The organism is Leucobacter sp. OLIS6 (genome assembly GCF_002752355.1).
Lineage (GTDB): Bacteria > Actinomycetota > Actinomycetes > Actinomycetales > Microbacteriaceae > Leucobacter.
This window is the reverse complement of the sequence record NZ_MRAV01000009.1, coordinates 54,896-111,127: the sequence shown is the minus strand read 5'-3', so window position 1 is coordinate 111,127 and position 56,232 is coordinate 54,896. Positions and strand designations below refer to the sequence as shown.

At 71.4% G+C, this 56,232-nt stretch carries 49 protein-coding genes and 1 riboswitch (2 of these 50 only partly in view); of the genes, 26 read left to right on the top strand and 23 right to left on the bottom strand.

All coding sequences use genetic code 11. The features are described 5' to 3' along the window. On the bottom strand, nucleotides 1–897 hold the 5' portion of the coding sequence (gene pdxS / locus BMH31_RS05470) for a pyridoxal 5'-phosphate synthase lyase subunit PdxS (RefSeq protein ID WP_099723715.1). 24 nt of this gene lie to the left of the window's left edge; 897 of the gene's 921 nt are visible here — the first part of the coding sequence; it begins with the start codon at nucleotides 895–897; the stop codon falls past the left edge of the window. Nucleotides 898–993: 96 nt separating this feature from the next. Between pdxS and BMH31_RS05465 the strand changes: the two genes are divergently transcribed. After that, complete coding sequence (locus tag BMH31_RS05465; RefSeq protein ID WP_099723716.1) at nucleotides 994–2,544, top strand: PLP-dependent aminotransferase family protein; 1,551 nt, start codon at nucleotides 994–996, stop codon at nucleotides 2,542–2,544. On the opposite strand, the gene BMH31_RS05460 is transcribed toward BMH31_RS05465, so the two are convergent. The 3 genes from BMH31_RS05460 to BMH31_RS05450 are packed head-to-tail and all read right to left on the bottom strand — an operon-like array spanning nucleotide 2,541 to nucleotide 3,680. Then, nucleotides 2,541–2,948 (bottom strand): DUF488 family protein, encoded by a 408-nt coding sequence (locus BMH31_RS05460; RefSeq protein WP_099723717.1) that lies wholly within the window; start codon nucleotides 2,946–2,948, stop codon nucleotides 2,541–2,543. The two genes, BMH31_RS05465 and BMH31_RS05460, sit on opposite strands and share 4 nt — an antisense overlap. 4 nt (nucleotides 2,949–2,952) lie before the next feature. Further along, nucleotides 2,953–3,360, bottom strand: coding sequence for a multidrug efflux SMR transporter (locus tag BMH31_RS05455; RefSeq protein ID WP_099723718.1), 408 nt, complete (start codon nucleotides 3,358–3,360; stop codon nucleotides 2,953–2,955). Further along, nucleotides 3,357–3,680, bottom strand: coding sequence for a multidrug efflux SMR transporter (locus tag BMH31_RS05450; protein ID WP_046454041.1), 324 nt, complete (start codon nucleotides 3,678–3,680; stop codon nucleotides 3,357–3,359). The genes BMH31_RS05455 and BMH31_RS05450 overlap by 4 nt, the downstream gene beginning before the upstream one ends. A gap of 7 nt (nucleotides 3,681–3,687) precedes the next feature. After that, nucleotides 3,688–3,756, bottom strand: a riboswitch (guanidine-III (ykkC-III) riboswitch). 122 nt (nucleotides 3,757–3,878) lie between these two features. Between BMH31_RS05450 and BMH31_RS05445 the strand changes: the two genes are divergently transcribed. Beyond that, nucleotides 3,879–4,541 (top strand): asparagine synthase, encoded by a 663-nt coding sequence (locus BMH31_RS05445; RefSeq protein ID WP_099723719.1) that lies wholly within the window; start codon nucleotides 3,879–3,881, stop codon nucleotides 4,539–4,541. On the opposite strand, the gene BMH31_RS05440 is transcribed toward BMH31_RS05445, so the two are convergent. Then, nucleotides 4,538–4,879: a GNAT family N-acetyltransferase gene (locus tag BMH31_RS05440; RefSeq protein ID WP_099723720.1), complete on the bottom strand. Its 342-nt coding sequence runs from the start codon at nucleotides 4,877–4,879 to the stop codon at nucleotides 4,538–4,540. The two genes, BMH31_RS05445 and BMH31_RS05440, sit on opposite strands and share 4 nt — an antisense overlap. 122 nt (nucleotides 4,880–5,001) lie before the next feature. Between BMH31_RS05440 and BMH31_RS05435 the strand changes: the two genes are divergently transcribed. The 7 genes from BMH31_RS05435 (at nucleotide 5,002) to BMH31_RS05405 (ending at nucleotide 12,686) form a co-directional block, all read left to right on the top strand. Further along, complete coding sequence (locus BMH31_RS05435; RefSeq protein WP_241898150.1) at nucleotides 5,002–6,348, top strand: MFS transporter; 1,347 nt, start codon at nucleotides 5,002–5,004, stop codon at nucleotides 6,346–6,348. Next, on the top strand, nucleotides 6,345–6,953 hold the full coding sequence (locus tag BMH31_RS05430) for a hypothetical protein (RefSeq protein ID WP_099723721.1): 609 nt from the start codon (nucleotides 6,345–6,347) through the stop codon (nucleotides 6,951–6,953). The genes BMH31_RS05435 and BMH31_RS05430 overlap by 4 nt, the downstream gene beginning before the upstream one ends. After that, nucleotides 6,950–8,752 carry an adenosylhomocysteinase gene (locus BMH31_RS05425; RefSeq protein ID WP_241898149.1) on the top strand — a complete coding sequence of 601 codons (1,803 nt, stop codon included), beginning with the start codon at nucleotides 6,950–6,952 and terminating at the stop codon, nucleotides 8,750–8,752. The genes BMH31_RS05430 and BMH31_RS05425 overlap by 4 nt, the downstream gene beginning before the upstream one ends. Before the next feature lie 37 nt (nucleotides 8,753–8,789). Next, on the top strand, nucleotides 8,790–10,082 hold the full coding sequence (locus BMH31_RS05420) for an amidohydrolase family protein (RefSeq protein WP_099723822.1): 1,293 nt from the start codon (nucleotides 8,790–8,792) through the stop codon (nucleotides 10,080–10,082). A 135-nt stretch (nucleotides 10,083–10,217) separates the two neighbouring features. Continuing rightward, entirely contained in the window at nucleotides 10,218–11,048 is an 831-nt protein-coding gene (locus tag BMH31_RS05415) for an ABC transporter substrate-binding protein (protein ID WP_099723722.1), read from the top strand. 34 nt (nucleotides 11,049–11,082) lie between these two features. Continuing rightward, nucleotides 11,083–11,931, top strand: a complete 849-nt coding sequence (locus tag BMH31_RS05410) for an amino acid ABC transporter permease (RefSeq protein ID WP_099723723.1) — start codon at nucleotides 11,083–11,085, stop codon at nucleotides 11,929–11,931. Beyond that, on the top strand, nucleotides 11,928–12,686 hold the full coding sequence (locus BMH31_RS05405) for an amino acid ABC transporter ATP-binding protein (protein WP_099723724.1): 759 nt from the start codon (nucleotides 11,928–11,930) through the stop codon (nucleotides 12,684–12,686). The genes BMH31_RS05410 and BMH31_RS05405 overlap by 4 nt, the downstream gene beginning before the upstream one ends. A gap of 34 nt (nucleotides 12,687–12,720) precedes the next feature. Here the strand turns inward: BMH31_RS05405 and BMH31_RS05400 are convergent, their stop codons facing one another. Then, nucleotides 12,721–13,284 carry a hypothetical protein gene (locus BMH31_RS05400; RefSeq protein WP_099723823.1) on the bottom strand — a complete coding sequence of 188 codons (564 nt, stop codon included), beginning with the start codon at nucleotides 13,282–13,284 and terminating at the stop codon, nucleotides 12,721–12,723. 164 nt (nucleotides 13,285–13,448) lie between these two features. Between BMH31_RS05400 and BMH31_RS05395 the strand changes: the two genes are divergently transcribed. Continuing rightward, complete coding sequence (locus BMH31_RS05395) at nucleotides 13,449–14,963, top strand: MDR family MFS transporter (protein WP_099723725.1); 1,515 nt, start codon at nucleotides 13,449–13,451, stop codon at nucleotides 14,961–14,963. A 724-nt stretch (nucleotides 14,964–15,687) separates the two neighbouring features. On the opposite strand, the gene BMH31_RS05390 is transcribed toward BMH31_RS05395, so the two are convergent. Next, the gene (locus BMH31_RS05390) at nucleotides 15,688–16,602 is read right to left on the bottom strand and encodes a LysR family transcriptional regulator (protein ID WP_099723726.1); all 915 of its coding nucleotides are present in this window, start codon (nucleotides 16,600–16,602) and stop codon (nucleotides 15,688–15,690) included. 122 nt (nucleotides 16,603–16,724) lie between these two features. Here BMH31_RS05390 and BMH31_RS05385 point away from each other — a divergent pair, with 122 nt between their 5' ends. Beyond that, on the top strand, nucleotides 16,725–18,329 hold the full coding sequence (locus tag BMH31_RS05385) for an aminotransferase class I/II-fold pyridoxal phosphate-dependent enzyme (RefSeq protein ID WP_099723727.1): 1,605 nt from the start codon (nucleotides 16,725–16,727) through the stop codon (nucleotides 18,327–18,329). Between the two features lie 121 nt (nucleotides 18,330–18,450). Next, nucleotides 18,451–18,816 (top strand): VOC family protein, encoded by a 366-nt coding sequence (locus BMH31_RS05380; RefSeq protein ID WP_099723728.1) that lies wholly within the window; start codon nucleotides 18,451–18,453, stop codon nucleotides 18,814–18,816. On the opposite strand, the gene BMH31_RS05375 is transcribed toward BMH31_RS05380, so the two are convergent. Both BMH31_RS05375 and BMH31_RS05370 read right to left on the bottom strand, forming a co-directional pair. Then, nucleotides 18,813–19,649, bottom strand: a complete 837-nt coding sequence (locus BMH31_RS05375) for an enoyl-CoA hydratase-related protein (protein ID WP_099723729.1) — start codon at nucleotides 19,647–19,649, stop codon at nucleotides 18,813–18,815. The genes BMH31_RS05380 and BMH31_RS05375 overlap by 4 nt on opposite strands. Further along, on the bottom strand, nucleotides 19,646–19,870 hold the full coding sequence (locus tag BMH31_RS05370; RefSeq protein ID WP_046454031.1) for a hypothetical protein: 225 nt from the start codon (nucleotides 19,868–19,870) through the stop codon (nucleotides 19,646–19,648). Before BMH31_RS05370 ends, BMH31_RS05375 begins: the two co-directional genes overlap by 4 nt. A gap of 162 nt (nucleotides 19,871–20,032) precedes the next feature. Between BMH31_RS05370 and BMH31_RS05365 the strand changes: the two genes are divergently transcribed. Together BMH31_RS05365 and BMH31_RS05360 are read left to right on the top strand one after the other, a co-directional pair. Further along, a complete protein-coding gene (locus BMH31_RS05365; RefSeq protein ID WP_099723730.1) occupies nucleotides 20,033–21,763 on the top strand; it encodes a DUF885 domain-containing protein in 1,731 nt (576 codons plus the stop codon). Then, nucleotides 21,760–22,173, top strand: coding sequence for a YchJ family metal-binding protein (locus tag BMH31_RS05360; RefSeq protein ID WP_158234955.1), 414 nt, complete (start codon nucleotides 21,760–21,762; stop codon nucleotides 22,171–22,173). The genes BMH31_RS05365 and BMH31_RS05360 overlap by 4 nt, the downstream gene beginning before the upstream one ends. A gap of 89 nt (nucleotides 22,174–22,262) precedes the next feature. Here the strand turns inward: BMH31_RS05360 and BMH31_RS05355 are convergent, their stop codons facing one another. From BMH31_RS05355 to BMH31_RS05340, 4 genes are all read right to left on the bottom strand, one after another. Continuing rightward, the gene (locus BMH31_RS05355) at nucleotides 22,263–23,882 is read right to left on the bottom strand and encodes a DEAD/DEAH box helicase (protein ID WP_099723731.1); all 1,620 of its coding nucleotides are present in this window, start codon (nucleotides 23,880–23,882) and stop codon (nucleotides 22,263–22,265) included. Nucleotides 23,883–24,150: 268 nt separating this feature from the next. Next, nucleotides 24,151–25,536, bottom strand: a complete 1,386-nt coding sequence (locus BMH31_RS05350; protein WP_099723732.1) for a toxic anion resistance protein — start codon at nucleotides 25,534–25,536, stop codon at nucleotides 24,151–24,153. Between the two features lie 9 nt (nucleotides 25,537–25,545). Next, nucleotides 25,546–26,535 carry a hypothetical protein gene (locus tag BMH31_RS05345; protein ID WP_099723733.1) on the bottom strand — a complete coding sequence of 330 codons (990 nt, stop codon included), beginning with the start codon at nucleotides 26,533–26,535 and terminating at the stop codon, nucleotides 25,546–25,548. Between the two features lie 9 nt (nucleotides 26,536–26,544). Beyond that, nucleotides 26,545–28,365 carry a substrate-binding and VWA domain-containing protein gene (locus BMH31_RS05340; protein WP_241898148.1) on the bottom strand — a complete coding sequence of 607 codons (1,821 nt, stop codon included), beginning with the start codon at nucleotides 28,363–28,365 and terminating at the stop codon, nucleotides 26,545–26,547. Between the two features lie 190 nt (nucleotides 28,366–28,555). On the opposite strand from BMH31_RS05340, the gene BMH31_RS05335 reads away from it, so the two are divergent. The 4 genes from BMH31_RS05335 to BMH31_RS05320 all read left to right on the top strand — a co-directional run bounded on the left by BMH31_RS05335 (nucleotide 28,556) and on the right by BMH31_RS05320 (nucleotide 36,187). Further along, nucleotides 28,556–29,845 carry an AAA family ATPase gene (locus BMH31_RS05335; RefSeq protein ID WP_099723734.1) on the top strand — a complete coding sequence of 430 codons (1,290 nt, stop codon included), beginning with the start codon at nucleotides 28,556–28,558 and terminating at the stop codon, nucleotides 29,843–29,845. A gap of 90 nt (nucleotides 29,846–29,935) precedes the next feature. Further along, entirely contained in the window at nucleotides 29,936–33,628 is a 3,693-nt protein-coding gene (locus BMH31_RS05330; protein WP_099723735.1) for a bifunctional RecB family nuclease/DEAD/DEAH box helicase, read from the top strand. 76 nt (nucleotides 33,629–33,704) lie between these two features. Beyond that, nucleotides 33,705–34,907, top strand: coding sequence for a hypothetical protein (locus BMH31_RS05325; RefSeq protein ID WP_099723736.1), 1,203 nt, complete (start codon nucleotides 33,705–33,707; stop codon nucleotides 34,905–34,907). Nucleotides 34,908–35,062: 155 nt separating this feature from the next. Continuing rightward, nucleotides 35,063–36,187, top strand: a complete 1,125-nt coding sequence (locus BMH31_RS05320) for an aminotransferase class I/II-fold pyridoxal phosphate-dependent enzyme (protein ID WP_099747418.1) — start codon at nucleotides 35,063–35,065, stop codon at nucleotides 36,185–36,187. Between the two features lie 53 nt (nucleotides 36,188–36,240). Here the strand turns inward: BMH31_RS05320 and BMH31_RS05315 are convergent, their stop codons facing one another. From BMH31_RS05315 to BMH31_RS05300, 4 genes are all read right to left on the bottom strand, one after another. Beyond that, nucleotides 36,241–36,624, bottom strand: coding sequence for a hypothetical protein (locus BMH31_RS05315; RefSeq protein WP_099723738.1), 384 nt, complete (start codon nucleotides 36,622–36,624; stop codon nucleotides 36,241–36,243). A gap of 156 nt (nucleotides 36,625–36,780) precedes the next feature. Then, nucleotides 36,781–37,596: a siderophore-interacting protein gene (locus BMH31_RS05310; RefSeq protein ID WP_241898147.1), complete on the bottom strand. Its 816-nt coding sequence runs from the start codon at nucleotides 37,594–37,596 to the stop codon at nucleotides 36,781–36,783. Then, nucleotides 37,589–38,626, bottom strand: a complete 1,038-nt coding sequence (locus BMH31_RS05305; protein ID WP_099723739.1) for an iron chelate uptake ABC transporter family permease subunit — start codon at nucleotides 38,624–38,626, stop codon at nucleotides 37,589–37,591. Before BMH31_RS05305 ends, BMH31_RS05310 begins: the two co-directional genes overlap by 8 nt. Continuing rightward, the gene (locus tag BMH31_RS05300) at nucleotides 38,623–39,672 is read right to left on the bottom strand and encodes an iron chelate uptake ABC transporter family permease subunit (protein ID WP_099723740.1); all 1,050 of its coding nucleotides are present in this window, start codon (nucleotides 39,670–39,672) and stop codon (nucleotides 38,623–38,625) included. Before BMH31_RS05300 ends, BMH31_RS05305 begins: the two co-directional genes overlap by 4 nt. Before the next feature lie 40 nt (nucleotides 39,673–39,712). Here BMH31_RS05300 and BMH31_RS05295 point away from each other — a divergent pair, with 40 nt between their 5' ends. Then, the gene (locus tag BMH31_RS05295; protein ID WP_099723741.1) at nucleotides 39,713–40,666 is read left to right on the top strand and encodes an iron-siderophore ABC transporter substrate-binding protein; all 954 of its coding nucleotides are present in this window, start codon (nucleotides 39,713–39,715) and stop codon (nucleotides 40,664–40,666) included. Nucleotides 40,667–40,739: 73 nt separating this feature from the next. Beyond that, complete coding sequence (locus BMH31_RS05290; RefSeq protein WP_099723742.1) at nucleotides 40,740–41,528, top strand: ABC transporter ATP-binding protein; 789 nt, start codon at nucleotides 40,740–40,742, stop codon at nucleotides 41,526–41,528. A 48-nt stretch (nucleotides 41,529–41,576) separates the two neighbouring features. Here BMH31_RS05290 and BMH31_RS05285 read toward each other — a convergent pair whose 3' ends face one another. Both BMH31_RS05285 and ald read right to left on the bottom strand, forming a co-directional pair. Further along, nucleotides 41,577–42,071: a hypothetical protein gene (locus tag BMH31_RS05285; RefSeq protein WP_099723743.1), complete on the bottom strand. Its 495-nt coding sequence runs from the start codon at nucleotides 42,069–42,071 to the stop codon at nucleotides 41,577–41,579. 107 nt (nucleotides 42,072–42,178) lie between these two features. Then, on the bottom strand, nucleotides 42,179–43,300 hold the full coding sequence (ald, locus tag BMH31_RS05280) for an alanine dehydrogenase (RefSeq protein WP_099723744.1): 1,122 nt from the start codon (nucleotides 43,298–43,300) through the stop codon (nucleotides 42,179–42,181). Nucleotides 43,301–43,513: 213 nt separating this feature from the next. Here ald and BMH31_RS05275 point away from each other — a divergent pair, with 213 nt between their 5' ends. Continuing rightward, a complete protein-coding gene (locus BMH31_RS05275; RefSeq protein ID WP_046454773.1) occupies nucleotides 43,514–44,002 on the top strand; it encodes an Lrp/AsnC family transcriptional regulator in 489 nt (162 codons plus the stop codon). Between the two features lie 71 nt (nucleotides 44,003–44,073). Beyond that, nucleotides 44,074–44,649, top strand: coding sequence for an isochorismatase family protein (locus BMH31_RS05270; protein WP_099723745.1), 576 nt, complete (start codon nucleotides 44,074–44,076; stop codon nucleotides 44,647–44,649). 3 nt (nucleotides 44,650–44,652) lie between these two features. Here the strand turns inward: BMH31_RS05270 and rraA are convergent, their stop codons facing one another. The 4 genes from rraA to BMH31_RS05250 all read right to left on the bottom strand — a co-directional run bounded on the left by rraA (nucleotide 44,653) and on the right by BMH31_RS05250 (nucleotide 49,427). After that, nucleotides 44,653–45,129 carry a ribonuclease E activity regulator RraA gene (gene rraA, locus BMH31_RS05265; protein ID WP_099723746.1) on the bottom strand — a complete coding sequence of 159 codons (477 nt, stop codon included), beginning with the start codon at nucleotides 45,127–45,129 and terminating at the stop codon, nucleotides 44,653–44,655. A gap of 100 nt (nucleotides 45,130–45,229) precedes the next feature. Beyond that, nucleotides 45,230–47,008 carry a sodium:proton antiporter gene (locus BMH31_RS05260; protein ID WP_099723747.1) on the bottom strand — a complete coding sequence of 593 codons (1,779 nt, stop codon included), beginning with the start codon at nucleotides 47,006–47,008 and terminating at the stop codon, nucleotides 45,230–45,232. An 85-nt stretch (nucleotides 47,009–47,093) separates the two neighbouring features. Beyond that, a complete protein-coding gene (locus tag BMH31_RS05255; RefSeq protein WP_099723748.1) occupies nucleotides 47,094–48,302 on the bottom strand; it encodes a winged helix DNA-binding domain-containing protein in 1,209 nt (402 codons plus the stop codon). 42 nt (nucleotides 48,303–48,344) lie between these two features. After that, the gene (locus BMH31_RS05250) at nucleotides 48,345–49,427 is read right to left on the bottom strand and encodes an NADH:flavin oxidoreductase/NADH oxidase (protein WP_099723749.1); all 1,083 of its coding nucleotides are present in this window, start codon (nucleotides 49,425–49,427) and stop codon (nucleotides 48,345–48,347) included. Between the two features lie 119 nt (nucleotides 49,428–49,546). Here BMH31_RS05250 and BMH31_RS05245 point away from each other — a divergent pair, with 119 nt between their 5' ends. The 4 genes from BMH31_RS05245 to BMH31_RS05230 all read left to right on the top strand — a co-directional run. After that, nucleotides 49,547–50,869, top strand: a complete 1,323-nt coding sequence (locus BMH31_RS05245; protein WP_099723750.1) for a DUF2130 domain-containing protein — start codon at nucleotides 49,547–49,549, stop codon at nucleotides 50,867–50,869. After that, on the top strand, nucleotides 50,866–53,490 hold the full coding sequence (locus BMH31_RS05240) for a DEAD/DEAH box helicase (protein ID WP_099723751.1): 2,625 nt from the start codon (nucleotides 50,866–50,868) through the stop codon (nucleotides 53,488–53,490). The genes BMH31_RS05245 and BMH31_RS05240 overlap by 4 nt, the downstream gene beginning before the upstream one ends. Before the next feature lie 189 nt (nucleotides 53,491–53,679). Next, on the top strand, nucleotides 53,680–54,975 hold the full coding sequence (gene wecB, locus BMH31_RS05235; protein WP_099723752.1) for a UDP-N-acetylglucosamine 2-epimerase (non-hydrolyzing): 1,296 nt from the start codon (nucleotides 53,680–53,682) through the stop codon (nucleotides 54,973–54,975). Continuing rightward, nucleotides 54,972–56,232 carry the 5' portion of a glycosyltransferase family 2 protein gene (locus BMH31_RS05230; RefSeq protein WP_099723753.1) on the top strand. 218 nt of this gene lie beyond the right edge of the window, so 1,261 of the gene's 1,479 nt are visible here — the first part of the coding sequence; the start codon lies at nucleotides 54,972–54,974; the stop codon falls past the right edge of the window. Before wecB ends, BMH31_RS05230 begins: the two co-directional genes overlap by 4 nt.

The window sequence follows — 56,232 nt, the reverse complement described above, 5'->3', positions numbered from 1 at the left end:
GTGCGGGGCGGCCAGGTCGGCGACGTTGATCCCCACCATCGCCTCGCCGAGCCCGCGCGAAGCGGCGGCGATCTCCTGGGGATCGTCGAAGCGGGCGGTGGCGCGCACGATCGCGGCCGCGCGGGCGGCGGGGTCGCCCGACTTGAAGATGCCGGATCCCACGAAGACGCCGTCGGCACCGAGCTGCATCATCATCGCGGCGTCCGCCGGGGTCGCGACGCCGCCCGCGGTGAAGAGCACGACGGGCAGCTTGCCGGTGCGGGCGACCTCTGCGACGAGGTCATAGGGGGCCTGCAGGTCCTTGGCCGCGACGTAGAGCTCGTCGGCGTCGAGCGACCCGAGTCGGGCGATCTCGCGCTTGATGGTGCGGATGTGCTTCGTCGCCTCCGAGACGTCGCCGGTGCCAGCCTCGCCCTTGGACCGGATCATGGCGGCGCCCTCGGCGATGCGGCGCAGGGCCTCGCCCAGGTTCGTCGCCCCGCAGACGAAGGGCACGGTGAACGACTGCTTGTCGATGTGGTTGACGTAGTCGGCGGGCGAGAGCACCTCGCTCTCGTCGATGTAGTCGACCTCGAGCGCTTCGAGCACCTGCGCCTCGACGAAGTGGCCGATGCGGGCCTTCGCCATGACCGGGATCGAGACGGCGGCCTTGATCCCGTCTATGAGGTCGGGATCGCTCATGCGGGCGACGCCGCCCTGCGCGCGGATATCGGCGGGGACGCGCTCGAGCGCCATGACGGCGACGGCGCCCGCGTCCTCGGCGATGCGCGCCTGCTCGGGCGTGACGACGTCCATGATCACGCCGCCCTTGAGCATGTCGGCGAGACCGCGCTTCACGAGCGGCGAGCCGATGGCGTCGAGGAGGTCGGGGGTTCCGGGGTTCTGGGAATCAGTCATGCCGAACAGCCTGACGAACTCAATTGGTCCGTGACAAGATCCATCTTCTGTGGAATCGAATAGACCAAGATTGAAGAGAGGTGCAAGAATCGAGGCATGCTCGATTCCGATCCGCGCGCCCGCTCGCGTTCCGCCAGGGCGGCCTCGCTGACGCTCTCGTCGCCGCTGGACCGCTCGGCGGATGCGCCGCTCCCCGTGCAGCTCGCGGCCCAGATCCGGGACGCGATCGACCGGGGCGTGCTGCGCGCCGGCGAATCCGTGCCGGCGACGCGGGAGCTCGGACGCCAACTCGGCGTCGCCCGAGGCGTCGTCGTCGCGGCCTACGAGCAGCTGATCGCCGAGGGCTATCTCTCGGCCGGCCACGGCCGAGGCACCACGGTGCATCCGGAACTGCGGCAGTCCACGCCCTCCGCTCCGGCTCCGGAGGGCTCGGGCGCGCTCTCGAACTCACGGACGGCACCGGCGCCCTCTCCGACCGGAGCCTCGCACCTCGCGCCGCGACTGCCCGGGCCGCTCGCTCCCGGCATGCCGATCAGCGACGCGGTCGATCGGCCCGCCTGGCGGTCGGCCTGGCGCACCGCTGCGGCGCGCGCCCACCTGGCGGCTCCCGAGCTCGGCGATCCTCGGCTCCGCGCCGAGATCGCGGAGCACCTGCGCCGTATGCGCGGGACCGCGCGCGATGCCGAGGACGTGATCGTGACCGCCGGCGCGCGCGAGGGGCTGGGGCTCGTGCTCACCGCGCTCGGCACGACCCGCGGCCGGGCGCTCGCCGTCGGGGTCGAGGATCCCGGGTATCCCTCGCTCCGCGGGGTCGCGGCGCGGCACGGGGCGCAGGTCTTCGCACTGCCCGCCGACGCCGACGGGCTCGACACCGCGCGACTGCCCGAGGGAGTCCTCGACGTGGTGATCGTCACGCCGAGCCACCAGTATCCGCTGGGAGGATCGCTCCCGCTCGCGCGGCGGCGCGAACTGCTCGACTGGGCCCGACGCCGCGGTGTGGTGATCGTCGAGGACGACTACGACTCCGAACTGCGGCACAGCGGGAGCCCGTTGCCCACCCTCGCGGCGCTCGACGATCCCGCAGCCGGGGCGGTGCTGCTGCTCGGCACCTTCTCGCAGACCATCGCGCCGGCGCTCTCAGCGGGCTACCTCCTGGCGCCCTCCGGCCTGCGCGGGGTCATCGAACCCGTGCGGGAGGAGCTGGGCGGCCCGGTCTCGACCGTCGTGCAGACGGCGCTCGCCGAGTTCCTGGCGACGGGCGAGCTGCGCCGGCACACCGCTCGGATGCGGCGCCGGTACGCGATCCGCAGGGAGCTCGTGGGCGAACGGCTCGCCGGTATCGCGGGGGTCCGCGTACGACCCACCCACGGCGGGCTGCACGCCGTGGTCGAGCTCGGCTCGGGTCCCGGCGGCCGGGAGCGGGAGTCCGCCGCAGTGCGGCGGATCGAGCGTGCCGGGCTCGGCGGGGCCTCGCTCGAACGGTACTGGCAGCGGCGGGAGGGGATCCCGAGCGCGCACAGCGCATCCGGTGCGCCGGGCGGCTCGACCGCGCCGCAGCACGGGATCGTGATCGGTCTCGGCGGAGCCGACGAGGCCGAGTTCGATCGCGCGCTGCGGCGCTTCCGCGAGATCCTCGAAGCTGACTAGTGCGCGCCGGAGAGACCCGGACCGGTCTGCTCCGCGCGGTCGCGCAGCGCGTCGCGCAGCACCACCGCGTGGTTCCGGACCGGATCCTTGGCGCCGTAGACGAGCGTGACCCGCGGCACCGAGCGGGCGAGGGCGACCAGCCGGTCGAGCCCCGCCAGCGCCGCGCCCGCGGAGAGCTCCGCGCGGTACCGCGCGGCGAACGCCGCGAAGTGCTCGGGGGAGTGCCCGTCGGGATCGTGGTGCCACTCCGTACGCAACTCGGCGCTCGGTGCGACCTCCTTCGCCCAGTCGTCGAGCGCTGCGCGCTCGCGGCTCACGCCGCGCGGCCACAGCCGATCCACGAGGACGCGGGTGCCATCGGACGGTGCTGCGGGCTCGTAGGCCCGCTTCAGCAGGATCTCCACGGCCTCAGTCTTGCACGGACCCGCTCCCGGTGCCCGCCGCCTTCGACGGAGGCGCGGGTGCGAACTTCAGCCCGATCACGCAGCCGACGATCCCGGCGATGAACAGGAGCTTCAGCACCGAGACGGGCTCGGTCCCGATGACCATCGAGGCGAGCACGGTCAGCGCTGCGCCGGTTCCGGTCCAGACCGCGTACGCAGTGCTGAGCGGGATCCCGCGCATCGCGTAGCCGAGGCCGATCATGCTGAGCGGCGCCGCGACCGCGAACACGAGCGACGGGACGAGCACGGTGAACCCGTGCGAGGCGTGCAGTGCGAGCGCCCAGATCGCCTCCAGCACCGCACTCGCGAGGAGCACGCTCCACGCGGAGGCCTGGCTCGGGGTGCGGCCGTCGCGGCGGCCCCGGGCGGTCATGCGCTCACCAGCTTCAGGCCGGCGACGCAGGCGATCAGGCCCGCGAGCAGCGCGATCCGCAGCACGGTGGCACGCTCCTTGCGGGTGATCATCGCCCAGGCCGCGGTGAGCACCGCGCCGAGCCCGACCCAGACCGCGTAGGCCGTGCCGACCGGGATCTCGCGCATCGCCCAGGCGAGGCCGACCATCGAAGCCGTCACCGAGACGACGAAGAGCACGCTCGGCCAGAGCTTCTTGAATCCCTTCGACGCGTCGAGCGCCGAAGCCCAGACGGCCTCGAGCATTCCGCTGAGGATCAGGACGATCCATGCGACAGACATGTCCACCTCCGTGGCAGTCTTGTCGCTGGGCGGGTACTGCTCCCTCGTCCGCGCTTCGACTCAGAGCGAAGCCCCTCCAGGCTCGCACACTCGGTGCGGGGTGGCAACCCGCGACTCACCGGATGCACAGGTGCATGGTGCGCGAGGCACCCCGGTTGCGGAATACTGGTCTGCGAGCGTCTGAGGAAAGGGGGCTGCGTGTTCGGTTGGTCGAAGAAGCGCAAGCGTCCGGGCTCGCGCGCCCCGCGCAAGCTGCCGCGCCGGGTGCTCGCCCCCGTCGAAGAGATCGTCGAGCAGGGTCTGCTCGTGGCCGATGTCGCCGTCCGCATGACGGTGAAGAACGACATCATCATGAACGCCCTCAAGAAGCACATGGACTACGACGAGACCAAGGTCGTCGACATGGTCCGCGAGGCGACCGAGGACCTGGCCGCCGAGCGCGAGCGCGATGCGAAGCACATCAGCCGTGTCCGAGGCGAGATCCGCGACACCGGCCGCAGCGCCTGGAGCGAGTCCGAGTACGGCAACGAGGACAACCGCACGCTGCGGCACCGCCAGGAGGTCTACGAGAACATCGCGGCCGAGCTGCGCCGCCGTGCAGCCGATCCCGAATACCTCACGGAGACCGCCACGCGCGCTCGCGCTGCGGCCTGGGAGGAGATCGGGGACTCGCTGAAGGAGCGCGCCACGCACCCCTACTACAGCGGGGGCGCGAGCGCGGAGTACCGGGAAGCCCGGGACTCCCGGATCCAGCAGCTCATCGAGAAGGACCTGACGGCGCTCGTGCGCGAGCACGCGGAGCCGAAGGCCGGTCTGTTCAAGAAGCGCCGCACCAAGAAGGGCGACGACGAGGAGGACTAGCCCTCTGGGTCGGCAGCGGCGTCCGCTGCACCGCCGGCGAGCTCGGGGTGCCTCTGCAGGTAGCCCGCGATGAACCAGCAGGACGCCTCGATGCGTCGGCCCGTCGTGATCGGGTCGGTCAGTGCGCGCTGCGCGAGCACGCCCGCGAGGCCGGTGCCGCGCAGCGACGGATCGACGACCGTGTGGTCGAAGTCGATCGCCTCCTCGCCGAGCAGCGTGTAGTGCGCTTCGCCGATCCGCGCTCCGTCGCGCGTCAGCACGAAGCGGTTCCGCTCCGGTTCGTGGGTGAGCAGGATCCCGTCGGCCGCGGCCGACGCCTCATCGAGATATCTCGCCATGGGATCAGGGTACGCCCCGGATCGGGAACCGGTGTCGGAGGCGCCCGCTACCCTGGAACCTCCGGAACACCCGCCCGCGCAGCGCCGCTCCGCGCTCGCCGTCGCATCCTTCGAGGAGCCCCGTGACCACCACTCAGGCGCCCACACCGCCGCCCGCCGCGCTCTCGGCGACCCAGGCCCGCCGCGTCGCGGTCGCCGCGCTCGCCGGAACCGCCATGGAGTGGTACGACTACTACCTCTTCGGACTCGCCGCGGCACTGGTGTTCAACCGCCTCTACTTCACGACCCTCGACCCCCAGGCCGCCGCGCTGGCCGCCTTCGCGACCTTCGGCGTCGGCTTCGTCGCGCGCCCGCTCGGTGCGATCCTGTTCGGCACCCTCGGCGATCGCATCGGTCGGCGCCCGACCCTCGTCCTCAGCGTCGTGCTCATCGGCACGGCGACCGCGCTCATCGGCCTGCTGCCCGACTTCGCATCGATCGGCATCGCGGCACCCGTGCTGCTCGTGCTGCTGCGTCTGGTGCAGGGCGTCGCGGTCGGGGGCGAATGGAGCGGCGCAATGACCATCGCCGTCGAGCACGCCCCCGCGCGGCTGCGCAACCGCCTGGCTGCCCTCGTCCAGCTGTCGTCCCCGATCGCGACCCTGCTCTCGAGCGGAGCCTTCTCGCTCGTGCTCCTGCTGCCGGCCGCGGACTTCGACGCCTGGGGATGGCGCGTGCCGTTCCTCGCGGCGATCCCGATGCTGCTCGTCGCGGTCTGGCTCCGCCGGCGCATCGAGGAGTCGCCGGCGTTCGTCGAGCTCGTCGGTTCGGGGCGGCGCGCTCGGGTGCCCGTGCTCCAGGTGATCTCGCGGGCTCCCGGCCGGCTCGGCATCGCGATCCTGGTCTCGCTGCTCGGGGTGGGCGGGTTCTACTTCATGAACACCTTCCTCGTGAACTTCGGCTCGGGCGCGCGCGGCCTCGATCGCCAGCTCATGGTCAACGCGACGCTCATCGCCGCGGTCGTGCAGGTCGGCGTCACGCTGCTCTCGGGCCGGCTCGCCGAGCGCTTCGGTCCGGGCCGTGTGACGCTCTGGGGCGGACTCGCGACCGCCGTAGTCGCGTTCCCGGTGTTCTGGCTCGTGGACTCGCGGCAGCCGGTCGCCGCCGTGCTCGCGGTCTGCCTCGGTCTCGCCGCCGTGATCCTCGCCTACGGGGTCGCCGGTCCGGCGCTCACCATGCTCTTCCCGTCCGAACTCCGCTACTCGGGGGTGAGCCTCGGCTACAACCTCGCGGCCGTCGTCGGCGGTTTCCTGCCGCTGCTCGCGCAGGCGTCCCTGGGATGGTCGGGCAACGCCTCGTGGGGTCCGGCCCTGCTGTTCGCCGTCTTCGGTCTGGCCACGGCGCTCGGCGGAGCCCTCGCGCATCGCGTCATCGAACCGGCGTCCGATGCCGTCGACCCGAGCGGCATCCCCGAACCGGGGGAGCGATGACGCTCGTGGGCCGTCGCATCGCCGCGGTCGCCGCAGCGGGTGCGGTCGCACTGCTGCTCGCCGGCTGCGCCAGCCCCGAGCCCGAACCTCGGAAGCTGACCGCCTCGGAGGCCGGAACCCGCTATCTCAGCGCGGTCTGCCCGGTGAACCAGGCCTGGGATCGGGCCGACGTCGAACTCGACCGTCTCCGGCTCGTGCTCGCGCGCGGAACCGCCTCGGCGGGCAAGGCAGAGACCGCGCCGTTCTCCGAGGCCATGGGCGAAGTCGGCGCGGCGAGCACACGAGCCGCCGGGGAGCTCGGCTCGCCCGGCATCGTCTGGCCGAAGACCGCAGCTCCGACCATCGAGGCGGTGCGCGCCTCGCTCGCCGCCGATGCCGGGCAGGCGAAACGCGTGGCGAAGCTCGACGCCGCCGCGGCGATCGCCTACCGGTGGGATCCGGGCGATGCGGCGGAGAGCGACACCCGGGCACGCGCCGCCCTCGGCCTGACGGGCGAACCGCAGGCGGCCTGCGCGCAGTGGCGGGCCGAACAGCAGAAGTCGAAGTCGAAGCCGAAATCGAGCGGACCGGCGCCGAGCACCGACGCCCCGAAGGAGCAGCAGTGACGGAGCAGAGCAGAGCCACGGACGCCGAGCGCGGGCTCGCACAGCGCATCGAGCGAGCGGTGCGCCTCGCCGCCCGCGCCGGCAACCGGCTGCTCGCCGGCGGCCGGGCCGAGATCCGGATCGACGATCGCGTTCTCGTCGCCGCGCTCACGGGCGTGCTGACACGCATGGGGGTACGCGTCGGTGCTGGCTCCGATGCCGGTTCCGGTGCAGCGCGTCCCGACTTCGTGTTCGCCGACGGCGACGGCGTGGGCATCGCCGACACCGTCCGAGCATTCGCGCGAACCGACGACGCGGCGGCGGGCCTCCCCGTCACCGTGATCCCCGTTCCTCCCGGTTCATCGACTGCGGGTGTCGCAACCGACCCGCATCTGGCCGAGACGGTGCACGAGGCGCTCGGTGCCGACTGGCGCTCCGAAGCCCTGCGGCGCGATGTGCTCGCCCTCCACGGGCCCGAGGTCACTGCGGCGCTCGCCGTGCGCACCGGTCTGGCCCCCGAATCCGACGCCGAAGCACGCATCGCCTGGGCGGCGCTCGGCATGCCCGTCACTGCGGCACTCGCCGCGGAACTCGCCGAACGCCGCAGCATCGCGGGATTCCGGGTCGCCGTGAGTCTGGTGCTCGAACCCAAGACCAGCGCGCTCGCCCTGGCGCTGCAGCGGGCGGGTGCCGAGGTCGCCGTGTTCAGCGCCGCGAGCGAGACCGATCCTTCGGTGGCGCGGGCGCTCGCCGCGGGCGGCGTCCGGGTGTTCGCTCCGCAGACGCAGGTGCCCGGGCACGAGGCCGCTGCCGTCGACGCGGAGCACGCCGCCGGGGTGCTCGACTGGCGGCCGCAGCTGCTCGTCGACGACGGCTCCCACCTGATCCGGCTCGCCCACTCGGAACGACCCGAGGCGCTCTCGGGGCTGCGCGGATCCAGCGAGGAGACGACGAGCGGCGTGCGTCCGCTGCACGAGATGGCGGCGGCGGGCGAACTGCGCCTGCCCGTGATCGCCGTGAACGACGCGCGCACCAAGACCGACTTCGACAACCGCGTCGGCACGGGGCAGTCCTGCGTGCTCGCCGTCGCGGACCTGCTCGATCCGTGCGGTGCCCCGCCGCTCGCGTTCGAACGTACCCTCGTGCCCGTCGCGGGAACCTCCTGGGCGGTCGTGGGCTACGGACCGGTGGGCGAGGGCGTCGCGCGCTTCGCAGCGGCGCTCGGCGCGCACGTCACCGTGGTCGAGCGCGACGCCGTCCGTGCGCTCTCCGCGGTGCATGACGGCTTCGCGGCGGCGCCGCTCGCCGACGCCTGCGCCTCCGCCGACGTGGTGATCAGCGCGACCGGGGTGTGGCACACGCTCGACGGGGCCGCGCTCGCGGCGCTGCGCCCCGGCACCGCGGTCGCCGTCGCCGGAGGCGTCGACGACGAGCTCGGGCTCGACGAGCTCCGTGAAGCGGGCTGGACTGCACGGGAACTCGCATCGGGCATCGCCGAGTGGAGGGCACCCGGCAGGGATGCGGCAGAGCACGGGATCCTGATCCTCGCCGATGGCGGCGGCGTGAACTACACGGCGGGGGAGGGCAACCCCGTCGAGGTGATGGATCTCTCGTTCGCGACGCAGCTCGCGGCCCTCGACCGGCTCGCGAGCGCCGAGCTCGAGCCGGGCGTGCACGCGATCGACACCGCGGACGAGCTCCGGGTCGCCGCCGCGGCGCTCGCGGCGCGCGGAGACGGTGCGGACCCCGCACCCGCCTGCGCGCGACCGGGCGGTGCGGCCCAGCCGTGGCGCGTGCACCGGTACCGCTCCGCCGGCTGAATCGGGCGGACCCGCCGCAGGCCATACACTCGACACCGTGACTGCCGCCCCCGAGATCGTCGTCCACAGCGCTGACCTGGTGCTGCCCGTGACCAGCCCCCGCATCCGCGACGGAGCCGTCGCCGTGCGCGACGGCCGGATCCTGCACGTGGGCGACCGCCGCTGGGTGCTCGAGGCGCTGGCCGAACGCGGCGCGGCGTTCCGCGAGGAGCACTGGGACGGCGCGATCGCGCCGGGCCTCGTCAACGCGCACACGCACCTGCAGTACACCCGCATGACCGAGGTCGCCGAGCGGCACTACACCGGGTTCGACGACTGGGGCGACGCCTTCGACGTCGCCTACGAGGCCGGCGAGCACGACTGGGCCGCCGCCGCCGCCGACGGCGCGCGCATGTCGCTCGCCGCGGGCGTCACGGCCGCCGCCGACGTCGTCACCGACGAGCCCGCGCTCTCGGCGCTGCACGACGCGGGTATGCACGGGATCGCCTATTGGGAGGTCTACGGCGCCAGCAACGAGGACTGGACCCCGGAGGCCCGCGACGAGGTGCTCGAACGCATCCGCCGGATCCCGACGCCGCCCGGTGCGGGCGTCTCGCCGCACGCGCCCTACTCGCTCGACGTGCAGCCGCTGCTCGAACTGCCGGACCTCGTGCGCGAGGAGGGCCTTCGGCTCCACATCCACCTGGCGGAAGCGCACATGGAGCGCGAGCGCGGAACGGGATCCCCGGGGCACGAGACCTGGCCGGAGCTCGGCGCGGACAGCTTCCGCGCGCTGCGGTCGCGGGGGATCGGGGTGTCCTCGACCCAGTTCGTCGACCACCTCGGTGTGCTCGGGCCCGACTGCCACATCGCGCACGGCGTCTACGTGAGCGCCGCCGACCGCGCGCTGCTGCGGGCCCGCGGCACGAGCGTCGCGCTCTGCCCGCGCTCGAACGAGATCATCGGGCTCGACATGCCGCCGGTCGCGGACTACCTGCGCGAGGGCAACGCCGTCGCGGTGGGCACCGACTCGCTCTCGTCCTCGCCGTCGCTCGACCCGCTGGCCGATGTCGCGCTGCTCTACCGCGTCGCCCGGCAGCAGGGCTATGCGGAGCGCGATCTGCACCAGCGCCTCTTCTCCGCCGTCACCCTCGGCGGCGCGACCGCTCTGGGACTGCACGTCGGCAAGCGCCGCATCGGCCAGCTCGGTGTCGGGGCGCTCGCGGATCTCGCACTGTTCGACATCGATGCGCGGGATCCCGACGCCGCGCTCGCCCAGCTCGTCGAGGACGGCGCCGGTCGCTGCGCGCGCACCATCGTCGCCGGCGAGGAGCGCTACGCGGCGGCCTGATCGGGCCTTTCGGCGGCACCGTTCGACACGTGTGACGTTCCGTGACGCACCATGCTCGACCGGGCCGATCCGGCGAATAGAATGTTCGCTGGCCGAGTCTGCCTCGATCCGGCCCGGACCCCTCGAAGGAGCCCCATGAACCGCCCGTCGCGCTTCACCCGCATCTCCGCCGTCGTCGCGGCTTCCGCCGCGATCGTGCTCGGCCTGACCGCGTGCGCCGGCGGCGCCGACACCGGCGAGACGGTCACCCCGGGCAAGCTGACCATCGCCACGGGGGAGCCGGCCTACGCCCCCTGGGTGATCGACAACAAGCCGCAGAGCGGCAAGGGCTTCGAGGCCGCCGTCGCGTACGCCGTGGCCGAGAAGATGGGCTACGACAAGAAGGACGTCGTCTGGACCCGCACCAGCTTCGACGCCGCCATCGCGCCCGGCCCCAAGGACTTCGACCTGAACATCCAGCAGTTCTCGGTGAGCGAGGAGCGCAAGAAGGCCGTCGACTTCTCCTCGCCGTACTACACGACGACCCAGGCCGTGGTCGCCGCGGGCAAGACCGACGCCGCAAAGGCGAAGAGCATCGCCGACCTCAAGAACGCCGTGATCGGCGTCGCCTCGGGCACCACCTCGCTGAAGGTCGCCCAGCAGGAGATCGCTCCGAAGCAGGAGCTCAAGGTCTTCAACTCGGTCGACGACACCGTGCAGGCGCTCAAGAGCGGCCAGATCGATGCGATGGTCACCGATCTGCCCGGTGCGTTCTACGTGCGTGACGCGCAGCTCGACGGCGGCGTGATCGTCGGCCAGCTCCCCTCGGGCAGCGCCGGCGGCGACGAGTTCGCCTTCGCGCTGCCGAAGGGCTCGAAGCTCACGAAGCAGGTCAGCGACGCCGTGGACGCGCTCCGCAAGGACGGCGAGCTCGACAAGCTCGCCGCAGAGTGGATCGCCGACCAGGGCGCTCCCGTCCTGAAGTGATCCCGCTGCGACCCGAAGAGAATGGGGTGACCCGGTGAGCACCACCGAGGTGAGCTCGATCGAGCTGGAACGCCGCGCCTATCGCGCCGCCCGCGGCCGCCGCTCGGCGCTGATCAGCGTCGTGAGCACCCTGGTGTTCCTGGCCGCGGTGGTGCTCCTGCTCGTCAACAGCCCGGGCTGGGAGCAGGTCCGCGCATCGTTCTTCGATCTGCAGACCGCGATCGATGCCCTCCCCAAGGTGCTCGTCGGGCTCTGGCTCAACATCCAGGTGCTCTTCTTCGCCGTGATCGGCGTCGCGATCCTGAGCACCCTCGTCGCGATCGCGCGCACCCTGCGCGGACCGGTGTTCACGCCGCTGCGGCTGCTCGCCGCCGGCTACACCGATGTGTTCCGCGGGATCCCGGTGCTGCTCGTGCTGTACCTCATCGGTTTCGGGGTCCCCGGGCTCGGGCTCACCGGCCGCGTGCCGGTCCAGATCCTGGGCACCATCGCGCTGGTGCTCTGCTATTCGGCGTATGTGGCCGAGGTGCTGCGCGCGGGCATGGACGCCGTGCACCCGTCGCAGCGCCTCGCCGCCCGCTCGCTGGGGCTCAGCCACGGCAAGACCCTGCGCCTCGTGGTGCTGCCCCAGGCGGTGCGCAAGGTGACGCCCGCGCTCATGAACGACTTCGTGTCGCTCATGAAGGACGTCGGCCTGATCTCGGTGCTCGGCGCGGTCGATGCGATCCGCGCGGCGCAGATCGAGGTCGCCTCGGTCGCCAACTTCACCCCGTACGTGGTCGCCGGCCTGCTGTTCGTGATCCTGGCCTGGCCGTTCATCCGCCTCACCGACTGGATCTCGGCGCGGGCGCAGAAGCGCGAGCAGATCGGAGGCGTCGTATGAGCGCGGAACGAGCGACCCCGGTGCTGCGGGTCGAGGGCGTCGTCAAGCGCTTCGGCGAGCACCCCGTGCTGCGGGGGATCGACCTCGAGGTCGAGGCGCACGAGGTCGTCGTGCTCATCGGGGCCTCTGGATCGGGCAAGTCGACGCTGCTCAAGACCGTCAACCTGCTGGAGCAGATCGACGACGGCCGCATCTTCCTGGGCGACGAGGACATCACCGACCCGCGCGTCGACGCCGACCGGGTGCGTGCGCGCATCGGCGTCGTGTTCCAGCACTACAACCTGTTCCCGCACATGAACGTGCTCGACAACGTCACCCTCGCCGCGCGCCGGGTCTTCGGGATCCCACGGCCCGAGGCCGAGCGCGTCGGACTCGGCCTGCTCGAACGCATCGGGCTCGCCGCGAAGGCGAAGGAGTACCCGGATCGCCTCTCGGGCGGGCAGCAGCAGCGCGTCGCGATCGCCCGCGCGCTCGCGACCGATCCCGAGCTGCTCCTGCTCGACGAGATCACGAGCGCGCTCGACCCGCAGCTCGTCGGCGAGGTGCTCGACCTCGTGCGCGAGCTCAAGGCCGGGGGATCCACGATCGTGATGGCGACGCACGAGATGTCGTTCGCACGGCGCGTGGCCGATCGGGTGGTCTACCTGAAGGACGGCCGGATCATCGAGTCCGGGCCGCCCGAGCAGATCTTCGAGTCGCCCGAGCGCGAGGAGACCCGGGAGTTCCTCGCGCGGCTGCGCGAGCCCTTCGCCTGAGTCGCCCACGCGAAGGGTCTCACCGGCGTGGATCTCAGATCTGCGCCAGCAGGTCCTTCCAGTGCGCGCGCCAGGCCTCGATGCTGTCGGCGTCGGGCAGGCCGTTGTGCTCGACCGCGACGACCGACCGGCCTTCGTCCTTCGCGACGGCGGAGACCTCGACCACGCCCGATCCCTCGAGGTTCGCGCGCCAGAAGGTGCGCTTCTCGGTACGGGAGCGGCGGCGCCCGGTGGTGAGATGCCCGAGGTGGTGATCGATTCCGGCGACGACTCCGGCCCAGGATTCGATCGCGGCGTCGCGATCCATCTCGACCGTGCGGCTCGCGCTCACGCGGAAGGATCCGGTCGAGGACTGGCCGGGAACCCGGAGGCCCGCGTACTGCTCGAACGCGATGGCGGCGCCCTGGGCCCACCAGTCGGGGTTCTCGACGGACGTGGGGATCTTCTCCCGTGCGATCCGGGCGATCTCGGTGTGGCCGAGCGTCTTCGCGCCCGCCGACTCGAAGAGCGCGACCCAGTCCTCCCAGGGGATGCTGGTCGCGCGTTCGAGGGCGGGGACGTTGCCCGGGCGGGTGCTGTTGCCTGCGGATTCGGTCACGTTCGCTCCCTTCGCCGCGCACCCCGTGCGGGTGCGCCCTCGCACCGGCGCTGCCGACGGCGGAGATCCTCCGTCGATGTCGGTGCCTCCCGTTAGCATAGAACGACTCCCTCGGAGGACCGAGTGAACTCTCGTCCTCCGACCTATCTGAAAGCGATGTACCTGTGGCCGCCGCTTCGCGCCCTGATTCCGCCCTGCCCGATTCGACCGCTGAATCCGTTTCAGCCCCCTCCGCCGCGACCGATCCCACCCCGTTCGGGCCGCGTGAGCAGCTCGCCGTCTGGGTGCTGCTCGGTTCCGCCTTCGTCGTCATCCTGAACGAGACGATCATGGGCGTAGCGCTGCCGCGCCTCATGGACGCGCTGAGCATCAGCGCATCCGCCGGGCAGTGGCTCACCACCGCCTTCCTCCTGACCATGAGCGTGGTCATCCCGATCACGGGCATGCTGATCCAGCGCATCCGCACCCGCACGCTGTTCATCGCGGCGATGGGCTTCTTCACCCTCGGCACGGCGATCGCCGCCGCGGCGCCCGGCTTCGAGATGCTCCTCGTCGGTCGCGTGGTGCAGGCATGCGGCACGGCGATCATGATGCCGCTGCTGATGACCACGGTCATCACCGTGGTGCCCGAGGCCAGCCGCGGCCGGCTCATGGGGCGCATCTCGATCGTCATCTCGGTCGCACCCGCGCTCGGCCCGACCATCTCCGGCGTCATCCTCGAGCACTTCGAGTGGCGCTGGCTGTTCATCCTCGTGCTGCCGATCTCGCTCGCGGCGCTCATCATCGGCGCGCTCCGCATGCCGAACGTGGGCGAACCCCGCAGGGCTCCCATCGACGCGCTCTCGGTGCTGCTCTCGCTCCTCGGCTTCGGCGGGCTCGTCTACGGGCTCAGCGCAGTCGGCGAGCTGGCGAGCGGCGGCTCCTCCATGCCGCCGTGGATCCCGGTCGTCATCGGCGCCGTCTCGCTCGTGTGGTTCGTGCTCCGACAGCTCAGCCTCCAGCGGCAGGAGCGCGCGCTGCTCGATCTGCGCACGTTCCGCTCGCGGCCGTTCGCGTTCTCGGTACTGCTGTTCGCCTGCGCGTCGCTCGCGCTGTTCGGCAGCCTGATCCTGCTGCCCATCTTCGTGCAGCGGGTGCTGGGCCTCTCGGTGTTCGAAGCGGGGCTCTCGCTCCTGCCGGGCGGACTCGTCATGGGCCTGCTCGGCCCGATCGTCGGCCGGCTCGTCGACCGTCGCGGTGCCCGTCCGGTCCTCATTCCGGGTACGATCATCACTGCGATCGGCCTGTGGGGCATGGGGCTCTTCGGCGTCGGCACGCCGCTGTGGTTCGTCATCCTGACCCACGTGGTCATGAGCGTCGGCCTCGCAGCCACGTTCACGCCGCTGTTCACGGTCTCGCTCGGATCGCTGCCGCACCAGCTCGCCTCGTACGGCAGCGCGATGATCGGCACCGTGCAGCAGGTCGCGGGCGCGGCGGGTACCGCGCTCTTCGTGACGCTCATGACCCTGGTGTCGGTCGCGCACGCGGAATCCCCGACCTCGGTCGGCGCTGCCGCGCTCGCGTCGGGCACGCACGTCGCGTTCCTCGTCGGCGGGGCCGTCGCGACGCTCGGCATCGTGGTGGCGTTGTTCGTGCGCGACCCCGCGCCGCAGGCGCAGCAGGTCCCGGTCGGGCACTGACCGGCGTCGCTACTGCGCCAACGCGGAACCCCGTCGGCTCTGGCCGGCGGGGTTCCGCGCGTTCACGGGTCTCGGGAGCTGCTGCGCCGCCTGCGCCGCCTGCGCCGGGCGCTCATGCGGTGTGCTCGCGGGGTCTGTGGGTTCTGCGGGTTCCCCGGGTTCCGCGGGTCATGGGCGCCGGCTGCACAGCTGAGCCGTTCGCTCAGCGATGCCAGTTGCGCGGTTGTACCGGTTGTTCGGCTGTGCCGGGCGTTCGGCTGGGCCGGTTGCGCTGCCGTGCCGGTTGAGTGGTTGTGCCGGTTGAGTGGTTGTGCAGGTTGTTCGGCTGTGCAGGTTGTGCCGGTTGCGCGGCAGTGCTGGTTACGCTGCCGTGCCGTTCGCTCAGCCGGATCTGAACGCTCAGCCGGATCGAAGTCCTCGAATCGGTCCGGCTGGGCGCTCGGATCCGGCTGAGTGCCCGGACCCGGCTGAACGCCCGGACCCTGCGGGACACCCGGACCCTGCGGGGTGTGCCCGTCGCCCTCCGCAGGCCGGACTGTCCCCGCTCGAGATCCTGCCGAGTGAACGCGTGTACATGAAAAGCGGTCCTATTTCATGTACACGCGTTCACTCGACGAACCGGGAGGGCGCCGGGCGGGCGCCGGGAGGACAGGGGCGGGCACGAGCCGGATGAGAGCCGGGGAAGGGCCAGAGGGGCCGAGCCCCCGGGCCCGTGAACTGCGGGCTACGCCAGCGACTCGACCGTGCGACGGAGCGCCTCGGCGAGCTGGCGCACCGCCGGGGGAGGCCCGCTCGCGGGGCCCTTCGCCGCCAGCAGGATCTCCCGTGCGAAGCGCGGATCGTCGAGCGGCCGGAGCGCGACCCCGGCCGGCGGATGCGCGGCCGCCAGCTTCGGCACGAGGCCGACGCCGAGACCCGCCGCCACCATGCCGAGCACGACCGAGTAGTCGTCGGTGCGCAGCGCCACCTCGGCGGTGTGCCCGTCGGCCGTGAAGAGATCGCGCACGATGTCGTCGATGGTGTCGCCCGGCGTCGCGCCGAAGACCCAGGCCTCCTCATGGAGCGAACGCAGCGCCGGCAGGTCGATGCTGTCGTGCTGCGCAGCGGGGTGATGCTCGGGAACCGCGAGCAGCAGCGGGTCGCGGAGGATGCGCGTCGTATGCACCTCGGAACGGAACGGCAGCCCGTAGCCGCTCGCCGTATAGACGAGCGCCGCGTCGATCGTGTTCTGGTTCACCTGCTCGACCAGCGGGGCGACCTCGGTGAGCACCGCATCGAGGTCGATGCCGAGCTCGGTGAGCCGCGCCGCGATCCCGGGCAGCAGGTGCGCGGCCGCGGTCGGGAAGGTCCCGAAGCGCAGCCGGGTCCGGCCGAGCTGGGCGAGTTCGCGCACGTCGGTCAGGGCGCGATCGGAGAGCGCGAGGATCTCGGATCCGCGCTCGAGCATGAGCGAGCCGGCCGCCGTGAGCGTGCTGCCGCGGGTGCTGCGCGACGTGAGAGCCGTGCCGACGAGGTTGTCGAGGTTGCGCAGGTGGTAGTCGACGGTGGGTTGGCTCCAGCCGAGCCGCACGGCCGCCCGCGAGACGGAGCCCTCCGCCGCGACCGCGGACAGGGCCTGCAGCTGTCTGAGGTCGATCATGCGTGCCCCGCATTCTTTGGACGCTGACGGAGGAGATCCCCGTCCTTGCTCCAGAGTGTATATGGTTCGACTGAGCGGATTCCGGGGTTCCGCCGCCGCTCGAGCGGGAGCAGAGTTGAGAGATGCTGCGCAACGACGACATCACTCCCGCACCCACCTCCGCCTCCCGCGTCGAGACCGGTGCGAGCGAGCACCCGATCCGGGCGATCGCCCGGCTCGAGCGACAGCAGCACGCCCCCTACGTCGAGGCGGTGCAGCAGCACGCCGACGCCGCCCCGCTGCACGTCATGGTCCCCGGCCACGGATGCGACCCCGTCGCGGGCGGTTCCCACCTCGCCGACATCTTCGGTGCCCGCACGGTCGAGCTCGACGTCCCGCTGATGCTCGACGGGATCGACCTCGGTCCCGGATCCCCGCTCGAGCAGGCCCGTGCGCTCGCGGCCGAGGCGTGGGGCGCGAAGACCACCTGGTTCATGACCAACGGCGCCTCGCAGGCGAACCGCACCGCGGCGCTCGCGGTGCGCGGACTCGGCGAGCGGGTGCTCGTGCAGCGCAGTTCGCACTCGAGCTTCAGCGACGGCGTGCTGCTCGGCGGGCTGATCCCGTCGTTCGTCGCCCCCAACGTCGACCACGAGAACGGCATCGCGCACGGCCTCACTCCCGAATCGCTCGAGACGGCGCTGCGCGAGGAGGCCGAGGCCGGCCGCGAGGTGTCGAGCGTCTACGTCGTCTCGCCGAGCTACTTCGGATCGACCGCCGACGTCGCGGGTCTGGCCCGCGTCGCGCACGAGGCCGGTGCCGCCCTCATCGTCGACGGCGCGTGGGGCGCCCACTTCGGTTTCCACGAGGACCTGCCGGATTCCCCGGCCCGCCTCGGTGCCGACCTCGTGATCTCGAGCACGCACAAGCTCGCCGGATCCTTCACCCAGTCCGCCATGCTGCACCTGGGCGATACCGAGTTCGCGGAGCGGCTCGAACCGCTCGTGGCTCGCGCTTACACGATGACCTCCTCGACCTCCGCGAGCGCCCTCCTGATGGGCTCGCTCGACGCGTCCCGGCACGCGCTCGTGCAGGGGCACGACGAGATCACCCGCGCGGTCGCGGCCTCCGAGGACTTCCGCAGCCGCCTGCGCGCTGACGGCCGCTTCTCGGTCGTCAGCGACGACTTCGGCGACTTCGGCGACATCGTGGCGATCGATCCGCTGCGCGTCCCGATCGATGTCTCGCTGCTGGGCCAGAGCGGTCACTGGGTGCGCAACCGACTCATCGACGACCACGGCGTCTACTTCGAGATGTCGACGGCGACGGTGATCGTCGCGGTGATCGGCGCCCGCGCCGGGCTCGACGTGGACCGCCTCATGAGCTCCCTCGACGCCGTCGCGCGCGAAGCCGAGGCGCTGCGCGCCGCGGGGGAGACCGCCGCGGTCGAGGCCTTCCCGCCGCTGCCCGAAGCGGGCACCCTGCGCATGCTGCCCCGCGCGGCGTTCTTCGGCGAGAGCGAGATCGTCTCCGCGGAGGACGCGGTCGGTCGCGTCTCGGCCGACACGCTCGCCGCCTACCCGCCCGGGATCCCGAACCTGGTGCCGGGCGAGGAGATCACGCCCGAGACCGTCGCGTTCCTGCAGGCCGTCGCGACCTCGCCGACCGGCTACGTGCGCGGTGCGGCCGATCCCGAAGTGCGAACCTTCCGCGTGGTGCGGGATCCGCTGACCGCCGCTCAGTCCTAGTGCCGTTCCGGGGCTGCTGAGCGCGGTCCCGGGAACCGAGGAAGGCGGTGCGATCCACCCGGATCGCACCGCCTTCGCGTTCGCGGTTGACTTCCGGGCCCGGAATTGCGAGTTTGGAGGCATGTCCGCCGGCCTGCATCGCCTGATCGTCTCGGTGTCGAGCATCGATGCCGCGCTCGCGCTCTATCGCGGAGTGCTTGGGCTCCGACTCACGGGTCGCTCCGGTGAGCTGGCCTGGCTGCGCACCGACGACGGCACGGAGCTGATGCTGCACGAGCGCCCCGCCGAGGCCTCCGACGCTGCGGTCGCCATCGCCTTCGCGGTCGAAGACCTTGAGGGGACGGTCGCGCGCTGGGAAGCGGCCGGCGGTACGGTGCTCGACGCCCCGATCACGCAGCCGTGGGGTGAGCGCATGGCGGTGGTGCGCGATGCGGACGGGCACATCGTGTGCCTGAACGCTCGCGATGCGGGAGATACTTCGGACTAGGCCTCGGTGAACTCAGGCCGGCGCTTCTCGACGAACGCCGCGGTGCCCTCGAGCATGTCGGGGGTGCCGAAACGCGCGACGAAGGCTTCGCGCTCGATCGCGAGCCCGGCATCGGTCGGGTGCGCCTGCGCGGCACGGACGGTGCGCTTCGCCGCGGCGACGGCGGTCGGGGACTGCCGGGCCGCGAGCGCGATGATCTCGCGGGCGGCCGCGAGCAGCGCGTCCTGATCCTCGAGCACGCGGGAGACCAGGCCGAGGCGCTCGGCCTCCGCGGCGGAGATGCGCCGGCCGGTCAGGATGAGCTCGCGCGCTGCGGCGATGCCGACGTACTGCTGCAGGCGGACGCATCCGCCGAAGCCGGGGATGAGGCCGAGCGCGACCTCGGGCTGCCCGAACGCCGCGTTCTCGGAGGCGAGGATCACGTCGCAGGCCATGGCGAGCTCGCACCCGCCGCCCAGGGCGAAGCCGTTGACGGCGGCGACCACGGGCACGGGCAGCGTCTCGAGCCAGCTCGTGAGTTCCTGCGCCTCGGCGGTGTAGGCGTCGGCCTGCTCGGCGGTCATCTCGCGCATCCGCGCGATGTCGGCACCCGCGACGAAGGCCTTCGGGCCCGCGCCGGTGATGACGACGCCGCGGATCGACCAGTCGGGATCCGCGCCCGATCCGACGCTGTCGCGCAGTGCGCCGACGACCTCGCGCAGCTCGGCGATCACCTCGGGGGAGAGCGCGTTCAGCACCTCCGGACGGGTGATGGTGATCGTGAGGATCGCCTCGCGCACGTCGAGCGCGAGCGTGCGGCGGTCGAGGGAGGCGAGGCGATCCGCGACGGTCATCGCTTCGGCTTCTCGAAGAGGTTGCCGACCAGGGTCGAGGTGATCAGCACGACGGCGAGCAGCACGACGCCGACGATCAGGATCGGGACGACCTGCAGCGGCTCGCCCGCGTGGGAGAAGTTGTCGTGCGCCTCGTCGCCATGGGCGAACGCCGGGACCGCGACGAATACGGACATGAGCGCGGTGGTCACCGCGGCTGCGATGCGGGTACGGATCTTCACTTCGGTCTCCTCGCAGGATCGGTGCGGCTGCCGCCGCGGACCCCTCTATTCTGCCGCTCCTGAGCGTTTCCCGCGAACCGGCGCCACGACCCCCGCAGGAAGCAGCGGCCGCACGGCGATCCCGCAGCCCGGACGCGGCCCCGGATCGTTAGCATCGACAGCATGACCACTGATCAGACCGCTCCGCGCCCGAACCGTCCGCAGACCGAGATCGACCGGATCGCCGAGCGCTGGGTCGACGATGTCGTCGCCCTCGACCCGATCACCGGCACGTATCTCGGGCGGTCCGAATCCAACCGCCTGCTGCCCGACTTCTCGCCCGCGGGAGCGGACGCGGTCGCCGCGGCGCAGCGCGCCGTCCTCGCCGCGGTGGAGGCCGAGACCCCGGTCGACGCGGTCGATGCGGTGACCCGCGCCGACCTGGCATCCGAGCTGCGGCTCTCGCTCGCCCAGCACGACGCCGGCGAGGCCCTGCGCGACCTCAACGTCATCGAGTCGCCGGCGCAGCAGGTGCGCGACAGCTTCGATCTGATGCCGAGCGAGAGCGAGTCCGACTGGGCCGATCTCGCCGAGCGCATGCGCGCGGTTCCCGCGGCGCTCGCCGGCTACCGCGAATCGCTCGACCTCGGCGCCGAACGCGGGCTCGTCCCCGCCCGGCGCCAGGTGCTCGAGGTCGCGGCGCAGCTGCGCCGCACCGCGGGCGTCGGGAGATCCGCCGAGGGGTTCTTCCAGGCGATCGCCGTCCGCGGTGCCGCTGCCGGCGACGCGGTGCCGACGTCGCTCGCGCAGGAGCTCTCGGAGGCGGCGTCGCTCGCCGGTAGCGCGTACGCCGACCTCGCCGACGCGCTCGAGCAGGACCTGGCCCCGCGCGCGACCGAGACCGACGGCTTCGGGCGCGAGCGGTACGCGCTCGCCTCCGAGCGCTTCGTCGGGGCATCGGTGGATCTCGACGAGACCTACGAGTGGGGCATCGAGGAGCTCGCACGCATGCGCGACGAGCAGGAGCGCATCGCCGCCGAGATCGTCGGAGGCTCGGTGCGTCCCGGGATCGTCGCCGACGCGATCGCGAAGCTCGACGCCGACCCTTCGCGCAAGCTCCACGGCACCGACGCGCTGCAGCGGTGGATGCAGGAGACCAGCGACCGCGCCGTCGCCGAGCTCGGCGCGACGCACTTCGACATCCCCGCCGAGATCCGGACCCTCGAGTGCCGCATCGCGCCCACGCAGGAGGGCGGCATCTATTACACCGGCCCCAGCGACGATCTCTCGCGGCCCGGCCGCATGTGGTGGTCCGTGCCCGAGGGCGTCACCGAGTTCGACACCTGGCGCGAGCTGACCACCGTCTACCACGAGGGAGTTCCCGGACACCACCTGCAGATCGCGCAGGCGGTCGTGAACCGCGGCCTGCTGAACGGCTGGCGGCGTCAGCTCGCGGGCACCTCCGGCCACGCCGAGGGGTGGGCGCTCTACGCCGAGCGTCTCATGGAACAGCTCGGCTATCTCGATGATCCCGCCGATCGGTTCGGCATGCTCGACGGGCAGCGCATGCGCGCCGCCCGCGTGGTGCTCGACATCGGCGTCCACCTCGGCAAGCAGCGGCCCGACGGGAACGGCGCCTGGACCACGGAGTACGCGTTCGAGTTCATGGGCGGGAACGTCAACATGAACGACGGATTCGTGAAGTTCGAGGTGAACCGCTACCTCGGCTGGGCGGGCCAGGCCCCGTCCTACAAGATCGGTCAGCGCATCTGGGAGGAGCAGCGCGACGAGTACGCGGCACGGGCGCGCGAGGCCGGCCGAGAGTTCGACATCCGCGATTTCCATCGGGACGCGCTCGAGCTCGGTGTGATCCGCCTCGACACCATGCAGCGCACGCTCCGCGGCGAGCTGTGAGCGAGGCTTCGGCCCTGCCCTGCCCCTGCGGGCGGGGCACGAGGTACGCCGAGTGCTGCGAACCGTTGCACGCGGGGGAGCCGGCGCCGACCGCGGAGCGGCTGATGCGGTCCCGCTACAGCGCCTTCGCGCTCGGACTGGTGGCGTACCTGCTCGATTCCTGGCACCCGAGCACGCGCCCGGCGTCGCTGGAACTCGATCCCGAGGTGCAGTGGCGCCGGCTGCTCGTCGAGACGACCGAGCGCGGCGGTCCCTTCGACCGCGAGGGCCTCGTCGTCTTCACCGCGATCGGGCGGACGTCCGAGGGGCGCTTCGAGCAGCGCGAGCGCAGCCGGTTCCGTAAGGATCGTGACGGGCTCGCCGCGACGGCCCCGGAGCGCTGGCGCTACGTCGACGGGGATCCGCTGTAGGGCGGGACTGAATCGTCATCCTGCGCGACGGAGGAGTCGCGGGACCCTGCGACTCGCACGCTCGCGCAGGATGACGATGGGGCGGGCCGTTACAGCCCGCTGGGGCGCTGGGCGCGGCGCGATCCCTGCTGGCGCTGACGCGGTGCGGGGGCCTGGCCACCGCCGGTGCTGGTCGAGTAGACCGAGGTGGAACTGCCCTGGCGCGATGCGCCCGAACCGCCACCGTTGGATGCGCCCGATCCACCGCGTCCGCGGCCGCCGTTGCCGCCGCGACGGCCGCGCGATCCCGCGCCGCCCTCGCTCGATCCCGCGCCCGAACGCCCGTTCGCGGCACCGGCGGCGCCGGTCCCGCCCTCGGCGCCGGCACCGCGTCCGCGGCCGCCGCGCGAGCGCTTGCGCTTCGCGTTGGCGCCCTGGGACTTGCCCTCGCCCGACGGGGCGTGACCGGCGGCGCGCTGCTGCTCCGCCTGCGCGGCGGCACGGCGACGCTCGGTCTCCTTCGGGTCGATGCGCGGGGCGACCTCGCCGATGAGCGACAGCACCTCGGGATCGATGTTCGACGCCATCGGGTTCACCGGCTTCGGGGTCACCCGGATCTTGGCCGCGCGCATGATCTGGCGCATCTCGCCCCGCTGCTCGGGCAGCACGAGGGTGACGACGTCGCCCTCGTTGCCGGCGCGCGCGGTGCGACCGGAACGGTGCAGGTACGCCTTGTGCTCGACGGGCGGGTCGACGTGGACGACGAGCTCCACGCCGTCGACGTGCACGCCGCGCGCCGCGACGTCGGTCGCGACGAGGACCTTGGCCGCGCCGCTCACGAACTCGGCGAGGTTGCGGTCACGGGCGTTCTGCGACAGGTTGCCCTGCAGCTCGACGGCGGGGATGCCACGAGCGGTGAGCTGCTTCGCGAGCTTCTTCGCCTGGTGCTTCATCCGCGTGAAGAAGATGCGTCGCGCCGTGCCCGAGGCCAGGGCCTCGATGAGTGCTTCCTTCTGGTCCTTGCCGGCGACCTCGAACACGTGGTGCGTGAGCTGGGGCACGGGGGACTCCGCCGCGTCGACCGAGTGCAGGATCGGATCGTGGAGGTACCTCTTCACGATGTTGTCGACCCCGTTGTCGAGGGTCGCGCTGAAGAGCAGACGCTGCCCCTGCTTGGGGGTCTTGTTGAGGATCCGCGTGACGACGGGCAGGAAGCCCATGTCGGCCATGTGGTCGGCCTCGTCGAGCACCGTGATCTCGACGCCGCCGAGATCGACGAGGCCCTGCTTCATGAGGTCGTCGAGGCGGCCGGGGGCGGCCACGACGATGTCGACGCCGGCCTCCAGCGCGGCCTCCTGGCGCCGCTGGGGGATCCCGCCGAAGATCGTGGTGACCTTGACGCCAACGGGGTCGGCGAGCATCTTGACGGTCTCGGCGATCTGGGTGACGAGCTCGCGGGTGGGGGCGAGCACGATGGCGCGCGGCCGGCTCGGCTTGCGCTTCTTGGCGGCGTCATCGGCGAGGTTCGCGACGAGCGGGATGCCGAACGCGATGGTCTTGCCCGAACCCGTGCGGCCGCGGCCGAGCACGTCGCGGCCGGCGAGCGTGTCGGGGAGCGTGTCGCGCTGGATGGGGAAGGGGCTGGTCTTGCCGTTCTTGTCGAGGGCGTGCGCGATGGGTGCGGGCACGCCAAGGTCGATGAACGAGGGCGTGGTCTGGTCGGTGGTCACGTGAGCGAGTGCTGCTTTCGTGTCGGTCCGGCGCGCGTCCGCAGGATCCGCTGTGGGATCGAGTCGCTGGGCGTGGCCGAGTCGGCGAGTGCGCGGGTTCGCGCATCCGTTCGCCGCGGAAGAGTCGGTCGGCCCTGGCGCATTCGCGATGCGCGAGCTCTGAAATTCAGCGACGTGGGGCCCGCCGACGCTGGGATCGGCGCGACCTCTCGGTCCAGTCTAGCGGACGTGCCCGGGAGCGGCCCGTGGGTCGTTCCCGGGCACCGGCTCAGCTCGTGAGCTTGCCCAGCAGGTCGGCACCCGGGTCGGTCGTGGATCCGGCACCGGAACCGCGCGTGACGGATCCTGCCGCATCGCCGCGGGATCCGTTCGCCACCGCGCGCTGCGAGGCCACGACCGCGTCCTCGATGACGGACTCGCCGCGCTCGAGCGCCTGGATGTTGCGCGCGCGCAGGGCACGGCCCGCGCGATCCGCCTCGACGATGGCTGCGCACTGCGCCTTCACCGAATCGATCACGGCCCAGATCGTCTCCTCGGTGATGACGGGCATCTGGGAGGCGTTCGCGACCGTCTCGACCGACTTCGCGGTCTCGGCGAACGCGCCCTGGATGAGCTTGTTGGTGCCCTCCTGGATCGAGGCGCCCATCTCGGCGCCCTCGCGGGCGAACGCCGCCTGCTGCCAGAGGGCGAGCGACTGACGTGCGGAGGGGAGGCCCATGGTGCGGAACGTCGCGAGGCGGCGGCGCAGCGCGAAGGTCGTGACGACGAGGTTGCGGGTCGCGGGGGCGTGCGCGAAGCCGAGGAAGAACTGCGAGCGCCAGTCGGCCCAGGTCTTCTCGGTCTCCGAGAGCACGAGGGAGAGGTTGCTCTGGATCTCGCGCAGCTCGCTCACCGAGATGACCTTGCCCTGGTAGGTCGTCGACTCGGTGCCGGCGGTCTCGGCCATCCGCAGCGCGGTGTCGGCCTCGTCGAACTCGGTGCGGAGCACCTCGATGACCTGTTCGAGCGCGGCGAGCACGGCGACGACGTCGTCCATGTGCTCGAGCGTCTGGGCGTGGAGCAGCTGACCGCGGGCGATGTTGTCGGCGAGCGCGTTCTCCATCTCCTGCAGCTTGAGCTCGGCGAGGTCGATCTTGTCGGAGATCGGCTTCGACTCGCGGATCATGGTGCTCAGGGTGTACTTGCCCTTCTTGAACCAGCCGACGATCGCGTTCGCCGCGTCCTCGAGCTTCTGCGAGCGCCACTTCTTCTCGAAGCCGTCCATGGTGCGGAGCATGTCGTTGACGATGGCATCGGCCTCGGGCACGCGGATGTTCCGCTGGGCGTCGAGCAGCTGCACGGAGGCGCTGTTCAGCTTCTGCATGACCGGCCCGCCGAAGGTGACGATCTGGTTCACGTCGGCGACGAACTTCTGCGCGAGCGCCGGTGCGCCGCGCTGCAGGTCGGCGAGCTGCTGCTCGGTGAGCAGGCTGCGGAACTTGAACACCGCGTCGGCGGGCGTCTTCGCCGCGGACTCGATGTCGCTCGCGGGCGCCTCGGCGACGGCGGCCTCGAGGGCGGAGCCGGGGACCTCGGCGGCGCGGGTGTCGGCGGGTTCGAGCAGCTGCGCGAAGTCGACGGAGATGGTGGGTTCGGTGCCGGTGGGATCGGTCATGTCGGGTCCTTAGCTCTGCGGGTTGCTCGGGTCGCGATCGCTGTACACGTCGGACAGCTTCGCATCGTTGACGGCCTTGATGAGGGAGTCGAGGGCGACCTTGAATTCGAGGTCCCGCGACTCGTTGACCTGCCGGATGTTCTCGACGGCCTGCTGGTCGACGGAATCGACGGCGCGCTGCACCTCGGTCAGCCGGCCCTGGGGGTTGCTCCAGTACTGGGGGTTGCGCTGCACATCGCCGTAGTAGTCGTCGGCGAGTGCCTTCAGAAGCTTGGAGAGGGTGTCGCGGTACTGGACGAGCAGCAGCCGGAGCTGCTGATCCGTTCCGCGGCTGCGCACCCGGACGAACAGCTCGGAAAGATGCTCGGACAGCCCGCTCAGACGGGGACCGAGCTCGGGGTAGGCCCCGGCCAGGCGGCGGAGCTCGTCGATCGCATCGCGGACGAACTCGCCGTTCTCACCGTGCAGGGCGGCTTCGAGCTGCTTCTCGAGCGCGCGCGAGGCTCCGACCGCGCGCTTCGCATTACGGGAGCGGCGGATCAGCAATGTCGTGACCGCCGCGCCGACCGCCACGAGGATCAGGACTCCGGCACCCACGATCCAGGGGGCACCGCCATCGCCCTGGCCGCCGGAGGGCGCGGGGCCTGCGGAGACGAGCGTGCTCGCGATGTTGGCGACGGCCTCGCCGCCGTCGGGCAGATTCTGCGAGTTCAGCTCGGTCGCGATCCTGTTCGCGTCCCCGTTCGAGGCGACTCCGAAGCGGTCCTTCGCCCGGTCCTCGATGACGACGACCGTCTGGGCGCCGGTCGCTGCCTTGAACTGGGTCGCGACCGTTCCGGAGGAGACGCTCTGGGCCTGATCCGGGGCGGGGATCACCAGGACCCGTGCGCCGCTCGGCAGCACCGAGGCCAGCGCGTCCGGGTTCGAGATCGAGGCGCCGTCGACCAGGCAGACGGCACGGTCGCCGCAGACCTGGATGATCTGTTCGATTGTGCTCACCGTGACCGCCTAGAAGTTGTTCATCACCGACTGGAAGGTCTCGGTGATCTTCGTCGGGTCGCTCGCGTCGAACACCTGTCCGCCGGAGGCCTTCGCGAGCCGTTCGAGCGAGGACTTGTCCGCTGCGCTCGAGTAGGCGATGGCGAAGATCCGCACCGGCTTGCGGTTGCCGCCCTCCTTCTGATCCGCGTTGATGCGCTGGATCAGGGAGTTCAGCGTGGTGCTCGAATCGGTGTCCTCGCCGTCGGAGAGCACGACGATCGCGTTGATCCGGCCCTCTTCGGCGTGCTGCTTCATGTAGTCGTAGGCCGACGACAGGGCGTCGTACAGGGGAGTGCCCGCGCGCTGGCTGTTCGCGAGGTCCTCGATCTCGTTCTTCAGGCCCTCCTTGTCACCGCCGAGCGGGCCGAACGGGCGCACGACGGCGACGCCGGGCACGTTCTTCCCGTCGATCTTGGACTGGAGGCCGGTGGTGAACGCCCAGACACCGATCTCGTCGGTGGGGCGCACCTGGCCGAGCGTCGTGGTCGAGCCGGCGAGCGCGCCGTCGAGGCGGGTCTTGCCGCCGCCGATGCCCTCGTCCATCGAGCCCGAGATATCGATCAGCTGCAGGATCGCCGACGGCTTGCGGATCGCGGTCCACTGGTCGAGCGCGGCCGAGACGACCTCGGGCGAGGGCTGGGGGAGCGCGACCGTCGGGCGCTTCGGGTCGATGCCGACCTTGTCGTTCAGGTACTGGCTGACGTCGACCGAATCGTCGAGCGGACGGAAGCCGTACTTCGGCAGCAGCTTCTGCGCTTCGGGCGTGTGCAAGAACTTCACGAACGCCTGCGACGCGCTCTTCTGCTCGGGCGTCACCCAGGCGGCGTTCAGCACGACCGCCGGATTGTCGCTCCACATCGATCCCTCGGCGGGGTACACCGCGACGAGCTTCTCGGACGGCGGCGTGAGGGTCTCGCCGGGCTGGACGGTGTGCGAGTCGGGGTTGCCGATGTTGTAGTTGTAGAGCGAGGTCTCCTCCAGCGCGATCGCGCTGACGTAGGAGGAGCCCTTGCCGGATGTCTTGTCGGCGAGGTTCTGCAGCACCTTGCCCGTGGTGTCGCCGTAGTGGATCGCGCCCGATTCGAAGGCCTTGTTGAACGCTTCCGCCTTCTGCACGTCGCCCGTGGTCAGATCCTTCGCCTTGCCCGCGGCCGCGTAGCTCTGCATCAGGAGCATCGAGAGGCCGGTGGTCGAGGTGTTGGGGTTGGTCTTCGCGATCTTGAAGGAGCCCCAGATCGACTTGCCGAGCGCACCCCAGCCCTCGGGGTTCTCGATGAGCCCCTTGATCTGGGCGATGCTCACGGGCTTGGCCGGGTAGCCGAGCGCGCGCGCCATCGACTCGGGGACCCCGAACACGACGGGGGTCTTCGCGAAGCTCTCGGCGCCCGCCACGACCTGCTCGCCCGAGATGGAGGCGACCCGGTCGGTCCAGACGGTCGATGCGGGGGACCAGACGCTCGGAGCGGTGTCGGCGCCGAGCTTCCACTCCTTCGTCGAGTCCGAGAGATACTGCGCGGCCTTGCCGGAGGCGACGTTGACGGGGCGCACGGTGGCGCACGTCTTGAGCCCCTGGTGCTCGGACGATTTCTTGAACTGCTCGCCGAGGGCCTCCATGAGGTTGACCTTCTCGGACGAGGTGGCGACCACCACGGGGGTGCATCCGTCGTCGGCGCCGCCGGCGGTGTTCGATCCGGTACTGGCCACGCTGCAGCCCGCGAGGGCGATCATCAGCGCGGCGCCGAGCGCCAGGGCCGCCGTGGACCGGCGTCTGTGGAGAGTGTCGAGCATCGTCGTTGGCACCTTCGGGCTTCGCGTCCTGGGGTCGGGCGTGACCTGAACTGCTTCCAGTCTTGCATGCTGGCGCGCCCGCGCGCGCGACGCGTTCGCGCAGCGCGTGCGCGGAAGGTTCGACCGGGACGCGGGAACGGCGATACCGGACGGGTATCGGCGGAGCGATCCGCTCTGGCATGATTCCCACATGACACGCATCCGCATCCGCGAATTCCACGACGACGACCTCGACGGGGTCGTGCGCCTCTGGTGGGAGGTGCGCTCGACCGTCGACCAGCCGGTCTACTCGCTCGCGGAGGTCACGGCGTCCTGCCGCGAGGACCACGCGGTGGTTGCGGTGCGCGGCGACCGGATCGTGGCGGCCGCCGTCGGTCGGGCCGCCCACGCCCAGGGCTGGGTCGTCTTCTTCGGGATCTCCGAGGACGCCCGTTCCGAGAATGTGTCGGGAGCACTGCTCGACGCGCTCGAGCGCAAGATGGCGCCGCTCGGCCTGTCCACCCTCTCGGTGCTCATGCCCGAGGGCGGGCGGCTGGGGCTGCTCACCTCGAACGGCTTCCAGCTGCGCTACGGGCTGCGCTATCTGGAGCGGCAGATGCCGGTGCAGCGCCGCGAGCTCGACCTGCTGAAGGACGTCGGCGGACGCGTGCTGCCGCGCCACCTCTGGGAGAACGTGGCCGGCATGCGGCACGAGAAGCAGCTGCTCGAGGAACGCCTCGTGGCGCCCCTCGCCGAACCCGACCTCGCCGATCGCTACGGGGTCGTCCCGCCGCACGCGGTGATGCTGTTCGGGCCTCCCGGAACGGGCAAGACCACCTTCGCGAAGGCGGTCGCCTCCCGCCTCGACTGGCCCTTCGTCGAAGTCTTCCCGTCGCGTCTCGGCGACGCCGGCAGCGGGATGGCGGCGTCGCTGCGCAACGTCTTCGAACGGATCGAGCAGCTGGAGCACGCGGTCGTGTTCATCGACGAGGTCGAGGAGATCGCGTCGCAGCGCCGAGGCGACCCGCCGTCTCCGACGCAGGGCGTCACGAACGAGCTGCTCAAGATCGTCGCCGATTTCCGGGACCGCGAGGGCCAGCTGCTCATCTGCGCGACCAACTTCGTCCGGGCGCTCGACGCCGCGTTCCTGCGCCACGGCCGATTCGACTACGTGCTGCCGATCGGGCTTCCCGACGCGGAGGCGCGCGAGGCGATCTGGCGCCGGTACGTGCCCGGCGAGATCTCGGATTCGATCGACTTCGGCGTCCTCGTCGCGGAGAGCGACGGCTTGACCCCCGCCGACATCGAGTACGCGGCCCGCCGCGCGTCGCAGGAGGCGCTGGCGCGGGTGCTGCGCGCCGAGGGCGCGGTGCTCGAGACCGATCGCACCCGGCTCGACACCGCCGACTACCGCGCGGCGCTCGAGGTCACCCGTGCGACCGTCTCCGAGGAGGAGCAGTCGGCGTTCTCGGAGGACATCGAGACCCTGGCCCGTCTCTGAGCGGGCACCGCCGTCGGCGAATGTCGGCGAGCACCGATAGCGTCGGATGGACCTCGGCGATCGCCGGGAGGCGACTCGGAGGGAGAACGCATGTTCGTGCAGCGCGGTGCTGACGGAGAGGCGCGCCTCGTCACGAGCGCGACCGACCTGACCGCGGCCAGCGCGTGCGAGTTCGCGTTCCTGCGGCGGGTCGACGCGAAGCTGGGACGCGCGGTCGAGGTGCCACCTGACGACGATCCGATGCTCGCACGGGCGGCCCGTCTCGGCGATCAGCACGAGGAACGGACCCTCGCGGCCTACCGCGGGGAGCTCGGAACGGGGGCGGCGGGCGTCGTCGAGATCCCTCGACCCGAGAGCATGGGTGAGGCCCAGCTGCTCGACGTCGCCGAGCAGACGACCGCGGCGCTCGAGGCTCGCGCGGCGCTGGTCTTCCAAGCGACGTTCTTCGACCCGGCCCAGCGCGCTGCCGATCCCGACGCCGGTGAGCCGGCCATCGGCTTCGTCGGCTTCGCCGACTTCCTGCGTCTGACCGCTTCCGACGGCTACGAGGTGCAGGACACGAAGCTCGCGCGGCGCGCGAAGGCGACCGCGCTCATGCAGCTGGCGGCCTATGCCGAGCAGCTCGAGCGAACCGGGATCCCCGTCGCTCCTGAGGCGACGCTGATCCTCGGCGACGGCGCGCATTCGCGGCATCGGCTCGCCGACATCGCTCCCGTGTTCCGGGCGCGGCGCGCTCGCATGCATCGGATCCTGCTCGACCGCTACGCGGCGGTCGGCGACGATGGCGCGCGCGAGTCGGCGGCTCCCATCGGCTGGGGCGCCGAGGGCATCGCGGCATGCGGCCGGTGCGAGGTGTGCCTGCCCGAGGTCGAGCGCACCCGCGACCCCCTGCTCATCGCCGGGATCACCGCGGCCCAGCGCAACCGCCTGGTCGCGGCCGGCTTCGACCGGATCGAAGCGGTCGCCGAGCTCGACGGCACCGTGGATCCGCCCGCCGAAGGATTCCGGGCGGTCGGCGGCATCGCCGAGTCCGAGCGGGTGCCCGGCATCGGTCTGCACGTGCTCGAACGGCTCGCCGCACAGGCCCGCGTGCAGCTCGACGCACGGGCGGGCGAGCTCCCGCCGTTCCGAGTCATCGATGCCGCCGCGCTCGCAGCGATCCCGCGGCCGAACCCCGGCGACCTGTTCTTCGACTTCGAAGGCGACCCGATGTACCGCGAGCCCGGGGACGCGAACGACGCTCGCTGGGGGATCGACTACCTCTTCGGCTCGGTCGACGAGCAGGAACGCTTCCTGCCGCTCTGGGCCCACGATCTCGACGCCGAGAAGCGCACCCTGCTGCGATTCCTCGAACTGGTGCGCCAGCGCCGGATCGACTTCCCCGGCATGCGGATCTATCACTACGCCGCGTACGAGCGCACCCACCTGCTGAGCATCGCGGCCCGCCACGGGGTGGGCGAAGCCGAGGTCGACGACCTGCTGCGCGAGCACGTGCTGGTGGACCTCTACCCGATCGTGCGCAAGGCGCTGCGCATCGGCACCCGCTCCTACTCGATCAAGAAGCTGGAACCGCTCTACATGGGCGATGAGCTGCGCGACGCCGACGGAGTGACGAGCGGCGCGCAGTCGGTCACCGAGTTCGCCGAGGCGAGCGAGCAGCTCCGTTCGGCGGACCCGGCCGAGCGCGCCGAGGGCGAACGCCGGCTCGCCGCGATCGCGGACTACAACCGCTACGACTGCGTCTCCACGCTGCGGCTGCGCGACTGGCTGCGGGGGATCGCGCAGGAGCACGGCGTCGAGCCGTTCCCCGAGGCGCTGCCGGCGGACGACGAGGAGCCCGAGCTCCGGCTGAGTCCGATCGCCGAGGCGCTCGGGCGGCACGCCGCGCAGATCTCCGACCCCGCGATCGCCAAGACCGCGGCGCTCGCTTCGAGCGCGATCGACTACCACCAGCGCGAACAGAAGTCGTTCTGGTGGGCGCACTACGCGCGGCTCGTCGACCCCGTCGAGGACTGGGCGGACACCCGCGATGTGCTCGTCGTCGACGCACTGCTCAGCCGGGTCTCCGACGACTGGCATGTCCCGGACGAACCGCGGGCGCGCGCGCTGCGGCGGCGGATCCGGCTGCGCGGTGCGCTCGCGCCCGGCAGTTCGCTCCGTCCGGGCGGTCAGGCCTACCTGCTCTACGAGGCACCCGCGCCGTTCGCGACCCGCGGCGTCGAGCCCGGCGCCCGCAGCGCCTCCCGGGTCACGGTGGTCGAGCGCGACGGCGATGAAGTGCTCGTGGAGGAGCTGCTGCCGCGCGACGCGACGCCCTTCGACGTGCTCCCCGTCGCGCTCGTGCCCGGACCGCCTCCGCACGCCGGTCAGCAGAAGGGCGCGATCGAAGCCTGGGGACGCGAGTTCGCCGCGGCGCTCGACCGCGGCGAACTCCCGCGCGACCCGGTCGTCGACCTGATCCGTAGAGCGGCGCCGGTGCTCGGCGCCGGCGCTCCGATCGTCGATCCGGCGAGCGAGCTCGCGCTCGTCGCCGGTGGCGGCGACGACGCGGCCCGCACGATCGGTGCCGTCACGGCGACTCTGCGGCAACTCGACCGCTCCTCCCTCGCGGTCCAGGGCCCTCCGGGCACCGGCAAGACCTACCTCGCCGCGCGCGTCATCCGTCGACTGGTCGAGGAGGACGGCTGGCGGATCGGCGTCGTCGCGCAGTCCCACCGGGTGGTCGAGCACGTCCTCGAGGGCGTCGTCGCCGCGGGCCTTTCAGCGGAACAGGTCGGCAAGGTCCCGCAGAGCGGTCGGGCCGACGACGCCGCGGAGCCGGCGTTCCGGGCGCTCGGACGCAACACCCATCGGCTGTTCCTCCGCGAGCACGAGGCGGCCAGCCTGGGCTGCGTGCTCGGCGGCACGGCCTGGGACTTCAGCAACCCGACCCGCGTCGCGCGCCACGAACTCGACCTGCTCGTGATCGACGAGGCCGGGCAGTTCTCGCTCGCCCCGACCATCGCGGCATCGGTCGGCGCCAAACGATTGCTCCTGCTCGGCGACCCGCAGCAGTTGCCGCAGGTGTCCCAGGGCACGCACCCCGAACCGGTCGACACCTCCGCCCTCGGCTGGCTGCTCGGCGATCACGAGACGATGCCCGAGGACCTGGGATACTTCCTCGCCGAGACCCGGCGCATGCGCCCGGAGCTCACCGAGGTGGTCTCCGAGCTCGCGTACGGAGGCCGGCTGCGCGCCCATCCGAGCACGGCTTCGGTGCGCGCGAGCGGAATCGGCCGGCCGGGCCTGGTCCGGCACGAGGTCGAGCACTCCGCGAACACCACGCACTCGGTCGAGGAGGCCGAGGTGGTCGCCGGCATCGTGCGCGATGCACTCGAACGCGGGCGCTGCGACACCGGACTGGGGGAGCGCGCGCTCACTCCCGACGACATCATCGTGGTCGCGGCATACAACGCGCAGGTGGAATGCGTCGCGGAGCGTCTCGCTGACATCGGGTGCGCCGAAGTGCGCGTCGGCACCGTCGACCGCTTCCAGGGGCAGGAGGCCCTGCTCGCCGTCGTGACCCTCGCCGCGTCGAGCCCCGACGACGTTCCCCGAGGGCTCGAGTTCCTGCTGCTGCGAAACCGCCTCAACGTCGCCATCAGCCGCGCGAAATGGGCCACCCACCTGGTGAGCTCCAGCCGGCTCGGGGACGGGCTGCCGATGAGCGCCGAGGGCGTCGCGGCGCTGAGCGGATACCTGCGGCTCGAAGAGCACGGCTCGACCTCTCACGGTAGGCCATGACCCCGGAAGCCGGAGGCCGTTCCAGCGCATCGGCCGGCATCGCCGCCGGCGGGCGGTGCGTGCCAGGATGGGACGCATGAACGCGGACGCGCAAGACACGGGTGCGGCTCAGCGCCGGGCCGGCCTTCGCGCTCGCATCCCGCGTGCGATCGAAACAGCCCTCGAGCTGCTGTATCCGGGAGACGCGAGCGGCGGTGCCGACTCGCACCAGGCTCGAGTCGAGGCCCGAGCCCTGGGCGCGGCCACCCTGGCGGCCGCCGCAGCGATCCTCGTCGGGCTCGTCGTGTTCGGCCCGGGCACCCACCCCCTCTGGGGAGCGATCTCGACGGGGTCGATCGGCACGCTGCTCGCCGGGCTGGTGGCGATCGCGAGCTCGATCGCCGAGCAGCTGAGGGCACCGATGCGAGCCCCGGCGTCCTGGTCGCTCCGGGCGGCCCGGACGCAGCGCTTCGTCGGAATCGCCGCCGTCGCGCTCGTGCACGGCGGCATCGCCGTGATCGGCATCGGCATGGTGTTCGCGGTGCTGTCGCAGGGCTTCTTCGGAGTGCAGCTCGATCAGCTCACCTCGACCGTGGCCTCCGTCATCGTCGCCGCGGGTACGGCGTACCTCGTCACCGTCTCCGCGGCCAAGATCACGACCGCCGAGCTCTCGATGCTGCTGTCGATGTTCCTGACCGGGGGCATCGTGGTGGCGATGCTCACCACCTCCGACGCCGAGTGGTGGCACTTCCACTTCAGCGAGCTCGGCGCGGGAACCGATGTCAGCGGACTCGTGTTCAATCTCACGCTGTTCCTCGGCGGGCTCCTCCTCGCCGCGTTCGCGTTCACGCTGCTCATCGATCTCGAGGCCTGGGCCGCTGCTGCACCGCCCAGCCGCACCCGCAACGCGCGCGCGGTCGCCTGGGGGTTCCAGATCATCGGGATCTGCCTCGCCGGTGTCGGGATCGTGCCGGTGAACCTCAACCTCATCGTCCACAACACCTTCGCCACCGGGATGGCGGTCGTCTTCGGCGCGATCCTCATCGGTCTGCGCTGGTTGCTCGACGGGTTCACACGGGTGTTCCTGTTGTTCTCGGACGTGGTGCTCGCGGCGATCGTCTTCGCGGCGCTGCTGTTCTGGCCGCTCGGCTACTACAACCTCGCCGCGTTCGAGCTCGTCGTGGCAGGTGTCATCTTCGCCTGGCTCATCATCTTCGTCCGGCACGTGGGCGCAGCCGTGCCGAGCGGTGCATCCGCGCACCGGAATCCGACCGTGTCGTCACCCGAGAGGAGCCGCTGATGGCCGCCCGAGGACCCTTCAAGACCCCGCCTCCCAGCCTGCCGCCCCACCCCGCACGGGCGCAGGGTGAGGCCGCCGAGCCGCCGTCGAGCGCCGCCGATGCCCCGCACGGGCTCGGCGCTTCCCGGCGCTCGGTGATCCCCGCCTTCGAGGTCATGCAGATCACCGGCGAGGTCGAGCGGCGGCGTGCCGAGGGTCGCGACATCGTCTCGCTGTGCGCGGGCGAACCCAGCGCGCGCCCCGCGCCCGGCATGCTGAAACCCGCGGGCTACACGAGCCCGCTCGGGACCGCGCCGCTGCGTGCAGCGATCGCCGGGCACTACGCGAACTGGCACGGCGTGTCGATCGACCCCGCGCGGGTCGCGGTCACCACCGGATCCTCCGGCGCGTTCCAGCTGGTGTTCCTCGCAGCGTTCGATCCCGGCGATCGGGTCGCGCTCGCGAGCCCCGGCTATCCGGCGTACCGGAACATCCTGCGTTCGCTCGGGGTCGACGTGGTCGAGATCCCGACCGGGCCCGAAACCCGGTATCAGCCGACTCCCGCGCTGCTCGACGCCGCAGTCGCGGCCCACGGGCCGCTCGCGGGCCTCATCGTGGCCTCGCCGGCCAACCCGACCGGATCCATGCTCAGCCGCGCGGAGCTCTCGACGCTCGTCGAGTGGTGCGCGGAGCAGCGGGTGCGGCTCATCAGCGACGAGATCTACCACGGCATCACGTACGCCGAGCCGGGCAGTCCCGATGCCCGTGGCGTCAGCGCGGTCGAGCTCGACTCCGAGGCGATCGCCATCAACTCCTTCTCGAAGTACTGGGGCATGACCGGGTGGCGGCTGGGATGGGCCGTGCTGCCCGAATCGCTCATCGCCCCGATGGAGGCGCTCGCCTCGAACTTCGCCCTCTCGCCGCCGGCGCCCGCGCAGGAGCTCGCGCTCGGCGCGTTCTCCGAGGAGCGGTACGCCGAGCGCGACGCGGTGGTCGCGGGGTTCGCCCGCGCCCGCGCACTGATCCTCGACGCCGAACCGGCGTTGCGGTGGGGCGAATCGGCCCCCTCGGACGGCGCGTTCTACTTCTACGCCGACCTCGGACCGCAGCTCGAACGATTCGGCGACTCGCTCGGCTACGCCAGGGCACTGCTCGACGGCGCCGATGTCGCGGTCGTGCCCGGCGTCGACTTCGATCCGGTGCACGGCACCCGCACGGTGCGGCTGTCCTTCGCGGCGGGCGAGGCCGCGGTCGAGGAGGCGCTGAGCCGGATCCTGCGGTTCCAGGGATCCAAGGACTGACGCCGGCCGGGGCAGCGTCGCGCGCGACTCGTGCGCCGCGCCGGAGTCCCGAGCTACTGGTGGTCGAGGCGCGAGACGAACGCGCCGTCGCGCATCAGCGCCTCCTGCAGGCGGGCGACCGTCTCGTCGAACGCGTTCGAGGTCTTCACCGCGCCGACCGCGCCGCCCTTGAGCGCGCCGCCCGTCATGTTGCGCGAGATCCGCGCGACCAGCAGGCCCTGCTCGGTCACCATGAACTCGATGAGGAACGTGACCTGGAACTTGCCGCCGGCGAGCCCGCCGAACAGCACGGTGAGCGCCTGGCTGCCGCGTCGCGCATGGAACCCGCGCGTCGGCGTGAGCGACACCTCGAAGCCCTGGGCGATGAGCGCGGCGTGCACCAGCTGTTTCGCGTGCTCGTGGTCACCGGACAGGAACAGGTCGGTCGCGCTGGCCATGGTCGGACTCCTTCGTCTCGGATGCAAGAACCCCCTGCGCAGCACACTATCGGCTCGCGCAGGGGCGTCCTGACCACTTCTCCCGTTGCCGGGTGACGCGGGTCCGCCCGGCAACGGGCCGGTGCACGGGCGGGGGATGCGCGAAGGCGATCCGGATCACAGACGGGCCTCGCCGAGCCGCCAGTATCCCGAGAACGTGATCCGCCCCTTCGGGACGCCGCGCTGCACCAGGAGACGCCGGATCTCCTGCACCGCCAGGCGCTCACCGCAGACCCAGGCGTAGTCGATCCGCGTCGGCAGCTCGGCTCGCTGCACCGCGTCGATCAAACGGCTCCCGGGGCGATCCTCACCGCGCGACACCCAGGTCACGGCGTCGCCCAACGGCTGCCGGTCGGCATCGTCGCCGACCTCGATGAACACGCGGGCCCCCGCGTCCCCGCCGACCTCGAGGATACGTGCGATGGCCGGGATCGCCGTCTCGTCTCCCACGATCACACGAGTGCGAGCGTCCGCCTCGGGGGCGTACAGGGCGGTGCACTCGCGAACTCCCAGACGGGATCCCACGGCGGCGCGGCGGGCGAATCGGGTGCCGGGGCCCTCGTCGCCGTGCACGACGAAGTCGACGTCGATCTCTCGGGCCTCGGGCCGGTGCGCGCGGAGCGTGTACCAGCGCAGGTCCGGGCGGTCCTCCTCCGGGAGGCCCGCGACGGCGGCGCGGATGTTGTCGGCGTCGTCCGCGGGCAGACGCAGGTCGCGGCTGTCGTCGCGCGGCATCATCAGGCCGAGGTACTCGTCCGGACCGTTGGGGGCGTAATCGGCGAACTCCGGCGCGGTGAGGGTGAGGCGCCGCATGTGCGGGGTGAGGTCGACGACCGCCGTCACGGTCGCGGGGAACACGCGGGCGCCGACCCGTCTCGTGCGTCGCGGCGACCGCCGGACCGGGCTGGGCGATGTGCGGGGGCTCTCAGCCACGGCGGGCTCCTTCTCTGAACAGCAGCCACAGGAAGAATGCGCCGCCGAGGGTGATGGTGACGGCGCCAACGGGAATGGGCGCCGGGAAGACGTACAGCGCGAGGAGGTCGCTCGCGAGCAGGAGGACGGCGCCCACGAGCCCGGCGATAACGAAGCTCGTCGTGCCGCTGAGCAGGCGCGCGATGTGCGGCGCGACGAGCGCGACGAAGGAGACGGGGCCGGCCGTGGCGACCGCGGCCGCGACGAGCAGGGTCGCCGCGACGAGCAGGATCCAGCGCGACCGTTCCGCTCGCACGCCGAGCGCGGTGGCCATCGCGTCGCCCAGTGGCATCAGCCGGGCCCCGGGCGCTGCCCAGGCCAGAAGCGGCGCGATGAGGACCAGCGCTGCGGTGGCCGGCAGCAGATCCGACCATCCGCGCCCCTGCAACGAACCGATCAGCCAGGTCTGCGCCGTCGTCGCGCTCGCCACGAAGACCTGCGTCAGGACGTAGTCGACCACGGCCATCGCGAGCGCCGAGAGCGCGATGCCGGTGAGGACCAGCTGGACTCCGTGCAGACCGGAGCGCGCGGTGAGCAGCACGATGCAGCAGGCCATGATGATCGCGCCGACGACCGCGCCGAGCGCAGCCTGACCGATCGAACCGCCCCATACGAGGAACACCGTCACGGCGCCGACGGAAGCTCCGCCGCTGATGCCGATGACGTCCGGGCTCGCCAGCGGATTCCGGGTGAGGGTCTGGAAAACTGCGCCGGCGACCGCCAAGCAGATGCCCACCACGATCGCCACGAGCGCCCTCGGGAGGCGGCGACCGAGCACGAAGAACCCGTCCAAGCGAGCGGGCGGATCGCCCAGCAGCGTGCGGATCAGGGCGTGGGGAGTGACGACGTACTCGCCGACCATGAGCGCCGTGACGCAGAGCGCGAGCAGTGCGAGCACCAGTGCAGCACCGACGAGCAGCGCTCGACGGCTCAGCCGTGCCGACCAGCGGCGGCCCGTGAGGACGAGGTCGTGCTCGGTGAGCGCGGTCACGACAGCCTCACCCGGCGTCGTCCCAGCACGAACACGATCAGCAGGGGCGCACCCACGAACGCCATGACGATGCCGACCTGCACCTCCGCGCCCCGTCCGATGACGCGGCCGATCGTATCCGCGAGCAGGAGCAGGGCGGGGGATACCAGGAGCGAGAGCGGCATGATCAGGCGCAGGTCCGGTCCCACGATCCGGCGCAGCAGGTGGGGGACGACGAGGCCCACGAACGAGATCGGTCCGGCGATTGCGGTGGCGGTTCCGCAGAGCAGGGCGACCGACATCAGCCCGAGGGCACGGACCAGGCCCGGACGCGCTCCGAGGGCGATCGCGCTGTCGTCGCCCAGCGCCATCATGTTGAGCGCGGGCGCAAGGGCCAGCGCCAGGACCGCGCCGACGACGACGAACGCCGCGAGGTGCAGCGCCTCGTCAGCCGGCCGCGCTGAGAGCGACCCGACCCGCCAGAAGCGGAAGAGGTCGAGGACACGCTCGTCCGAGAGCACGAGCGCCTGCGTCGCGCCGCCGAGGATGGCGGAGAACGCGACGCCGGCCAGGACCAGCCGCACCGGTGATGCTGCGGCGAAACGCGAGCCGGAGAACCAGAAGATCACCCCCGAGGCCAGCGCCGCGCCCGCGAGCGCGAGCCAGATCATCCCGCCCGAGCCGAGCGCACCGAACAGGGACAGGCCCGCGACCACCCCGAAGGAGGCCCCGGCGTTCACGCCGAGCATGCCGGGGTCCGCGATCGGATTCCGCGTCAACGACTGCATGAGGACACCTGCCGCGCCCAGCGCGGCGCCGCAGATCACGCCGTTCACCGTGCGGGCGACCCGTAGCTCGCCCACGATGTTCGCGACGTTCCGGTCGCCGCTGCCGAGTAGCGACAGCACCACCTGATCGAAGGGGACGAAACGGGCGCCGACTGCGAGGCTCAGCACCAGCGCGATCGCCAGCAGCGCCGGGGCCATCACGATCACGCCCCAGGGCTGCCGCGTCCGCCGCGGGTTCGCCGGCGCGACGCGACGCGTGATCAGGGAATCGGAAGACATATTTGGTTAGCCTACCCAAACCTTCATAGGATGAAGTCTCATGAAGAGAATCTCCCTGCGTCGTCTCCGCATCCCGGCAGTGCTGGCCGGCCTCCTCGGACTGTCATTGCTCGCCACGGCCTGCAGTGCCGCTCCCGACGGAAAGTCAGAGCCTGACGCGACCGCGGCATCGAGCTACACCGTCACCCACGCCATGGGAGAGCAGAAGTTCGACTCGGTGCCGGAGCGCATCGTGGTGCTGGACTCTCCGCCGCTGGACGCGCTCGTCGCGCTCGGGATCACGCCCGTGGGCGCTCCCGAGATCGGCGCCGGCCGCGGCTTCCCCGCATACCTCGCCGACAAGCTGAAGACCACGAAGCCCGTGGGGTTCATCGCGGAGCCCGACATCGATGCCATCGCCAACCTCGCACCGGACCTCATCATCGGATCGAAGGTGCGGCACGAAGCCCTGTACGACGAGCTGTCCGCCATCGCGCCGACGGTGTTCTCGGCTGACACCGGCACGAACTGGACCGAACAGGCCGAACTGACCGCCGCAGCGGTCAACCAGTCGAAGAAGATGGACGGGCTCGTCTCCGACGTGCAGAAGCGGGCTGCCGCGGTCGGGAAGGACGTCGGCGCGTCGGGCAAGACGGCGTCGATCGTTCGCTTCCGCTCGGACAACTTCCGGCTCTACGGGCCAGGGACCTTCTCCGGCACCCTCCTCACCGAGATGGGCTTCGACCTGGGGGCGAAGCGCGCCTGGAACGAGTACTCGATGATGGAGCTCAGCCCGGAGCTGTACGAGCAGATCGATGGCGACGTGGTCTTCTACACCAGCCCGGGCGGCGATCCCGCGGCCACCACCGAGCGGAAGGTCACCGGCCTTTGGGGCGGCATCCCCGCGGTCAAAGCGAAGAACGCGTTCTCCGTCGACGACGACACCTGGATGGTCGGCATCGGCGTCGTGGGCGCCGGGCTCGTCATCGATCAGGTCGAGCAGCTGCTCGGCTGACACTCTGGCTGCGCCCGGGAGCGCGGCGCGTCAGCGCCCCGCTCCCGGGCGGACTCTCGTTCGAAGGAATCGCATGCCCGTCCCCGTCCCCGTCCCTGCGCTCGAGTCGCGTGAGCTCGTCGTCGCCTACGACGATCGCATCGTCGTCGATGGAGTCGACCTGGATCTGCCGGCGGGCGCGTTCACCGTGATCCTCGGACCCAATGCGTCGGGGAAGTCGACGGTGCTGCGCGCGCTCGCGCGCGTGCTCAAACCCGTGTCCGGCGAGGTACTGTTCGACGGGCGGGCGCTCGCCGAATACGGCACGAAGGAACTCGCGCGCCGGATGGGCCTGCTCCCGCAGGACGCGGTCGCTCCCGAGGGGATGCGCGTCGCCGATCTGGTCTCGCGCGGACGCTATCCGCATCACACTCCGCTGCGCCGGTGGACCGCGGCCGACGCGGAGGCCACTCGGCGGGCGCTCGCGGCGACCCGCACCGAGGAACTGGCGGGCCGCGCCGTCGACCAGCTCTCCGGCGGGCAGCGCCAGCGCGTGTGGGTCGCGCTGCTGCTCGCCCAGCAAACACCCGTCATGCTCCTCGACGAGCCGACGACCTTCCTCGATATCGCGCACCAGTTCGAGCTGCTGGACCTGCTGCGCGGGCTGAACGCCGACGGCAAGACGGTGATCGCCGTGCTGCACGACCTGAACCAAGCCGCCCGGTACGCGGACCACCTCGTGCTGATGAAGGACGGTCGCGTGGTCGCGACGGGCGCACCCGCCGATCTGATCACGCCCGAGCGCATGCACGAGGTGTTCGGCATCGAGTCCGTCGTCATCGAGGACCCGGTGACGGGGACTCCGATGGTGGTGCGACGGTAGCGGCCGGGGCGTCGTCGACCCGGGGATGTGACGAGCCGGACGGGCCGGTCAGCCCGCCTGCACGACCGGCGTGCCGACGGCCAGCCCCGTGCGCATCTGGAACGCCTCCGAGGCGCGAGCGAGTTCGCCCGGGCCTGATCCCGGATCGAGCGCGAGCAGGGCCGCGACGGAGGCCTCGGTGCCGTCCAGCGCGAGTTCGAGGCGGGTGATGGAGCTCGACAGCGGATCGCCGAGCTCGGCGACGACGCGGGCCGTGGCCGATCGCACGGTCGCCGACAGCGCCTCGAGATCGCCCGCGGCGCCGCGCAGGCGAACCTCGGAGCGTCCATAGCTCACGCCGTCGCCGGAGAGCGCCTCGCCGATCACGGGGCTGTCGGCGGCGTCTCCGCCTGCGCGCGACACGCGCAGGATCAGCTCCGAGCTCGTCGCTGAAGGAGCCGTGCTGAACGGCAGCGCGCGGCTTCCCGGCGGCATCGCGGCGCCCTCAGCGTCGTGGTCATGCGCGGCCGGCTGCCGGTCGGCGAAGCTGAACTTCAGATCCATGAGACTCCTCGGAGGGAACGGCGATGTGCGGGTTTCGGGGCTGACCGAGAATAGCAGCGGGGCCCGCTCCTCTCGGAACGGACCCCGCCTGCGCAGTGCGTGAACGCTTAGGCGTTCGCGAGCACGTCCTCGACGCTCGAGAATGCGAGCTCCGGGAACGCGTCGGCGACGCCCTTGAAGGTCAGCACGCCGTCGTGGGCGTTGAGGCCCTTGGCGAGCGCCTCATCGGACTTGAGCGCGGCGACCCAGCCCTTGTCGGCGAGTGCGACGACGTAGGGGAGGGTGGCGTTGGTGAGCGCCGCGGTCGAGGTCTCGGGGACCGCGCCCGGCATGTTCGCCACGCAGTAGTAGATCGAGTTGTGCACCGGGAAGGTGGGATCGTCGTGCGTGGTCGGGTGCGAGTTCTCGAAGCAGCCGCCCTGGTCGATCGCGATGTCGACGAGCACGGAGCCCTGCTTCATCTGCGCGACCATCTCGTCGGTGACGAGCTTCGGCGCCTTCTCGCCCGGGATCAGCACGGAACCGATGACGAGATCGGCTTCCTTGAGCGCCTCGGTGATGTTGTGCGCGTTCGAGGTGCGGGTCTGGATGCGACCGTTGAACTCGTCCTCGAGCTGCTTGAGGCGGGGCAGGGCGATGTCGATGACGGTGACGTCCGCGCCGAGGCCGAAGGCCATGCGAGCGGCCTGCTCGCCCGCAGCGCCGCCGCCGATGACGACGACCTTGCCGCGACGGGTCGCGGTGACGCCGCCGAGCAGCATGCCGCGGCCGCCGTTGGCCTTCATCAGCGAGTGCGCGCCGACCTGGACCGAGAGACGACCGGCGACCTCGGACATGGGGGCGAGCAGCGGCAGCGCGCGGCCGGCCTGCACGGTCTCGTAGGCGATGGCGGTGGTGCCCGACTCGAGGACCTTCTCGGTGAGGGTCTTGTCCGCTGCGAGGTGCAGGTAGGTGAAGAGCACCTGGCCCTTGCGCATCTTGTCGTACTCGGCCGCGATGGGCTCCTTGACCTTGAGGATCATGTCGGAGTCGGCCCAGACCTGCTCGGCGGTCTCGACGATCGTGGCACCGGCCGCGACGTACTCGGCGTCGGTGATGGCGGAGCCGAGGCCGGCACCCGCCTGGACCAGCACCTCGTGGCCGCGGCGCTTCAGCTCGAAGACGCCGGCCTGGGTGATGGCGACACGGTTCTCGTTGTTCTTGATCTCGGTGGGAATACCGACGCGCATGTTGTGCTCCTGTGATGACAGCGTTGGGACAGCGAGTGATCCGCGCCGCACGGGCTTCGGAGCCGGTCGGACGCTCTGCCGATCGTCGCCGCTCGTCGCTGCGCGGGTCACCACTCGCATGGAAGCATATTCGAATCTCGCGGCTTTCGGTGGAAATTTTCGCGAAAATCGTCAATGATTGCAGTACCAGCAACTGTTTCGAGTGGAGTCTGCATGGATCGGGCGAAGAATCTGCGTTCTGAAGTGGCTCTCGACGAGGTCGACCGACGGATTGTCGAGGAGCTGCAGCTGAACGGACGCATTACCAACGCCGAACTGGCGGATCGGGTGGGCATCGCGGCATCGACCTGCGTGGCGCGCGTGCGCAGCCTCGGGTCCCGCGGCATCATCACCGGTTTCTCGGCGCGCGTGGATCCCGCAGCCATGGGCATGCACCTCCAGGTGATGGTCAGCGTGACCATCCGCTCGGGCGCGCGCCAGCGGATCCAGGAGTTCAGCGACGAGCTGCAGTCGCTGCCCGAGGTGATGCAGCTCTTCTTCCTCGGCGGCGTCGAGGACTTCATCATCCACCTCGCGGCGCGCGACGCCGATCACGTCCGCGAGTTCGTGATGGATCACCTGTCGGTGCACCCCGCCGTGTCGAGCACGCGCACGAGCATCGTGTTCGCGCACCACGCGAACCCGGTGCGCTTCGAGGAGTAACCCGCTACGCTCGCGGTGAGTCCGGCGCGCGAACGCGCGGATCCGGGCGACACCGAGCGAGGGGATGCCGCATGGCTCGCGGGCTGCTGATCGTCGACGTGCAGAAGGACTTCACCGAGGGCGGCGCGCTCGGGGTCGAGGGCGGTGCCGCGGTCGCCGCCGGGATCACGGAGCTGCTGCGGAGCGATCCCGGCTATGCGCTCGTGATCGCCTCGCGCGACTGGCACGACCCCGAGGGGTCGAACGGCGGGCACTTCGCGGCCGACGGCGAGCAGCCCGACTTCACCGGTACTTGGCCGAGGCACTGCGTCGCGGGCACCGAAGGCGCCGCGTACCATGACGCGCTCGACGTGGGGCGCATCGACGTGCACGTGCGCAAGGGCATGGGGGAGCCTGCCTACTCGGCGTTCGAGGGAGTGACCACGCGCGGAGCCCGCCTGGTCGACGTGCTCTCGGAGGCCGGGATCGACGCGCTCGACGTGGTCGGCATCGCGACCGACTACTGCGTCCGCGCTTCGGCGCTCGACGCGCTGGCCGCGGGCCTCGCGGTCGCCGTGCGGACCGAGCTCATCGCGGGCGTCGCGCCCGAGACCTCGGCCGCAGCGCTCAAGGAGCTCGCCGCGGCGGGTGTGGGGATCGCCCCGTAGCGGTCAGACCTCGCCGTCGGTGAGGATCCCGTCCTCGTCGCTCCACACGGTCGCGCCCGGCCGGAAGGTCGCGCCGCCGAACGACACCACCACGTCGGCCTCGCCGGCGCCGGTCTTGCTCGACTTGCGGGGGTTGCTGCCGAGCGCCTTCATGCCGATGGGCAGCTCGCCGATGGCGACGCGATCGCGGATCACCCCGTTGACGATGATCCCGGCCCAGCCGTGCTCGACGCCGAGCGCGGCGATGAGGTCGCCCACGAGCGCGGATTCCAGCGAGCCCCCGCCGTCGACCACGAGCACGGCCCCGTCGCCGGGCGTCGAGAGGATCGCCTTGAGCAGCGCGTTGTCGCGGTGGCAGCGCACGGTGCGGATGGGGCCGCTGAATCGCGCGTGCCCGCCGATGTTCTGGAACTGGAGCGAGACGGACTGCACGGCGTCGCCGAGCTCGTCGACCAGGTCTGCGGTGCTGAATGCGGCCATGGGTGTGCGCTCCTTCGTCGCGTGCGGATCCGCGGTCGCGGATCCGGGCGCCTGCCCTGCAGCGGCGCGTCGGGACCCAGCGTAGCGGGCGGGCACGAGCTCAGTGATGCTGCGGCGGCGTGAGCCGGGATTCGTGCGCGTCGAGCGCGAGCTCGGCCGTGCGCAGCGCCTGCGAGCTGTACTGGCCGATGGCGCGCTCTTCGAGCAGCGCGTCGCGCTGGGCCTCGAGCACGAGGCGGGCGAGCCGCAGGTATTCGAAGGCTTCCCGCTCCATCTCGCTCGGTTCGGCGTCGGATTCGCCCGAGTGCTGCTCGGCGGCGACCGCGAAGGCGAGCGGCGCGAGCGCGTTCTGCGCGCTCGCCCGCACGCGTTTCGCGACGGCCTCGGACGGGACTCGGTGCGACGGGTCGGCCTCGGCGAGCGCGCGCTCGCGCTCGATGATCCCGTCGAGCGCGGTCGTCGCCTCCTCCACGAGGTCCTGTCCGAGCGAGACGAGCTCGTCGGAGCGCTCGTCGGCGGTGGGGCCCGCGGGGCGCAGACGGCGGATCACCCAGGGCAGGCTGAGCCCGTGCAGGAGCAGCGTGATCGTGGCGACGATGAAGGCGATGAGCACGAGCTGGGGACGGTAGGGCACGGTCGTGGGGATCGACTGGGCCGCGGCGAGCGTGACCACGCCCCGCATGCCGCTCCAGCCGAGGATGAAGGCGCCGCGCCAGCCGAAGCTCTGCGTCTGCGCGTGCTCCAGGTCCGCAGCCGTGCGCCGGGCCATGCGCTCGACCCGCTGCAGCTTCGCCGCGTAGCGCTCGCTCTTCTCCTCGGGCACTTCGATGGTGCGGGCCCGCGAGACGAGCCTGCGCATGCCGGTGGCCCGGGCCTCGTAGCGCGGCAGCGCGCGGGCGAGGGACTTCACCAGCGGGATCATGAAGATCATGCGGCAGAGGATCAGGATCGCGACGACGCCGACCGAGATGAGTCCGATGTGCACGATCGTGACCTCGCTGTCGCCGACCTGGTCGACGAGGGTGTGCAGTTGCAGACCCATCACCAGGAACACGCCGTTCTCGAGGATGAACTGCACGGTGCGCCAGTTGAGCCGCTCGTTGATGCGGGAGGTGGCGCTGAACTTCTTCGCCGCGTGATGCCCCGAGTAGAGGCCGGTGATCACGACGGCGAGCACGCCCGAGGCGCCGACGGCCTCGGTCGGCACGAACGAGATGAACGGCACGGTGAACGAGACGATGGTGTCGTAGACCGGGTTGACGAGCTTCGACCGGAGCCAGACGGTGAGCACGCCGATGAGCAGACCGATCACCACCGCGACCGAGACGGCGAAGGCGAACTGGCCGACGGCCTCCCAGAAGACGAAGCTGCCGGCCACCGCCGCGATGGCGGTGCGGAGGAGCACGAGCGAGGTGGCGTCGTTGACGAGGCTCTCGCCCTCGAGGATCGTGACGAGGCGCGGGGGCATGCCGAGACGCTTGCCGATCGAGGTCGCCGCGACGGCGTCGGTGGGCGCGACGACCGCGCCGAGGGCGATCGCCGCGGCGAGCGGGATCTGGGGCACCGCCAGGTGCAGCAGCGCGCCGATCGCCACGGACGACACGATCACCAGCACCACCGAGAGGCCCGCGATGGGGCCGACGTTGCGGCGCAGATCGAGGATCGGCACGTTGACGGCGGCCGAATAGAGCAGCGGCGGCAGCACACCGAGCAGGATTATCTCGGGATCGAGGTTCACGGGCGGAACGCCGGGGACGTAGCCGATGCCGATGCCGAGCACGACGAGGAGCAGGGGTGCGGCGACGCCGATGCGGCCGGACAGCATGGATACTCCGACCACGATGACCAGGCCGAGCACGGCGAGCAGTGCGAGTTCCATGCACTCAGCGTACCGACGGGTGCGCTGAGGGAACCCGGGCCGTGCTGCCGGGCTTTGCGACGCGGTCCGCCGCGGAGCCGTTCGGTCAGCGGACCGTGCCGACCGAGCCGATCTCCGCGGTGACGCCCTGGAACGCGCCCCAGGCCGCGGCGTGCGGCCGGAGCGCGCGTGCGCCGAGCCTGCCGCCACCGGGGAAGAGCTCCGCGTCGATGCGGGTCGCCTTCGCGCGTGGCGTCCTGAGCCAGATGCCGCGCACGCGTCCCCGCTCGACCACCGTCGCTCGGAACATGCCGTTGCGGCCGGGGACGATGCGCTCGAAGTGCTCGGGGGCGAGCACGGACGAGCGTTCGGTGTAGCCGAGCAGGTGCTCGTCGAAGCCGGGGAGCAGCAGCACCTCGGGCACGCCCGCCGCGGCCGCGGTATCGCCCGTGAGGATCGTGCTCGGACCGTCGAGCAGCGCGGGCTCCGCCCAGTAGCGCGCGTCGTCGACCTCGACGGGTGCGAGCCGCCGCTCGGACGCCGCCGCGGCGATGCCCCGGCGGGCGACGGTGACGGGCAGGCCGGTCCACCAGGCGAAGTCGCGATCCTGAACCGGACCGCGACCGCGGGCGAACCGCGCCGCCAGTTCGGCCAGCGCTTCATCGCCGTCGAGCGCGCGCGGCGCGCGGATCCACTCTTCGGCGAGCACGAGTCGCGGCTCGCCGCCGTCGGTGCTGGGACCCTGCACGAGCAGGCCGTTCTGGCAGAGCCACCAGACCACGTGGTAGCGCCAGGCGCTCTGCACCTCGATGCCGGCCTCGGCCCAGGCCTCGGCGAGTTCGTCGCGCGAGAGCGACCTCCCGCCGGTGAGCGCGGCGACGGCGACGTCGGTCATGCGCGCGAGCGACTCGTCGTCGAGGCCGAGTACCGCTCGGCGCTTGGCCGCCCCGGGCAGTACCCGGTGGTTCGTGGCCTGCTGCATCCAGCCGATGTCCTCGGCGGGTACGACGTGGATGGTGCCGCGCATGGGCCAGGAGCGCACGACGAGGCCGCGGGCGAACGCCTCGCGCACGTCGGTGTCGGAGGTGCCCGGCGCTCGGAGCCCGAGCGCCCAGCGCGAGGCGTGCCAGTCCTGCCCCTGGAGCGCGAGCAGGCCCTGCGCGACCGCGTGGACGCGCTCGGCGCCGTCGGGCTGCTCGGCGCCGTCGGGCTGCTCCGTGGCAGCAGCACCGGGCAACGCCGCCCAGAGGCCGAGCGAGCGCATGCGCCAGCCGATGAGGTCGGCGGTGCCGGCGGAGAGCGCGGGGTCGGTCATGGCATCACTCTAGGGGTGCCCGCCGACATCGGGGAGGGACGGTCAGAAGCGGGCCCGCCAGTACTGCCGGGGGACGAGCGCGTCCGCACCCGGTGCCCGCAGTTCGTGCGCCCAGCGCAGCGGCAGGTGCGGATCCCGCAGCAGTGCGCGACCGAGCAGCACCACGTCGGCCTGGCCCGTGACGAGGATGCCCTCGGCCTGCGCAGCCTCGGTGATGAGACCGACCGCACCCGTCGGGATCCCCGCTTCGCGCACGGCCGCGGCGCAGTGCACCTGGTACGAGGGACCGACCGGGATCGGCGCGCTCGGCGCGTTGCCGCCCGTGGAGCAGTCGACGAGATCGGCGCCGTCCTCGGCGATCCACACGGCGACCTGCTGCGCCTCGTGCAGCTCGAAGCCGCCGGGGATCCAGTCGGTCGCCGAGATCCGCACCAGGATCGGGAGCGCGGGGTGCTCGGCGCGGACGGCGCCGACGACCTCGCGCAGCAGGCGTGCCCGATTCTCGAGCGATCCGCCGTACGCGTCGGTGCGGAAGTTCGAGAGCGGCGAGAGGAACTGGTGCAGCAGGTACCCGTGCGCCGCGTGGATCTCGACGGCGTCGAGCCCGGCGCGCACCGCCCGCGAGGCCGCGTCGACGAACGCGCGCACCAGGTCGGGCAGCTCGTCGGAGTCGAGCGCCCGGGGTTCCGCGAAGTCGTCGAAGGCGACGGCGGACGGCGCGACGGTCGGCCAGCCGCCCGCGCTCACCGGAACCGAGCCCTCGGGACCGCCGGGCATCCAGGGGTAGGTCGATGCCTTGCGCCCCGCGTGGCCGAGCTGCACGGCGAGCTTCGCACCGTGCCCGTGCACCATCTCGGCCAGGCGCGCGAACGCGGCCTCCTGCGCGTCGTTCCAGAGTCCGAGGCAGAACGGCGAGATGCGGCCCTCGGGCACGACGCCGGTCGCCTCCATGATCACGAGCCCGGCGCCGCCGCGGGCGAGACCCCCGAGGTGCGCGAGATGCCAGTCCGTCGGCATGCCGTCCCGCGCGTCGGCCGAGTACTGGCACATGGGCGACACCCAGATGCGGTTGCGCACCTCCGTGTCTCGCAGGCGAATGGGACGGAAGAGCAACGGGTCGGCCATGGTCAGCGAGCGTACTCCGGTTCGCCGAGCGATCGCCCGGCGGCCGACTGTCCGATGTCCGAGGGATCTGCCAATCTGGACGGGTCCGCCCACAGCACCCGCGAGAGAGGATCGGAGCGATGCACGAGATCAAGTGCCCGCACTGCGGCAAGGCCTTCACCATCGATGAGGCCGGGTACGCCGACATCCTCGCGCAGGTGCGCGACGCCGCGTTCGAGCAGCAGCTGCACGAACGTCTCGAACTCGCCGAACGCGACAAGGCGAAAGCCCTGGAACTCGCGAGCGAGCGGGCCGCGGGCGAGCTGCAGCGCGCGGCGGCCGCGAAGGACGCCGAGATCCAGCAGCTGCAGGCGCGGCTCGACGCGGGGGAGACCGCGCGCAAGCTCGCCGTCGCCGAGGCGCGCGGCGCGCTCGAGAAGGAGCGCGACGAACTGCGGGCGCAGCTCGAGAGCGCCGAGCTCGCGCGGAAGCTCGCGGTGAGCGATGCGGTGGGCGCCGTCGAGAAGCAGCGCGACGAGCTTCGGGCCGAACTGGATCGCGCTGCGCTCGAGAAGGAGCTCGCCGAGAAGTCCCTGCGGGAGCGCTACGCCATCCAGCTGCAGGACCGTGACGACCAGATCGAGCGCCTGCGCGACATGAAGGCGCGCCTGTCGACGAAGATGATCGGCGAGACGCTCGAGCTGCACTGCGAGAACACCTTCAACCGCGCCCGAGCCATGGCGTTCCCGAACGCCTACTTCGAGAAGGACAACGACGCGCGCACCGGCAGCAAGGGCGACTACATCTTCCGGGACTACGACGACCGGGGCATCGAGCTCGTCTCGATCATGTTCGAGATGAAGAACGAGGCCGACGAGACGGCCACCAAGAAGAAGAACGAGGACTTCCTGCGGGAGCTCGACAAGGACCGTACCGAGAAGGGGTGCGAGTACGCCGTGCTCGTCTCGCTGCTCGAACCCGACAGCGAGTACTACAACGACGGGATCGTCGACGTCTCGCACCGCTACCCGAAGATGTACGTCGTGCGGCCGCAGTTCTTCCTGCCCCTCATCGCGCTGCTGCGCAACGGATCGCTGAACGCCCTGCAGTACAAGGCCGAACTGGAGCAGGTGCGCGCGCAGAACATCGACATCACGCAGTTCGAGGAGCACCTCGAGACGTTCAAGGACGCGTTCGGGCGCAACTACGACCTCGCCTCGCGGCAGTTCCAGGAGGCGATCAAGCGCATCGACACCTCGATCGCCGAGATGCAGAAGGTGAAAGACAACCTGCTGAAGTCCGAGAACAACCTGCGCCTCGCGAACGACAAGGCGCAGGGCGTTACGATCAAGAGGCTCACGCGCGGCAATCCGACCATGCAGGCGAAGTTCGCCGAGATCGAGCAGTCGACGTCCGCGGCGGCGGAATCCGCGCCGGACTCTAAGGAGAATCCCGACACATGAGCCTGCAGCAGGCCCTCGACGCGGTCCGCGAGAACGACGGCGATCCCGAGGAGGCGTTCGCGGCGTTCGAGGAGTGGGCGCTCGAGGAGCGCGGCCTCAGCCTCTACCCCGCCCAGGAGGAGGCCGTGCTCGGCATCACGCTCGGCAGCAACGTGATTCTCGCGACCCCGACGGGAACGGGCAAGTCGCTCGTCGCGATCGGCGCGCACTTCATCGCGGTGGCGGCGGGCCGCCGCACCGTCTACACCGCGCCGATCAAGGCCCTGGTGAGCGAGAAGTTCTTCGACCTCGTCGGGATCTTCGGCGCCGAGAACGTCGGCATGGTCACCGGTGACACCGCGATCAACGCCGACGCCCCGATCCTGTGCTGCACCGCCGAGATCCTCGCGAACCTCGCGATCCGCGACCGCGACGTCGACAATCCGGAGGCCGGCGGCATCACCCAGGTGGTGATGGACGAGTTCCATTACTACGCCGATCCCGACCGCGGCTGGGCCTGGCAGGTGCCGCTGCTGCTCATGCACGACGCGCAGTTCCTGCTGATGTCGGCCACGCTCGGCGACGTCACCGCGCTCGCCGCGGACCTGAGCGAGGCGACCGGCCGCGACACCGCGCTGGTCACCGGCGTCGAACGCCCCGTCCCGCTCAGTTTCAGCTACGAGGTCGCGCCGGTGCACGAGGTCGTCGAGCAGCTCATCGCCGATCGCGAGACCCCCGCCTACCTCGTGCACTTCAACCAGTCGCACGCGGTGGAGCAGGCGCAGGCGCTCGCGTCGATCAGGATCGTGGATCGTGCGGGGCGCGACGAGATCGCCGCCGCGATCGGCGACTTCCGCTTCTCGACCGGGTTCGGCACGACGCTCTCGCGGCTCGTCCGCTCGGGGATCGGCGTGCACCACGCGGGCATGCTGCCGCGCTACCGCCGCCTCGTCGAACAGCTCGCGCAACGCGGCCTGCTCCGCATCATCTGCGGCACCGACACGCTCGGTGTCGGCATCAACGTGCCGATCCGAACGGTCGTGCTCACCGCGCTGACCAAGTTCGACGGCGAGAAGATGCGCCGCCTCTCCGCCCGCGAGTTCCACCAGATCGCCGGGCGCGCCGGCCGCGCCGGCTACGACACCGAGGGCGACGTGATCGCGCTCGCGCCCGAGCACGAGATCGAGAACGCCCGCGCGGTCGCGAAGGCCGCGGCCAAGGCCGCCGACGGCAAGGGCGGCAAGAAGGCGAAGCCGGTCAAGAAGAAGGCGCCGCCGCAGGGCTTCGTCGCGTGGAGCGAGCAGACCCTCGACAAGCTCATCGCGTCCGAACCCGAACCGCTCGTGAGCCGCATGCGGGTCACGCACTCCATGGTGCTCGGCGTCATCGGCCGCGGCGAGGAATGGGAGGGCGAGGCCCTCAACACGATGCAGATGCTGATCTTCGACAGCCACGAGCCGCGGGCGGCCCAGTTCGCGCACGCTCGCACCGCGCTCGAGATCTTCCGCACCCTCCGCAACGGCGGCATCGTCGAGGTGCGCGAGCACGTCGACCCCGCCACCGGCGAGACCCAGCGCCTCCTCGGTCTCACCATCGACCTGCAGGCGAACTTCGCGCTGAACCAGCCGCTGTCGCCGTTCGCGCTCGCCGCCATCGAGCTGCTGGATCCCGATTCGGCCACCTATTCGCTCGACGTCATCTCGATCATCGAGGCGACGCTCGAGGATCCGCGTCAGATCCTGCGCGCGCAGGAGCACCGCGCCCGCGGCGAGGCGGTCGCGGCGATGAAGGCCGAGGGGATCGAGTACGACGAGCGGATGGAGCGGCTCGAGCAGATCACGCACCCGCAGCCGCTCAAGGAGCTGCTCGACGAGGCCTACGAGGCCTACACGGCCGAGGTGCCGTGGGCGCGCGACTACCGGCTGAGCCCCAAGACCGTGGTGCGGGACATGATCGAGCGCGGCTTCGGATTCCGCGACCTCGTGTCGTTCTACGGGCTGGGACGCGCCGAGGGTGGCGTGCTGCGTTATCTCTCCGACGCGTTCCGCGCCATCGAACGCACCGTGCCCGAGCAGTCGAAGACCGAGGAGCTCGACGAACTGATCGACTGGCTCGGCGAGCTCGTCCGCCAGGTCGATTCGAGCCTGATCGACGAGTGGGAGGAGCTCGCGCACCCGGATGCAGCGGCTCACGAGGCCGCGGAGCGCGCCTCCGCGGAGGGCCCCGTCGCGCCTCCCGCCATGCGATCGCTGCTCGGGAACGAGCGCGCCTTCCTGGTCATGATCCGCGGTGCGCTGTTCCGCCGGGTCCAGGCTGCGGCGTTCGAGCGCTACGACGAGCTCGCGGAGCTCGACGGGCCCGGCGGTTTCGGCGAGGATCGCTGGCGCGATGCGCTCGACGGATACTTCACCGAGTACGAGGAGATCGGGGTCGACGCCGACGCGCGCGCCGCGAACCTGCTGCAGATCGATCGCGGATCCGAGGCGGTGAGCGAGGGGGTCTGGCGGTTCCGCCAGGTGCTGCTCGACCCCGCCGGCGACCGCGACTGGGGCATCGAAGGTGTCGTCGACCTCGGCGAGTCCGAGTCCGAGGGCGAACCGGTGATCCGGGTGGAACGCGTCGGACCGCTGTCGGGGGTCTGATCCCGCGCGGCGCTCGCCGCTCAACGCGCCCCGCACCCGCACCCGCACCGCGACCAGCGCGTCGCCGTGCGGGGGCGATCCTATGCGCACACTGCGAGATTCCCCGGATCCCCTTGGCAGCTCGGCACGGACGCGTGAAGATATCCCCAACCGCGGATCCGACCTCCGCGGGCGGATCCGGGGGGACCGATGGTCGAAGAGAGACTGCAGCGTGTGCTCGTCATCGTCGGCACGCGGCCGGAAGCCATCAAGATGATCCCGGTGATCCGGGCGCTCGACGACGGCGCTCGGATCCGCCCGGTCGTCATCTCGACCGGGCAGCACACCCAGATGGTGCGAGAACTGTTCGAGGCACAGGGGAAGCGGATCGACGCCGACCTGCGCGTCGCGGATCCCGTGCACGATCCCGATTCGGGTGAGGACCGGCGGCCCACGCTCAACGAGATGGTCGCGCGGGTGATCACGGGGATCGACCGGATCTGGCGAGTGCAGGCCGTGCCCGAGCGCAATCGCTCCGACGGCCGACGCGGTCCCGACGGGGCGCTCGCCTGCCTCGTGCACGGCGATACGAGCTCCGCGGCGGCGGCGGCGCTCGCCGCGTTCAACCTGCAGCTGCCCGTCGTGCACGTCGAGGCGGGGCTGCGCACCTCGAACCTGCTGTCGCCGTTCCCCGAGGAGGGCAACCGGCAGCTCATCTCGCGCATCGCGGGCCTGCACTTCGCGCCGACCGAGACGAATCGCGAGAACCTGCGTGCTGAGCTGATCGACGACGACCGGATCGTCGTGACGGGCAACACCTCCATCGACATGCTCGAGTGGGCGACGCGGCAGCCGCTCGATTTCGGTCCGGGCCTCGAGGACCTCATCGCGGATCCCGACGCCCCGTTCGTGCTCGTCACCGCGCACCGACGCGAGAACTGGGGGATCGGCCTCGACCGCATCGCCGCGGGCGTGCGCGCGCTCGCAGAGCGGTTCCCCGAGGTCCGCTTCGTGGTGCCCCTGCACCCGAACCCCGTCGCGCGCCGCCCGTTGCTGGCCGCGCTCGCGAACCTGCCCAACGCGCGGCTCGTCGAGCCGCGCGGCTACGTGGCGTTCGCGCACCTCATGGATCGGGCGCTGTTCGCGCTGACCGACTCCGGCGGGGTGCAGGAGGAGGCGCCGGCGCTCGGCACCCCCGTGCTCGTCACGCGGGACACGACGGAGCGGAGCGAGGGCGTCGAAGCGGGGACCCTCGTGCTCGTCGGCACGGATCCCGAGCGGATCGTGGCGGAAGGGAGCGCTCTGATCGAGAACCCGGCGATGCGCGCGGAGCGCGGATCCCGACGGAACCCCTACGGCGACGGCACCGCGTCGGCACGGATCGCGCGGATCCTCGACGCGGTGTTCAGCGATGATCCCGGAGCGATGAGCGCGCGTGAGCGGGAAGTGCGCGCGGGCGTGCGTCGCCGCCTCGGGCTCCCGGACCCGATCGAGGGCGGCGCATGAGCGGCGGGAGCAGTCCGGTGCTGCTCGTGCAGGCGATCGTCGCGCCCGCCTCGCTGCAGGACGAGATCGACCGCACGGCCTACGCCATGGCGCACCTGTTCGACGGCTCGCCCCCGTGGTGCCAGCCCATCTTCGCCATCGCGCTGGCCCTGATCCTGGTCTCGGTGCTGTCGACGCTGATCCTCGGCAACCGATCCCGCAGCGAGGGGCGCCGCGAGCGCGACGACGATCGGGACCTGCCGGAGCTCGATGAGTCGGACTTCCTCTGGGTGTTCGTCGTGCCCGCGCTCAACGAGGAGGTGACGATCGCGGATTCCGTGGGGCGTCTGGCCGAGGTCGAGGTGCGCAACCGGGTGATCCTCGTGATCGACGACGGATCCGACGACCGCACGGGGGAGATCCTCGCGGGCCTCGACCTGCCCGAGCTCACCGTGCTGTCCCGCGTGCCGCCCGAAGCCCGCGAGGGCAAATCTGAGGCGCTGAACGCGGCCTGGCGGCACCTGCACGAGCGCGTGCTGCGGGTCGGTCGGTGGGCGGAATGGCCGGTCGAGCGCGTGATCTTCACGATCGTCGATGCCGACGGGCGCCTGGATCCGCGTGCCGGGCGCGTGAGCTGGCACTTCCGCGATCCCGAGGTCGGAGGCGTGCAGTCGCTCGTGCGCATCTACAACCGGACGACCCCGCTCACCTGGGCCCAGGACGTCGAGTTCGGGGTGTTCGGCAACCTGCTGCAGCGCGGGCGGATGGCGTGGGGCACAGCGAACATGGGCGGTAACGGCCAATTCAACCGGCTCGCGGCGCTCGACAGCGTGGCCGTGCGCGATGACCGCGGGCGCCTCGGCCCCTGGCGGGCGGGCCGCCTCACCGAGGACCAGGACATCGGGCTCCGCCTCCTGCACGCCGGTTGGCGCGGTGAGCAGGCCCGCAGCATCACCGTCTCGCAGCAGGGGCTCAACTCGCTGCGCATGCTCTACCGTCAGCGCACGCGGTGGGCGCAGGGCGGCTGGCAGGTGATCGATCTCGCGGGAGCGGTGCTGCGCGACCGATCGCACGGGATCATGGCGAAGCTGAGCCAGCTCTGGTACCTCGCGACGCCGATCGTGCAATCCTGCGTCGGCCTGTCCGTCGTGCTGAGCATCGTGTTCCTCATCACCGGCGAGGTGCGGCCGCACTGGACCATCATCATGGCCGTGCTGTTCTACCTGTTCACCGCGGTGCCCGGCATCATCGGCGTGCTGCACGCGCGCCACGGCCGCC

What these genes read in the sequence shown, in the direction of transcription:
- BMH31_RS05465 (WP_099723716.1), top strand. Translation starts at nt 994, where the DNA reads ATGCTCGATTCCGATCCGCGCGCCCGCTCGCGTTCCGCCAGGGCGGCC.
- BMH31_RS05455 (WP_099723718.1), bottom strand. Translation starts at nt 3,360, where the DNA reads ATGACCGCCCGGGGCCGCCGCGACGGCCGCACCCCGAGCCAGGCCTCC.
- BMH31_RS05450 (WP_046454041.1), bottom strand. Translation starts at nt 3,680, where the DNA reads ATGTCTGTCGCATGGATCGTCCTGATCCTCAGCGGAATGCTCGAGGCC.
- BMH31_RS05440 (WP_099723720.1), bottom strand. Translation starts at nt 4,879, where the DNA reads ATGGCGAGATATCTCGATGAGGCGTCGGCCGCGGCCGACGGGATCCTG.
- BMH31_RS05430 (WP_099723721.1), top strand. Translation starts at nt 6,345, where the DNA reads ATGACGCTCGTGGGCCGTCGCATCGCCGCGGTCGCCGCAGCGGGTGCG.
- BMH31_RS05415 (WP_099723722.1), top strand. Translation starts at nt 10,218, where the DNA reads ATGAACCGCCCGTCGCGCTTCACCCGCATCTCCGCCGTCGTCGCGGCT.
- BMH31_RS05405 (WP_099723724.1), top strand. Translation starts at nt 11,928, where the DNA reads ATGAGCGCGGAACGAGCGACCCCGGTGCTGCGGGTCGAGGGCGTCGTC.
- BMH31_RS05390 (WP_099723726.1), bottom strand. Translation starts at nt 16,602, where the DNA reads ATGATCGACCTCAGACAGCTGCAGGCCCTGTCCGCGGTCGCGGCGGAG.
- BMH31_RS05385 (WP_099723727.1), top strand. Translation starts at nt 16,725, where the DNA reads ATGCTGCGCAACGACGACATCACTCCCGCACCCACCTCCGCCTCCCGC.
- BMH31_RS05380 (WP_099723728.1), top strand. Translation starts at nt 18,451, where the DNA reads ATGTCCGCCGGCCTGCATCGCCTGATCGTCTCGGTGTCGAGCATCGAT.
- BMH31_RS05375 (WP_099723729.1), bottom strand. Translation starts at nt 19,649, where the DNA reads ATGACCGTCGCGGATCGCCTCGCCTCCCTCGACCGCCGCACGCTCGCG.
- BMH31_RS05365 (WP_099723730.1), top strand. Translation starts at nt 20,033, where the DNA reads ATGACCACTGATCAGACCGCTCCGCGCCCGAACCGTCCGCAGACCGAG.
- BMH31_RS05350 (WP_099723732.1), bottom strand. Translation starts at nt 25,536, where the DNA reads ATGACCGATCCCACCGGCACCGAACCCACCATCTCCGTCGACTTCGCG.
- BMH31_RS05340 (WP_241898148.1), bottom strand. Translation starts at nt 28,365, where the DNA reads ATGCTCGACACTCTCCACAGACGCCGGTCCACGGCGGCCCTGGCGCTC.
- BMH31_RS05335 (WP_099723734.1), top strand. Translation starts at nt 28,556, where the DNA reads ATGACACGCATCCGCATCCGCGAATTCCACGACGACGACCTCGACGGG.
- BMH31_RS05330 (WP_099723735.1), top strand. Translation starts at nt 29,936, where the DNA reads ATGTTCGTGCAGCGCGGTGCTGACGGAGAGGCGCGCCTCGTCACGAGC.
- BMH31_RS05325 (WP_099723736.1), top strand. Translation starts at nt 33,705, where the DNA reads ATGAACGCGGACGCGCAAGACACGGGTGCGGCTCAGCGCCGGGCCGGC.
- BMH31_RS05320 (WP_099747418.1), top strand. Translation starts at nt 35,063, where the DNA reads ATGCAGATCACCGGCGAGGTCGAGCGGCGGCGTGCCGAGGGTCGCGAC.
- BMH31_RS05315 (WP_099723738.1), bottom strand. Translation starts at nt 36,624, where the DNA reads ATGGCCAGCGCGACCGACCTGTTCCTGTCCGGTGACCACGAGCACGCG.
- BMH31_RS05300 (WP_099723740.1), bottom strand. Translation starts at nt 39,672, where the DNA reads ATGTCTTCCGATTCCCTGATCACGCGTCGCGTCGCGCCGGCGAACCCG.
- BMH31_RS05295 (WP_099723741.1), top strand. Translation starts at nt 39,713, where the DNA reads ATGAAGAGAATCTCCCTGCGTCGTCTCCGCATCCCGGCAGTGCTGGCC.
- BMH31_RS05290 (WP_099723742.1), top strand. Translation starts at nt 40,740, where the DNA reads ATGCCCGTCCCCGTCCCCGTCCCTGCGCTCGAGTCGCGTGAGCTCGTC.
- BMH31_RS05285 (WP_099723743.1), bottom strand. Translation starts at nt 42,071, where the DNA reads ATGGATCTGAAGTTCAGCTTCGCCGACCGGCAGCCGGCCGCGCATGAC.
- ald (WP_099723744.1), bottom strand. Translation starts at nt 43,300, where the DNA reads ATGCGCGTCGGTATTCCCACCGAGATCAAGAACAACGAGAACCGTGTC.
- BMH31_RS05275 (WP_046454773.1), top strand. Translation starts at nt 43,514, where the DNA reads ATGGATCGGGCGAAGAATCTGCGTTCTGAAGTGGCTCTCGACGAGGTC.
- BMH31_RS05270 (WP_099723745.1), top strand. Translation starts at nt 44,074, where the DNA reads ATGGCTCGCGGGCTGCTGATCGTCGACGTGCAGAAGGACTTCACCGAG.
- rraA (WP_099723746.1), bottom strand. Translation starts at nt 45,129, where the DNA reads ATGGCCGCATTCAGCACCGCAGACCTGGTCGACGAGCTCGGCGACGCC.
- BMH31_RS05260 (WP_099723747.1), bottom strand. Translation starts at nt 47,008, where the DNA reads ATGGAACTCGCACTGCTCGCCGTGCTCGGCCTGGTCATCGTGGTCGGA.
- BMH31_RS05255 (WP_099723748.1), bottom strand. Translation starts at nt 48,302, where the DNA reads ATGACCGACCCCGCGCTCTCCGCCGGCACCGCCGACCTCATCGGCTGG.
- BMH31_RS05250 (WP_099723749.1), bottom strand. Translation starts at nt 49,427, where the DNA reads ATGGCCGACCCGTTGCTCTTCCGTCCCATTCGCCTGCGAGACACGGAG.
- BMH31_RS05245 (WP_099723750.1), top strand. Translation starts at nt 49,547, where the DNA reads ATGCACGAGATCAAGTGCCCGCACTGCGGCAAGGCCTTCACCATCGAT.
- BMH31_RS05240 (WP_099723751.1), top strand. Translation starts at nt 50,866, where the DNA reads ATGAGCCTGCAGCAGGCCCTCGACGCGGTCCGCGAGAACGACGGCGAT.
- wecB (WP_099723752.1), top strand. Translation starts at nt 53,680, where the DNA reads ATGGTCGAAGAGAGACTGCAGCGTGTGCTCGTCATCGTCGGCACGCGG.